Source organism: Nocardia sputi, assembly GCF_023501985.1.
The window spans coordinates 1-55,896 of the sequence record NZ_JAMFLC010000036.1; the positions used below are offsets into that span (position 1 = coordinate 1).

46 protein-coding genes and 9 pseudogenes are annotated in these 55,896 nt (G+C 66.4%); 28 read left to right on the forward strand and 27 right to left on the reverse strand.

Annotated elements, in window-relative coordinates:
* Together M8859_RS33605 and M8859_RS33610 are read left to right on the forward strand one after the other, a co-directional pair.
* A pseudogene (locus M8859_RS33605) lies at positions 1–127 on the forward strand (integrase core domain-containing protein); the annotation flags it as partial.
* Positions 128–243: 116 nt separating this feature from the next.
* Positions 244–1,173, forward strand: coding sequence for an IS5 family transposase (locus tag M8859_RS33610; RefSeq protein WP_249645468.1), 930 nt, complete (start codon positions 244–246; stop codon positions 1,171–1,173).
* Positions 1,174–1,236: 63 nt separating this feature from the next.
* Here M8859_RS33610 and M8859_RS33615 read toward each other — a convergent pair whose 3' ends face one another.
* The 6 genes from M8859_RS33615 to dpgD form a co-directional block, all read right to left on the reverse strand.
* Entirely contained in the window at positions 1,237–1,836 is a 600-nt protein-coding gene (locus tag M8859_RS33615) for a hypothetical protein (RefSeq protein ID WP_249645469.1), read from the reverse strand.
* Positions 1,837–2,043: 207 nt separating this feature from the next.
* Positions 2,044–3,354 carry an aminotransferase-like domain-containing protein gene (locus tag M8859_RS33620; RefSeq protein ID WP_249645470.1) on the reverse strand — a complete coding sequence of 437 codons (1,311 nt, stop codon included), beginning with the start codon at positions 3,352–3,354 and terminating at the stop codon, positions 2,044–2,046.
* Positions 3,338–4,696: an enoyl-CoA hydratase/isomerase family protein gene (locus M8859_RS33625; RefSeq protein WP_195072175.1), complete on the reverse strand. Its 1,359-nt coding sequence runs from the start codon at positions 4,694–4,696 to the stop codon at positions 3,338–3,340. The genes M8859_RS33620 and M8859_RS33625 overlap by 17 nt, the downstream gene beginning before the upstream one ends.
* Entirely contained in the window at positions 4,689–5,357 is a 669-nt protein-coding gene (dpgB, locus tag M8859_RS33630) for an enoyl-CoA-hydratase DpgB (RefSeq protein WP_249645471.1), read from the reverse strand. The genes M8859_RS33625 and dpgB overlap by 8 nt, the downstream gene beginning before the upstream one ends.
* A 57-nt stretch (positions 5,358–5,414) precedes the next feature.
* Positions 5,415–6,473 (reverse strand): 3,5-dihydroxyphenylacetyl-CoA synthase DpgA, encoded by a 1,059-nt coding sequence (dpgA, locus tag M8859_RS33635; protein ID WP_249645472.1) that lies wholly within the window; start codon positions 6,471–6,473, stop codon positions 5,415–5,417.
* Positions 6,474–6,672: 199 nt separating this feature from the next.
* The gene (gene dpgD / locus M8859_RS33640; RefSeq protein ID WP_249645473.1) at positions 6,673–7,482 is read right to left on the reverse strand and encodes an enoyl-CoA-hydratase DpgD; all 810 of its coding nucleotides are present in this window, start codon (positions 7,480–7,482) and stop codon (positions 6,673–6,675) included.
* Between the two features lie 465 nt (positions 7,483–7,947).
* On the opposite strand from dpgD, the gene M8859_RS33645 reads away from it, so the two are divergent.
* The gene (locus M8859_RS33645) at positions 7,948–8,901 is read left to right on the forward strand and encodes a DNA polymerase domain-containing protein (RefSeq protein ID WP_159929698.1); all 954 of its coding nucleotides are present in this window, start codon (positions 7,948–7,950) and stop codon (positions 8,899–8,901) included.
* Positions 8,902–9,015: 114 nt separating this feature from the next.
* Here M8859_RS33645 and M8859_RS33650 read toward each other — a convergent pair whose 3' ends face one another.
* Positions 9,016–9,222 (reverse strand): hypothetical protein, encoded by a 207-nt coding sequence (locus M8859_RS33650; protein WP_159929696.1) that lies wholly within the window; start codon positions 9,220–9,222, stop codon positions 9,016–9,018.
* Positions 9,223–9,507: 285 nt separating this feature from the next.
* Here M8859_RS33650 and M8859_RS33655 point away from each other — a divergent pair, with 285 nt between their 5' ends.
* The 6 genes and pseudogenes from M8859_RS33655 to M8859_RS33680 all read left to right on the forward strand — a co-directional run bounded on the left by M8859_RS33655 (position 9,508) and on the right by M8859_RS33680 (position 14,097).
* Positions 9,508–9,783 carry a hypothetical protein gene (locus M8859_RS33655; protein ID WP_159929694.1) on the forward strand — a complete coding sequence of 92 codons (276 nt, stop codon included), beginning with the start codon at positions 9,508–9,510 and terminating at the stop codon, positions 9,781–9,783.
* A 110-nt stretch (positions 9,784–9,893) separates the two neighbouring features.
* Positions 9,894–10,778: pseudogene (locus tag M8859_RS33660) on the forward strand (acyl-CoA dehydrogenase family protein).
* Positions 10,762–11,620: pseudogene (locus M8859_RS33665) on the forward strand (acyl-CoA dehydrogenase family protein); the annotation flags it as partial. The pseudogenes M8859_RS33660 and M8859_RS33665, both read left to right, overlap by 17 nt.
* Positions 11,619–12,036: pseudogene (locus M8859_RS33670) on the forward strand (acyl-CoA dehydrogenase family protein); the annotation flags it as partial. The pseudogenes M8859_RS33665 and M8859_RS33670, both read left to right, overlap by 2 nt.
* A gap of 106 nt (positions 12,037–12,142) precedes the next feature.
* Positions 12,143–12,470, forward strand: a pseudogene (locus tag M8859_RS33675) (cytochrome P450); the annotation flags it as partial.
* A gap of 289 nt (positions 12,471–12,759) precedes the next feature.
* Positions 12,760–14,097, forward strand: a complete 1,338-nt coding sequence (locus M8859_RS33680; protein ID WP_249645474.1) for a lipase family protein — start codon at positions 12,760–12,762, stop codon at positions 14,095–14,097.
* 113 nt (positions 14,098–14,210) lie between these two features.
* Here the strand turns inward: M8859_RS33680 and M8859_RS37835 are convergent.
* Positions 14,211–14,456 (reverse strand): annotated as a pseudogene (locus M8859_RS37835) (hypothetical protein); the annotation flags it as partial.
* Between M8859_RS37835 and M8859_RS37840 the strand changes: the two are divergent.
* From M8859_RS37840 to M8859_RS33700, 4 genes are all read left to right on the forward strand, one after another.
* Entirely contained in the window at positions 14,416–14,574 is a 159-nt protein-coding gene (locus M8859_RS37840; protein WP_195072195.1) for a hypothetical protein, read from the forward strand. The pseudogene M8859_RS37835 and the gene M8859_RS37840 sit on opposite strands and share 41 nt — an antisense overlap.
* A gap of 976 nt (positions 14,575–15,550) precedes the next feature.
* Positions 15,551–17,875 carry a hypothetical protein gene (locus M8859_RS33690; RefSeq protein ID WP_249645475.1) on the forward strand — a complete coding sequence of 775 codons (2,325 nt, stop codon included), beginning with the start codon at positions 15,551–15,553 and terminating at the stop codon, positions 17,873–17,875.
* A gap of 126 nt (positions 17,876–18,001) precedes the next feature.
* Positions 18,002–18,364: a hypothetical protein gene (locus tag M8859_RS33695; protein ID WP_159929688.1), complete on the forward strand. Its 363-nt coding sequence runs from the start codon at positions 18,002–18,004 to the stop codon at positions 18,362–18,364.
* A gap of 89 nt (positions 18,365–18,453) precedes the next feature.
* Positions 18,454–18,924 (forward strand): DIP1984 family protein, encoded by a 471-nt coding sequence (locus tag M8859_RS33700; protein ID WP_195072180.1) that lies wholly within the window; start codon positions 18,454–18,456, stop codon positions 18,922–18,924.
* A gap of 225 nt (positions 18,925–19,149) precedes the next feature.
* Here M8859_RS33700 and M8859_RS33705 read toward each other — a convergent pair whose 3' ends face one another.
* The 5 genes from M8859_RS33705 to M8859_RS33725 are packed head-to-tail and all read right to left on the reverse strand — an operon-like array spanning position 19,150 to position 21,273.
* Positions 19,150–19,398, reverse strand: coding sequence for a hypothetical protein (locus tag M8859_RS33705; protein ID WP_195072181.1), 249 nt, complete (start codon positions 19,396–19,398; stop codon positions 19,150–19,152).
* Positions 19,395–19,631, reverse strand: coding sequence for an SRPBCC domain-containing protein (locus tag M8859_RS33710; RefSeq protein ID WP_159929682.1), 237 nt, complete (start codon positions 19,629–19,631; stop codon positions 19,395–19,397). Before M8859_RS33710 ends, M8859_RS33705 begins: the two co-directional genes overlap by 4 nt.
* A gap of 16 nt (positions 19,632–19,647) precedes the next feature.
* Entirely contained in the window at positions 19,648–20,124 is a 477-nt protein-coding gene (locus M8859_RS33715; RefSeq protein ID WP_504928426.1) for a (2Fe-2S)-binding protein, read from the reverse strand.
* Positions 20,012–20,575, reverse strand: coding sequence for an acyl-CoA thioesterase (locus M8859_RS33720; RefSeq protein ID WP_159929678.1), 564 nt, complete (start codon positions 20,573–20,575; stop codon positions 20,012–20,014). The genes M8859_RS33715 and M8859_RS33720 overlap by 113 nt, the downstream gene beginning before the upstream one ends.
* Positions 20,576–20,619: 44 nt before the next feature.
* Positions 20,620–21,273 (reverse strand): TetR/AcrR family transcriptional regulator, encoded by a 654-nt coding sequence (locus M8859_RS33725; RefSeq protein ID WP_159929676.1) that lies wholly within the window; start codon positions 21,271–21,273, stop codon positions 20,620–20,622.
* Positions 21,274–21,546: 273 nt separating this feature from the next.
* Here M8859_RS33725 and M8859_RS33730 point away from each other — a divergent pair, with 273 nt between their 5' ends.
* Complete coding sequence (locus M8859_RS33730) at positions 21,547–22,044, forward strand: enoyl-CoA hydratase-related protein (RefSeq protein WP_321212730.1); 498 nt, start codon at positions 21,547–21,549, stop codon at positions 22,042–22,044.
* 36 nt (positions 22,045–22,080) lie between these two features.
* On the opposite strand, the pseudogene M8859_RS33735 reads toward M8859_RS33730, so the two are convergent.
* Positions 22,081–22,680, reverse strand: a pseudogene (locus tag M8859_RS33735) (acyl-CoA dehydrogenase family protein); the annotation flags it as partial.
* On the opposite strand from M8859_RS33735, the pseudogene M8859_RS33740 reads away from it, so the two are divergent.
* The 4 genes and pseudogenes from M8859_RS33740 to M8859_RS33755 all read left to right on the forward strand — a co-directional run.
* Positions 22,680–23,148: pseudogene (locus M8859_RS33740) on the forward strand (acyl-CoA dehydrogenase family protein); the annotation flags it as partial. The pseudogenes M8859_RS33735 and M8859_RS33740 sit on opposite strands and share 1 nt — an antisense overlap.
* Positions 23,149–23,202: 54 nt before the next feature.
* Positions 23,203–23,730 (forward strand): hypothetical protein, encoded by a 528-nt coding sequence (locus M8859_RS33745; RefSeq protein WP_159929673.1) that lies wholly within the window; start codon positions 23,203–23,205, stop codon positions 23,728–23,730.
* 241 nt (positions 23,731–23,971) lie between these two features.
* Entirely contained in the window at positions 23,972–24,325 is a 354-nt protein-coding gene (locus tag M8859_RS33750) for a hypothetical protein (protein WP_159929671.1), read from the forward strand.
* Positions 24,326–24,377: 52 nt separating this feature from the next.
* A complete protein-coding gene (locus M8859_RS33755; protein WP_249645476.1) occupies positions 24,378–25,133 on the forward strand; it encodes a DUF6882 domain-containing protein in 756 nt (251 codons plus the stop codon).
* A gap of 47 nt (positions 25,134–25,180) precedes the next feature.
* On the opposite strand, the gene M8859_RS33760 is transcribed toward M8859_RS33755, so the two are convergent.
* Positions 25,181–26,380, reverse strand: a complete 1,200-nt coding sequence (locus tag M8859_RS33760; protein WP_159929667.1) for an alpha/beta hydrolase — start codon at positions 26,378–26,380, stop codon at positions 25,181–25,183.
* Positions 26,381–26,815: 435 nt separating this feature from the next.
* On the opposite strand from M8859_RS33760, the gene M8859_RS33765 reads away from it, so the two are divergent.
* Entirely contained in the window at positions 26,816–27,400 is a 585-nt protein-coding gene (locus M8859_RS33765; RefSeq protein WP_159929665.1) for a hypothetical protein, read from the forward strand.
* Between the two features lie 194 nt (positions 27,401–27,594).
* Positions 27,595–29,550: a GMC family oxidoreductase gene (locus M8859_RS33770; protein WP_195140790.1), complete on the forward strand. Its 1,956-nt coding sequence runs from the start codon at positions 27,595–27,597 to the stop codon at positions 29,548–29,550.
* Positions 29,551–29,571: 21 nt separating this feature from the next.
* On the opposite strand, the gene M8859_RS33775 is transcribed toward M8859_RS33770, so the two are convergent.
* The 6 genes from M8859_RS33775 to M8859_RS33800 all read right to left on the reverse strand — a co-directional run bounded on the left by M8859_RS33775 (position 29,572) and on the right by M8859_RS33800 (position 36,926).
* Complete coding sequence (locus tag M8859_RS33775) at positions 29,572–29,946, reverse strand: DUF742 domain-containing protein (protein ID WP_159929661.1); 375 nt, start codon at positions 29,944–29,946, stop codon at positions 29,572–29,574.
* Positions 29,943–30,359 carry a roadblock/LC7 domain-containing protein gene (locus M8859_RS33780; RefSeq protein WP_159929659.1) on the reverse strand — a complete coding sequence of 139 codons (417 nt, stop codon included), beginning with the start codon at positions 30,357–30,359 and terminating at the stop codon, positions 29,943–29,945. Before M8859_RS33780 ends, M8859_RS33775 begins: the two co-directional genes overlap by 4 nt.
* A 31-nt stretch (positions 30,360–30,390) precedes the next feature.
* Complete coding sequence (locus M8859_RS33785) at positions 30,391–32,688, reverse strand: sensor histidine kinase (RefSeq protein ID WP_249645484.1); 2,298 nt, start codon at positions 32,686–32,688, stop codon at positions 30,391–30,393.
* Between the two features lie 646 nt (positions 32,689–33,334).
* Positions 33,335–34,621 carry a cytochrome P450 family protein gene (locus M8859_RS33790; protein ID WP_159929655.1) on the reverse strand — a complete coding sequence of 429 codons (1,287 nt, stop codon included), beginning with the start codon at positions 34,619–34,621 and terminating at the stop codon, positions 33,335–33,337.
* Positions 34,622–34,918: 297 nt separating this feature from the next.
* Positions 34,919–36,040, reverse strand: coding sequence for a phosphotransferase (locus tag M8859_RS33795; protein WP_249645477.1), 1,122 nt, complete (start codon positions 36,038–36,040; stop codon positions 34,919–34,921).
* A 373-nt stretch (positions 36,041–36,413) separates the two neighbouring features.
* Positions 36,414–36,926 (reverse strand): ArsI/CadI family heavy metal resistance metalloenzyme, encoded by a 513-nt coding sequence (locus M8859_RS33800; RefSeq protein ID WP_159929651.1) that lies wholly within the window; start codon positions 36,924–36,926, stop codon positions 36,414–36,416.
* Between the two features lie 98 nt (positions 36,927–37,024).
* Here M8859_RS33800 and M8859_RS33805 point away from each other — a divergent pair, with 98 nt between their 5' ends.
* Together M8859_RS33805 and M8859_RS37845 are read left to right on the forward strand one after the other, a co-directional pair.
* Positions 37,025–37,384 carry an Rv2640c family ArsR-like transcriptional regulator gene (locus tag M8859_RS33805; RefSeq protein ID WP_249645478.1) on the forward strand — a complete coding sequence of 120 codons (360 nt, stop codon included), beginning with the start codon at positions 37,025–37,027 and terminating at the stop codon, positions 37,382–37,384.
* A 229-nt stretch (positions 37,385–37,613) separates the two neighbouring features.
* Positions 37,614–38,006 (forward strand): annotated as a pseudogene (locus tag M8859_RS37845) (STAS domain-containing protein); the annotation flags it as partial.
* Between the two features lie 76 nt (positions 38,007–38,082).
* Here M8859_RS37845 and M8859_RS33810 read toward each other — a convergent pair.
* Positions 38,083–38,469: a nuclear transport factor 2 family protein gene (locus M8859_RS33810; RefSeq protein WP_249645479.1), complete on the reverse strand. Its 387-nt coding sequence runs from the start codon at positions 38,467–38,469 to the stop codon at positions 38,083–38,085.
* Positions 38,470–38,693: 224 nt separating this feature from the next.
* On the opposite strand from M8859_RS33810, the gene M8859_RS33815 reads away from it, so the two are divergent.
* On the forward strand, positions 38,694–39,677 hold the full coding sequence (locus M8859_RS33815) for an IPT/TIG domain-containing protein (RefSeq protein ID WP_195072188.1): 984 nt from the start codon (positions 38,694–38,696) through the stop codon (positions 39,675–39,677).
* A 234-nt stretch (positions 39,678–39,911) separates the two neighbouring features.
* Here M8859_RS33815 and M8859_RS33820 read toward each other — a convergent pair whose 3' ends face one another.
* From M8859_RS33820 to M8859_RS33830, 3 genes are read right to left on the reverse strand one after another with little or no spacing between them, the layout of a single operon-like run.
* Positions 39,912–41,618 (reverse strand): acyl-CoA dehydrogenase family protein, encoded by a 1,707-nt coding sequence (locus M8859_RS33820; protein ID WP_159929641.1) that lies wholly within the window; start codon positions 41,616–41,618, stop codon positions 39,912–39,914.
* A 4-nt stretch (positions 41,619–41,622) separates the two neighbouring features.
* A complete protein-coding gene (locus M8859_RS33825; protein ID WP_249645480.1) occupies positions 41,623–47,202 on the reverse strand; it encodes an SDR family oxidoreductase in 5,580 nt (1,859 codons plus the stop codon).
* The gene (locus M8859_RS33830) at positions 47,199–48,719 is read right to left on the reverse strand and encodes an acyltransferase domain-containing protein (protein WP_249645481.1); all 1,521 of its coding nucleotides are present in this window, start codon (positions 48,717–48,719) and stop codon (positions 47,199–47,201) included. Before M8859_RS33830 ends, M8859_RS33825 begins: the two co-directional genes overlap by 4 nt.
* A gap of 728 nt (positions 48,720–49,447) precedes the next feature.
* Between M8859_RS33830 and M8859_RS33835 the strand changes: the two genes are divergently transcribed.
* From M8859_RS33835 to M8859_RS33845, 3 genes are read left to right on the forward strand one after another with little or no spacing between them, the layout of a single operon-like run.
* The gene (locus M8859_RS33835; RefSeq protein ID WP_159929633.1) at positions 49,448–50,221 is read left to right on the forward strand and encodes a YwaF family protein; all 774 of its coding nucleotides are present in this window, start codon (positions 49,448–49,450) and stop codon (positions 50,219–50,221) included.
* Positions 50,222–50,239: 18 nt separating this feature from the next.
* Positions 50,240–50,653 carry a hypothetical protein gene (locus tag M8859_RS33840; RefSeq protein WP_159929631.1) on the forward strand — a complete coding sequence of 138 codons (414 nt, stop codon included), beginning with the start codon at positions 50,240–50,242 and terminating at the stop codon, positions 50,651–50,653.
* Positions 50,650–50,850: a DUF6186 family protein gene (locus M8859_RS33845; protein ID WP_159929629.1), complete on the forward strand. Its 201-nt coding sequence runs from the start codon at positions 50,650–50,652 to the stop codon at positions 50,848–50,850. The genes M8859_RS33840 and M8859_RS33845 overlap by 4 nt, the downstream gene beginning before the upstream one ends.
* A gap of 52 nt (positions 50,851–50,902) precedes the next feature.
* Here M8859_RS33845 and M8859_RS33850 read toward each other — a convergent pair whose 3' ends face one another.
* Both M8859_RS33850 and M8859_RS33855 read right to left on the reverse strand, forming a co-directional pair.
* A complete protein-coding gene (locus tag M8859_RS33850; RefSeq protein ID WP_159929627.1) occupies positions 50,903–51,565 on the reverse strand; it encodes a response regulator in 663 nt (220 codons plus the stop codon).
* Positions 51,562–52,668, reverse strand: a complete 1,107-nt coding sequence (locus tag M8859_RS33855) for a sensor histidine kinase (RefSeq protein WP_195072193.1) — start codon at positions 52,666–52,668, stop codon at positions 51,562–51,564. The genes M8859_RS33850 and M8859_RS33855 overlap by 4 nt, the downstream gene beginning before the upstream one ends.
* A 216-nt stretch (positions 52,669–52,884) precedes the next feature.
* Here M8859_RS33855 and M8859_RS33860 point away from each other — a divergent pair, with 216 nt between their 5' ends.
* A complete protein-coding gene (locus M8859_RS33860; protein WP_159929623.1) occupies positions 52,885–53,304 on the forward strand; it encodes a DUF6223 family protein in 420 nt (139 codons plus the stop codon).
* Positions 53,305–53,712: 408 nt separating this feature from the next.
* Positions 53,713–55,896 (forward strand): DNA-directed RNA polymerase subunit beta (rpoB, locus tag M8859_RS33865; protein ID WP_249645482.1); only part of this gene is annotated, 2,184 nt, incomplete at its 3' end.

Below are 55,896 nucleotides of genomic sequence, written 5' to 3' on the forward strand. Positions count from 1 at the left end.
CGAAACCGAACGCCGCGCCGCATTCACCGACTGGCTTCACGCCTACAATCACCACCGCGGCCACACCGCACTCGGCGGACACCCACCAGCCAGCCGCGTCCCCAACCTCTCAGGTCAGTACACCTAGGGCCTGTGTCGAAGTGAGTTGGGTGCGGTGCAACCCTCGTGGAAGCTGTTGTCTGCGTTGGCGTGTCGGGCGTGCGGATGTGGGGAGGTCTCCGGTATTCGGGTTAGCGACCAAGCATGACCAGTGAATACGGAGACCTCTTGGCCAGCGTAACGGTGGCGGGGCGAGCGGATCTGACCGACGCCCAGTGGGCACGGGTAGAGCCGCTGCTGCCCCATAACAAGAAGGCGGGCCGCCCCCCGCAGTGGACGAAACGGCAGCTCATCGACGGGATCCGGTGGCGGACCCGAGTCGGATGCCCCTGGCGTGACGTGCCGCCGCAGTACGGGTCCTGGTCGGCGGTTTATGGGTTGTTCCGCCGCTGGCAGCGAGGCGGGGTGTGGCTGGTGATCCTGAAGTTGTTGCAGGCATTCGCCGATGCCGCCGGGCGGATCGTGTGGCAGGTGAGCGTGGACTCGACGATCATGCGAGTCCATCAGCACGCCGCCGGTGCCCGCCGCGGAAGCGACCGCCAAGCCGAACCGCCCGGAGGCTGTGGTGGACCCGAGCCGACCGATCACGGCCTGGGACGGTCGCGCGGTGGCTGGACCACCAAGCTACATCTGGCGTGTGAGCAGGGCTGCCGAGCGCTCGCGATGCTGGTCACTGCCGGTCAGGCTGGTGACAGCCCGCAGTTCGCAGCCGTGCTCAATGGGATCGGGGTTGCCAGGACTGCGGGGGGACGTGCCCGATCGCGGCCAGATCGGGTGTTGGCCGATAAGGCGTACTCCAGTCGCGCCAACCGGGACTGGCTGCGCCGGCACCGCATCAGGGCCACGATCCCGGTACCGGCCGACCAGGCCGCGCACCGCCGCAACCGTGGCAGCACCGGTGGCCGCCCGCCCGCGTTCGACCCGGTCCGCTACCGCGACCGCAACGCCGTCGAACGTGGCATTAACCAGCTCAAACAACACCGCGCCGTCGCCACGCGCTTCGACAAGCTCGCCGTGCGCTACCTGGCTACTATCCATATCGCCGCCATCAACCAATGGCTACGACACCAATGAAAGCCGAACAACCCTCTCTCTCAATCGACTTCGAGGCAGACCCTCGCTGCCGCTGATCGCGTGCTACACCTGGGCCAGCAGGCGGGCGCGGAGATCATCGGGCAGACCGGCAGTGGCCAGCGCCTCGGCGCGCCGACCGTGCATCCACAGCCAGCAGGCGAAGTTGTCCGCGATCGGCTTCAGTCGCGGGTGTAGTTCCGCCGGCAACGTCCCCTCGGCTGTGACACAGGTCATCGGTTCCCAGCACACCCTGCGAATAGTCTCGGCTATGCCGACGAACGACTCCGGGTTCACGGCGGCGATGTCGAAGTATTTCTGGTGGACTCCGCTCGATGCTTTGCGGGTGTCGACGGTGAACAGCGCATTGTTGCGGCCGATTCCGGTCGCCTTGATCCACTTCGCGAGCGCCTGGCTGCTGATGTGCGATACGACCTCCAGACCGACCTGCTGACCAGCCACGTTCGACCGCGACGACCACATCGCCATTTCCAATGTCAGATCGCCGCGCCGCTGTTCCATGCGCGGGCGCGAACGCAGATAACGAATCCCCTCAGGGGCAAAGTAGCGCGCCAACTCGTCGCACACCGCGTGGAAGACGATCTTCGGTGCCGTGTGAGGAGACAGTATGCGAAGTGGACTGTCGTCCGCGAAGGTCCAAGACATCGCTATTCAAGCTATCAGGTCGGCTTCGCTGGTGTCGGAGCCATTAGTTAATGGCGGCGATGTGAATAGTGGCCAGAATGGCTCCGACGCCATGTAGGCGAGCCGAACAGCCCGCCCTCGCTCGACTTTGACACAGACCCTAGTTGTAGCGCCGACAGTCATAGGAATGCGCCGAGGATTCGGGCCGGATCATCGACGGAGATCGAATCAATTCTCCGGTGCGACTCCATGCCCGAAACCCGGCGCCAGAATCTTGTGCTCGATGAACGCGCTCAGCCGCGCAATCCCGCGCCGGATGTCCGCCACGTCGAGGTAGCTACAGGACAAACGCAGCCGGTGGCTGCCGGTGCCGTCCAGGTAGAACTGGTCCATCGGAGTCCACAACACGCCGTACTCGGAGGCTGATATCTCCAAGAGCGCAAGGTCTGCCGGCACGGGGAGCCGCACGACGACGAAGAAGCCGCCGACCGGTCGATTCCATTCGATCTCAGCCCAGTTTTTCGACCCGGCATCGAGCGCGGTCAACAGGCAGTCCAGGTTGCGCTGGTAGCGTGCGGCTTTGAGGCGGTTCTGCTGGGTGAAAGTGCCGCCGTCCGCCATCAGCATCCCACCGACGACCGCCTGTGCGAGCGGGGCGGTGTTCACAGTGACCATGCTTTTCAACGCGGCGATCTCATCGGCGAGCGACCCACCATCGTCTACCTCCTGACCTGCGATCACATATCCGACGCGAGCGCCAGGGAAACAGGTCTTGGCGAAAGTGCCGACGTGGATCACGCGTTCGTGGGTGTCCAAGGCTTTCAGCGACGGCAGCACCTGGTGACCGAGCGCGGTGAATCCGTACGGATTGTCCTCCAGGATGAGGAAGTCGGCGTGCTCGGCGAGTTCGATCAGCCGATGCCTGGTGGACACCGGCATCCGGCTGCCGCCTGGGTTCGCGAAGTCCGGCGCTGTGTAGCACACCCGTATGGGCTGCCTGGCCTGTCCCGCGATAGAGCACGTGTCGGCAAGTCGGTCGATATCGATGCCGTTCGATGATTCGGGTATCGGAACGACAGGGATGTCCAGCAGCCGCGCCGCACCGACGATGCCGGGATAGCAGGGATTGGCGACCGCGACGGCGCCCCGCGTCGACGGAGTGAACAGCGCGCGCAGCACCAGGAATAACGCCTCCTGCGCGCCGACAGTGATCACGATCTCGGACGGTCCGGCCGTGATTCCTTCGTCACGGCGCAAGGTCTCGGCCACGATGTCGTTGATGATGCCGCGGCTCGGGCCGTATTCGAACAGCAGCCGCCGGGCTCGTTCGTTGCTATAGCCCTTGTCCTGCCTCAGATGGGCGAGGAAGCGTTCTATATAGCTGTGGGGATCGAGAGTGGTGAAGAACTCGGGGTGCGGGGCGCCCGGAGCGAACGAGATGGCCTCGGGGTACCGCGACATGATCTCGTTGAGAAAGCTCACCGAGCCGAGAACGGGATCGGCGAGCGACCCGTGCAGCGTGCTACGTGCCAACCGCACGGTTGCCTCCCACTTGTTTTCGCCGACGTGATTCCTGCCAGCGTCGCTCGACGTTGCCGAGCACATCGGGGCTGTACATGCGCTCCGCCTGCACTATCGCGAATTCGGCCAGGTACCGTCGGTAGAGGTCGACAGGCTCTTCCGCGAGGATCAACATTCGCCGATTGGCGACTACGGCAGGCTGTGACAATTCCGCTACCGCGGCCGTGATCGCAGCGTCCATTTCCTCCGCCGGGACCACCTCGTCGCAGATCAGCTCGGCTGCTCGGTCGGTCGCCGCTATCCGCAAGCCGCTCAGAATGATTCGCCGGGACATTCGGCTTCCGACCGCTCTCGACAGGCGAAGGTTGGCGAGGCCGGGAACGATGCCCTCCTCGGCGGCCGGGAGACTGAAGAACGCGCCTTCCTCTGCGATCACCCGATCCAGTACCAGGAGCAACTGCATGCCGCCACCGATGGCGAAGGCGTCGACGGCACCGATCCACGGTTTCTCCGGCTGCCTGGCCACCACCGGGGCGGCGCGGGCATCGGTGAACAAGCCGCGCATGATCTTGTTGATGAAGCCGAGTTCCCGACCGAGCAGGAATTCCACGAACGAGATCCTGCCGTTGCGCAGGTCGGTGAGATTCATGCCCGCGCTGAAGACTCGTTTGCCTTGATATCGCGGGGAGCCGCTCGGGCCGCCGCGTAGGACGCCGACGCGCACCTCGTCGTCGAGCAGCGCGAGGTCCACCGCTGTTTCAGTGTCGGTCACGAGCTGATCGTTCTCGGCGTTGAGCGGGTGACCATCACGAAATGTCAGGTAAGCGGCGTGCCCGACCCGTTCGACCGCGACCGAGGACAACTCGATCTTGCCGGTGCGGCGAAAAATGTCGAGTACTTCGATCGCCGGTGCGGTCGGCATCCTCATCGCGTCGATCAGGTGGGAGCCCGAACGGGGGGATCGCAGTATCGCCGCGCAGAAGATCGCCTGGTCGATCTCGCGCCCATCGCGTTCGGCCTGAATGCGGCCGCGTTCGTCGGCGATGCTCGTCGCGGTCGGCACCAGGCCTGGGAAGCGTTCTGCTGCGGCGTGAACCAGTTCCGGCAGGCGTCGATGACGGGCGAGGCCGCTGGTCAGCACGCTGTATACCGCGTCCGCGTGCCTGGCCAGGAACGCTCGGCGCGCCGTCCTGGCCGCGGCGAAGGCCTGATCCACCGAACGTTGCGCACCGGCGTCGCGATCGATTCTCGAGGGGTAGCGTGCGACTACGTCCTCGCAGCGTGCGGTGTACTTCGCCAGACTTGTCGCATCGAGGTCCAGGTCACCGACGAAGTCGGGACCGGCTTGCGGGTCAATCATTGTGACGCCTCAGCTCGCGGTCACAGGCAGCCAGATGCACACCGAGCGCATCGTCGAATTCGGCGGAGACGGCTTCGCTGAGCAATTGCCTGTGTACCGCTAGCGCGGACCTGGAAAGCCGACGCGCGCCCAGTATCACGCGCTCGGCGACTGCCTCGGGCTCGGGAGTCAGCTCGTCGAGCAGACCGAGTTCGACGGCTTCGTTCGCGCTGAGTGTTCCGCCGCGAACCACGAGTCGTCGGACATGGCCCGCGCCTGCCTGTCGCACCAGACGGTAGAGCCCCATACCCGGCCACACGTGCCCGTCATCGGCTGTGAACGTCAATCGAGCCTCGGGTGTGCCGATCCGATAGTCGGTGGCGAGCAGGATATCCGAACCGGGGCCGCTGCACATAGATTTTGTGACCACCACGCTCAGCGCATTCGATTGCTCGAGCCGTCGGACGGCTCGCTCCCACCGCCGGACCTCCTCGACACTTGCCGTGAGAGGAACGGGCAGCCGCGTCGGTGCCGGATCATCGAGGATGAAGAGCACCGTGGCCAAGTGTGCCTCGGCAGCCAGCCGGTCGGAAGCGGCGACCAGTTGCGCGGTGAGCTCGCCTAGCGGTTTCGTCTGGTCGACTGGAATCGTCAACGTCGTCGCGCTGAACGCTGTTGCCACGCCATTTTCCTCGAGAGATCGAATTACGTCCACCCGGTGCCCTTCGGTCTTCGTCCGTCACCACTGAATCAGAGCCATCTCGATCGAGGTCCCAGGACCCATCGTCATCAACACACCGAACTCGTCGGCGGTCGCGGTGTTCTCATTGCATAATTTTTCGAGCGAAAACAGAAACGATCCGCTCGACAGATTGCCGTGGTCGCGTAGGACGCCGGTGGTATGTCGCAGGTCGAACCGGCTGAGTCCCAGGTTCAGTCGGATCGAATCGATGACCTTCTTACCGCCGGAGTGCACGATCCAGTGCGTGATGTCGGAGCGACGTAGGGCGAATTCAGTGAGCAGCCGATCCACGCTCGGTTCCGCGTGCGCGCCGATCACGTAGGGGATGTCCGGATCCAGGTAGAAACTGAACTTTCCGTGACTGTCGTCCCAGTCGTAGCGCATCGCGTGGATCGCCTCGGGAATCATCGTGCTGGAGAATCCGAGAATCGAGGGTGCTGAGTTGTTTTCCTGGGTCGGTCGGGCAATGACGGCGACGGCGGCGGCGCCATCGCCGAAGAGGCTGTTGACGACGGCGGACCGCAACGTGCCGTCGTGCAGGTAGGCGGCGGACGATACCTCCACGCAGACCATCACCGCCAGCTCACCGGGATGGGCTCGGGCCCAGGCGGATACCGAGGCGAGTGCGTTGAGACCGGCGTTGCAGCCCATGCCGACCACGTCCAGTCGGTGGCAGTGGCGATCGATGGGCAGATCGTGGACAAGCCAGGCCGCTAAACCTGGGGTGAGAAAGCCGGTGCTGGTCACACAGCACAGGTGCCGGATGTCCTCCGCTGCCGCGCCGACCTTTTGCAGGCAGGCCAGGAGTGCGTGACGCCCCAACTCGGTACCGGCTGTTCGATGCTTCTCGAGTAGCTGGCGCTGAGTCTCCTCGGTAAAGCCGCCATGGGTATGCGTCGGCGGCAAGGTTAAATTTCGTCGTTCGATCGCGCCGTTGAGAAACAGAGAACGCACACGTGAGTCGGTGATGCCGAAGCTGTCGAGCAATTCTTGTTGAGAGTAGGAGGTGGGCGGAACCGCTGTTCCGACGCCGAAAATTCGCGCAGATGGACTCACCGATTCACGCTCCCTGCCCGTTGCGCGAGGTCCACTGTGTATAACATCCATTCCCCTGAATCACACCTCGGACCCGGCCGGAATCAGCCGATAGTCGCTCGGGCAGCGTAGCCCGATCGGGCAATTCGGGGCGGCGTGGTCTGCCCACTGTTGGGACGCTCGATCGGGCCGGGTCCGGCCGCGGATCGGTGAACTCGGGTCAGGGATGGTCTTGATGGTCGTCCGGCAGCGCTTCTTGCCAGCGTGGTTCGCGCTTCTCGCGGAACGCGAGTCGGCCTTCGATCGGATCCTGGCTGGCCGCGCGGCGTTCTTCCCAGCGGTAACGGGTGGCGAACGCGGCCTCCAGGGGCCTGCCTTCGGCTCTTGTGGCAGCCTCCTTGATGGCGCGAACGGACAACGGCGAGCACCGCACGATATCCGCGATCCAGCCTGCGACGCAGGCATCGAGTTCATCCGGTGGCACAACGTCATTGATGAGTCCCAGCCCGAACGCGCGCGGTGCGGCGAGTGACCGACCGCTCATCAGCAACCCCATCGCGGTATGCCACGGGAGCTGCCGGGACAGCCGGAATACGCCACCGGCACCTGGTACCAGGCCAAGGGTGGCTTCCGGCAGGCCGAACACTGCATCGGTGCTGGCCACGATGATGTCGCAAGCCAGGGCCAATTCGAAGCCGCCACCGAGGGCGTATCCGCGCACCTTGGCGATGATCGGTTTCGACAGCTCGAAGCGCTCGGTCAGGCGCGGCCAGCCCGGCTTACCGTAGCTGCCGAATGTGGTAGGTGTGTTCGCCCCCGACTCTTTCAAATCTTGTCCCACGGAAAAAGCGCGGTCGCCGGTGCCGGACAGGACGGCAACCCGAGTCTCGGGGTCCGCTTCGAAATCATTCCAGACCACGCTCAATTCTTCATGCATTTTCGAATTCATCGCGTTCAGGACTTCGGGTCTCCGCATAGTTATGTGCGCAACTCGGGAAGTTTTTCTGTAGCTGATGGTCTGGAAATCCATGGCGACATTATATTGCTCCCGCGTCGGTCGGCAACCTATGCGATACTCGGGCCATCGAGGTCGATCAGGTGCTGGTTGCGACGAGGCGGATCCGGTATCGGTGTGTCGAACTGCCCGGCTCGCGGCTGATCGCCTCGACGGTTTCTGGGTATATCGCTTTTGTTGTACGCCGTAATCAGGCTTCGGTGGATATTCACATGAATGTACCCGAAGCTGCGACCGCAATCATTGCCGGAAGCGAAGCGTATGCAGCTTGAAGCCTTTGGCAACTGTGCGGAGCAGCGGAAATCCATGCACGTCACGAACGTTGCATTCCTGGCAGCCACAACCACCCGTACCTCCAACCGTTCATGCGCTCACCCAGCTCGAGCGTCGGAAGCTGGGTGAACGTGGAAGAGTGGGAAAAACCAGTCCGCCACCTCCCCGGTGATTGACCGGCGCCCGGTGGTGGGGGAGGGTGGAGCGATGGCGGGAGGCGAGCTGTGTCACGGGGTCGAACTGTCCAATCTCGATCAGCCGTTGTTCGACGAGGCCGGGGCGAGCAAACGGGATCTGGTGGACTATCTGGAGTTCGCCGGGGAACGGTTGCTGCGGGTGCTGCGCGGACGGCCGCTCTCGGTGGTGCGGGTGCGGCCGGGGCAGGAGCCGTTCATGCAGAAGAATCTCCCGAAGTACACGCCGGAGTGGGTGGCGCGGACGAAAGTCTGGGCGGAGAGCTCGCGGCGGGAGATCACTTACGCTCTCTGTGACGACTTGCGGACCCTGATCTGGTTCGGCAATCAGCGGGCGGTGGAATACCACCCGACTCTGTTCCTCGCGGAATCCGTGCCGGAACCCACACATCTCGTGCTCGATCTCGATCCCTCACCGGGGCAGACCTTCGCCGACGCCGTGGCAGGTGCCCGGCTGATCCGGGAAGCTCTGGCTGCGGACGGGTTGTCCGGGGCGGTGAAGACGAGTGGTTCCAAGGGTTTACATGTGTTCGTGCCGGTGGTCCCGGGGATGGATGTCGAGGACGCGGCCGCGGCGACGCGTGCCGTGGCGGCGCGAGCCGAGCGGATCGATCCGTCGGTCGGCACGACGGCGTTCATCCGGGAGGACCGTCACGGCAAGGTCTTTCTCGACGCCACCCGTGCGGGTGGCGCCACCGTGGCCGCCGCCTACAGTCCGCGTATCCGTCCGGGCGTCACCGTGTCGTTCCCGCTGCGCTGGTCGGACCTCGACGAGGTGACGCCGGCTGATTTCACTGTGCGGACCGTACCGGACCTGCTCGGCGACAACGATCCATGGCAGTCGGAGATGCCTGCCCCGCAGCAGCTTCCTCCGGATCTGGTCGAGGAGGGACACACGATCCCAGTGGCCCGGGTGCAGGCCATGCACGAGGGCAAACGACGTGCCAGGGCGCGGCGGAGCGAATGATCTGTGCGGGATCGAACGACGGTGCGCCCGCACCTGCCCGCGCGAACGCCGACGCCGGGCCGCTCACCCGACGCTGAGCTGACTGAGCGCCTTGGTGGTTCCGGCGCGCGAATATCACGCAAGGCAGATCAGGAACGCTGAAACGTTCACGGCGGGCGGGAGGATCAAAGGCAAGCATGGTGGGGCCGAGAATCCGGCCATGGCTTCGTGTCGTTGCTCCGTTGCCGGAGCGAGCACCGGTTCGGCCGTGGCGGTGCCCGAACCGATGGCGATCCCGAGGGCGAGCGCCAGGGCTGACGTCGTCGCACGCAACTTGGTCATAACGAGCCTCGCTGTCGTCGGTGCCGGGGTCTGTCCCCGGCGGATTGGGCTGCTGATTGATACTTCGGCCGCCGGTTCTCGCTCCGGCGGCGGCGCGGGGATACGGACCCGCTGTCATCGATTACCTCGCTGTCGAAGGCGTTTCGCAAGGGTCTGTTCCGAGAGTGGGCACCCCTCGGAGCGGTCGATGGGCCGAACGCGGACTCGATGACGAGGTCAGCTTCCAAGTTATTCTCGCGTGCAGAGTGTCTCGATGATAGAGAGACTCGGAGCGAGGGAGCCGCGATGGCGGAACCGGGCACGCGCGAGCAGACGTTAGGTGCGCTGCGGGACGAGATGCGCAGGCATACGACCCAGACGGTGGTGCTCCATTCGGCGGTCGAACTCGTGGCGGTCCGGGCCGAGGTGGCGGTGGCACCGTTGTTCGGCGAACTCGCGGCGCTGGACGGAGGTCTGCCGGAGGACGACGCCACACTGCGGACGCTGCTGGCTTTCGTCCGTGACGTCAACGCGGCGCTCGCGCGGGCGACGAGCCAGGTATCCGAGGCGCACACCGGCTGACTCCGCCGCCCGGCGCATCGAATCTCTACTTCCCAAAATGAGAATGAAATTCTCTGCATGGTGCACGCGATGCTGCGCCCAGGCGGCCAGCGACAGGGAAGAGGGTCCAGATGCTGTTCGAGTTCGACGCCGACCAGCGACTATTGCGCGAAACGGCGCGTGAGGTCACGGCGAAGCAGGTCCCACCCACTCTGATTCGCGACATCATCGACAAGGATCTCGAACCCGGCTCCTTGTGGCAGACCTACGTCGACATCGGCTGGACCGAGCTGACGGATCCTGCCCCGAGTGTCGAACTGGCCATTGTGCTCGAACAACTCGGCTGTGCCACCGACCCCACCCCTTTTCTGGCGTCGATGTCCCACTCGTCCCGGATGCGGGGAGGATCGAGAGTCCGTGCACGGCGGTCTATTCCGGCGTCGTCGCCCGGCCTGACGGCCGCGGATGGCGTTTGGACGGCACCGCCCACCACGTTCTCGACGGTGACCGGGCGGAGCGTTTCGCCGCGGTCACCGATGCCGGTGTGTTCGTCGTGCCTGCCGAGGCGGTGACCGCGAGCCGGGTTTCGGTATTCGATCCGGTGCTGCACGTCGCGGAGGTTCGTTTCGCGGGCGTGCGGGTCACCGGTGGCGACCGAAGCGCGGCCGTCGCCAATTCGACGCGATCATCGGGTCGTTCCAGGCCGTGCAACACAAAGCCGCCGACATGCACATCGCGATCGAGCGGGCCCGCGCGCTGGGGTATTTCGCCGCATTGTGCCTGGCAGAGGACGATTCGCGACGCCGGATGGCGGCGTCCATGGCCAAGGCCTCGGCGGCGAGTGCCAGGCGCTGGGTTTCCGCCACGGCATCCAGCTGTTCGGTGCCATGGGTTTCACCTGGGAGAACGACCTACAGTTCGCGCTCAAGCGGGCCAAGGCCGGCGAGCTGATGCTCGGCGGCGCGGCCGAGCATCGGGCGCTCATCGCCGAGGAGTACCGTGCAGCTCACCTTTGATTCCGACGTCGAGGCCTTCCGCGCCGAATTCGTCGCCTTTCTCACCGAACACCTGCCGACCGAGGCCGTCGAACGCTCCCGGTCCGGCGCGCGTGTGCCGGAATGGGCGCGGCGCTGGCAGCGCCTGCTGTTCGACAACGGCTGGCTGCTCCCGGCGAATCCGCCGGAGTTCGGCGGCCGCAACGCCACGGTGCTGCAGCAGTACGTGCACCTGGAGGAGCTGTCCAAGCGGCGGATCTACCACAGTTTCAATCCGCAGGGCGTCGGGATCGTCGCGGCCTCGCTGCTGTCGTTCGGCACCCAGGAGCAGAAGTGCCGCTGGGCGGTGCCGATCCTGCGGGCGGAGATCACCCGCCGCGCTGGGAATGAGCGAGCCGGGCGCGGGTTCGGATCTGGCCGGGTTGCGCACCCGCGCGGTGCGCGACGGCGAGGAGTACGTGGTGGACGGGCAGAAGGTGTGGACCTCCGGCGCCCACGACGCCGACGTTCTGCTGACCTTCGTCCGTACCGATCCGGCGGCCCCGAAGCATCGGGGAATCAGCGTCCTGCTGATTCCCACCGACCTGCCGGGGGTGACGAGACGACCGTTCCCCTCGGTGTGCTCGCCGGACGACCTCGACTTCAACGAGGTCTACTTCGAAGGCGTCCGGGTGCCCGCGGAGAACCTGGTCGGCGCGCCGAATCAGGGCTGGTCGGTGGCCACCGGCTCGCTTCGTCACGAACGCACGCTGCTGTGGCTGGGGTATGCCGACCGGCTCGAGGATCTGCTCGGAGACTTCCGGCCGCGCAGCGTGCTCGACCGCGACGCGTACGCGAAGCTGGTCATGGACGCGCACGCCCTGTCCGGTGGCGCTGATCAGGGACATCGCCGAGCGTGGCGCGGATTCCGCCCTACTGTGGAATGTCTATCTCGACCAAGGATGGACCTCGCTCACCGATCCGTGCGAGATGGTGGAGCTGACCATCGTGCTGGAGGAACTGGGGCGGGTCACCGATCCGACCCCGTACCTGGCCACGATGACCCACTACGCGCCACCGGCTGGTGACGCGCAGCGCCACCGCCGCGACCGCGGTGTTCGAGGGCGTATCGGCTCGCCGCGACGGCTCTGAGTGGATCCTGAGCGGCACCGCTCAGGTGCTCGACGGCGACCGAGCCGAGCGGTTGGCGGTCGCCACCGGCGCCGGAGTGTTCGTGTTGCCCGCCGCCCGGGTCACCGCGCGCCGGGTCGCGGTCTTCGATCCGCTCCTGCACGTCGCTCGGCGGGAAATCGCGCCAGCAAGGTGGCTGCGGCATTACGAGATCGCTCCCCATCCGAGCCCGGTGCCGAGGGCTCGGACCGATTCGTGGTCCAAGGTGGTCGCCAGCACCGCACGATCGCGAGATCGCGGGGAGACCCGTCCGGGCGGGCGAGGGCCTGATCTTCGACCTCGCTCCGGCCAACTTGGGACGAGAAGGCATGGGAGCAGCCGGACAGGCTGGATCTGCGCAGGCCCGCCGCCCAGCACCTCCGGTTCGGTTTCGGCCCGCACCAGTGCGTCGGGCAGCAACTGGCCAGGGCCGAATTGCAGATCATGTTCCAGACGCTGGTTCGGCGGATTCCCTCCCTGCGCTTGGCGATCCCGTTCGAGGAAATGCAATTCAAGCACGACCGCCTCGCTTACGGGGTGTACGAGCTGCCAGTGAGCTGGTAGGGCTTCGCGCCGCGTATCGGGGGAGGCGCTGTGTGCTACTCGTAGCTCGTCTCGATGTCCGGCACGCGATCAGCACCCGCCGGGCAGCCGCCGCATGCGCACCCGGCTGCCCGGTGTTCGTTCATCGGATGGACGCCCGACGCACAGTTCTGACACCACGTAGGTTCATATACAGTAATCGTGTTACTCTGCTGTCGTCCGTCAGCTGTGACGAGCCTCATGCTCCGCAGCTTTCGCGACTCGGATCACTCCGGCGAAGGGGCCGGGTGGAAGTCATGGAGAGTCATCGATGCAGCGACAGCATGGACAGTCTCGGTCGAGGTGGCGGCGGTGGGCCGTTCCGGTGGCGGCGGCGGTGGCCGTGGCCTGCGCCACCGCGGTAGCCGTGGTGGGGGTGGATACCAGGGAGGCGGCGGCCGCCCCGGTCAGCGATTTCTATCTCCCGCCCGCCCAGATTCCGTCGGAGCCGGGGGCGATCATCAAGACCGCGCCGATGGCGCTGTTCGCGACCGTGCCCACGGACAAGGGGTGGCCGGGCAAGGCGCAGCACGTCATGTACACCTCGCGGCTGCAGGACGGCTCCCCGGTCGCGGTGACCGGGACGTTCATCGACGCCACCGGCCCGTGGCAGGGTCCGGGCCCGCGCCCGACGGTGGTCATCGGTCCCGGCACCTCCGGTCAGGGTGATCGCTGCGCGATGTCGGTGGCGTTCTCCACCGGAATGACGGTGTTCACCGACCCGTCGCCGGGGCTTTCGGCGAACCAGGAACTCCCGGCCTCGGCGGTGTGGAGCGGGTTGGGCGCCCGTGTCCTGGTGACCGACTACATCGGTTTGGGCACACCGGGCATTCACACTTACGCCAATCGGATCGAAGCCGCGCACGCCGTTCTCGACGGGGTTCGCGCGGCGCACAAACTCGCGGGCGCCGCACCCGAGACGCCAGTGGTGTTGTGGGGCTACTCCCAGGGTGGCGGTGCGACGGCGGCCGCGGCCGAGATGCAAACGGAGTATGCGCCGGAGTTGAATCTCAAGGGCACCTGGGCGGGTGGGCCGGTCGCGGATCTCGCCGCGATCCTCGAACGCATCGACGGCGCTCTCATCGGCGGCGCCATCGGATTCGCCATCAACGGTCTGCTCGCGCGCTACCCCGAACTGCACAAGGCCCTGGACCGGGTGACCAGTCCCGCAGGACGCGCCATGCTCGAAACCCTCAGCAACGCATGCATCGGCGACATCATCACCCGCCATCCCTTCCTGAAGACCAACTCGCTGACCAACGACGGCCGCTCGCTCACCGAACATCTCGCGGAGCTGCCCGAGGCCGCTCCCGCCCTGGCCGAACTGCGCATCGGCAACCTGACCCCGGCCACGCCGGTTCTGATCACCAGCGGTCTCAACGACGACACCGTCCCTTACGGCCAGGCCCGCCGGCTCGCCGAAGACTGGTGTGCCGAAGGCGCCACGGTCACCTTCCGCACCAACGAGCTGCCACCGATCCTGCCCGGCACGACCATCCCGAACCATTTCGGACCGGAGATGATCGACGGCTTCGGCCCCGACAACGCGATCACCTACCTGCTCGATCGCCTCGCAGGCAAGCCCGTCTCCGGCTGCACCTTCGACTGAATCCGCCTGCGCAGAGCGCGGTCGGGCCCCGAAACGCTGGGCCCGACCGCGCTTTCGCGCGTCTTGGCCTTTCGTCCCAGACGATTTCGTGCCCCTTCGTGCCGACCCGAGAGCTCCGGGTGCCCCACCAACGCGCACAGGTCGAACCACTGCTGCGCGGTGCCGCATCCCACCGCCACCAAGCCGTCGGACGCGGTGGCGACACCCGAGACGCTGCGCCGTCGTTCCGTACGGAAGGGGCGGCCGAGGGCGTCGAAGAACGAGACCGGGAAATAGGTGAGCCCGAGGACCTGGGTCTCCAGCACGGACAGATCGTGAATGATCGTGCTCGAGGTCGGTGATCGGTTCGAGATCGCCATGCCGAGTGCGTTGGTGGCCGGCGTTGCGGTTTGGGTCGAGTCGATCGACCAGCCGACCACCCGCCGTGAATGGGTGTCGAGCACGACCGCGCAGCAAACCTTACTTTCCCGGGTGTAGTGCTCGGTGTGAGCGCAACCGCCATTCCGTGCGGTAGCGGGTGGGCTGTAGCGGACTGATGGTGTTCCAGGTGAACACCGCGGTCCCGTCGCCGTTGCGGCGGGCCGGTGGGGTGGCGATGGGGCGGGCGTCGGCAGTCGGAGAGGTTTCGATGCCCATACCAGGGCGGCCGGGAACGCCGACTGCACTTCGACGCGGGCGGTGGGCAGCCCGGTCGCGCGCTGGAACCAGCGACACACTTGCGTGGCGAACGCATCCGAACCCCACAGATCGTCAGCAGGTGATCAATATCGCCGACCGTGGCGACGCGACTCACGAGCTGAACCGGAGGCCAGCCATCGGGATAAGGGAAGCGACTTCGTTCCAATCGCTGAGCCCCATCTCGATCGACAGCGGGCGGGAAATGCAGCTGCACGGTGCGGGTGACGGGCAACCTCACCATGCTGCTCCGGACGCTCGACCTCAACAGACCCCGTATCGGGGCGGCCCGAAAGTTGTCGTTGCTCCGGTCCTCGCCGGAGGCGTCGACGATCTCGGTACACCGCGACGAAGCCCGGCGACCGGGTGGAGGCGGCGTCATCCGTCGGATGGTTCATCTGCCTCCGCCTCCTACTTCTCGAAGGGGGCAGATTCGCACTCGCCGGATCGCCTCCGAACTGAATATCGACGCGTCGGCCGCTCGAATATGTCAAGGGGGGTTGCGTTGTCAGTCAGGCAACGACGGAGCAGCTGCCAGCGGTCGTTGTCGGATGGCAATTCCGCAGGGTGCTGCCACGGCATGTCGGGGGTAAGAGGTTGCGGGTCGGGCACTCGTCGGTCCACTTCAGCCTGTATCGCAGCGATCTGGCCCACCGCCGAAAGTTTCCGTTACGCCGCGGTACATTGAGCCGACAAGTAACGGTACGTTAAATGGGTGTGTCAACGGTGACGTAACCGATTTGTAACCTGACATTTCAGGGGCGCGAGGTGAAGTCGCATGCGACAGTTCTTGCCAAAGCTCGATCCGGACTTCCGTCTTCGCGTGTGCGAGGTACTGGATCCGATGCGCTGGTCGCCGCAGGCCGTCCGTCAACGATGTCGGATCTGGGTCATCGCCACCCGTTCAGGACGCATCACCGTCCGCCTCGTCGCCGGCTTACTGATTCTGCTGGTGATCCTGCTTTTGCCGGGCGGTGCTGCCGTCGGCCGAACGGACACGGCTACCGGCGGTAGGAGCACGTCCGCGATCGACGGAGTGGCGTGGACGAATGTCCGCGATTCGTCTGGAATTCCGTTGTCGCACTATCTGTTCGCCACCGAAGGCGGCATTCTCAACCCGCGAGACGCGGTGCTTGGAAGCGTGCTGGACCTGCTATTCACGGTATTCATAGTCGTCGTGATCAGTGCTATCTGGCTGACCGGCTTCGCGGTGAGCTTTCGCTGGCTCGACTGGCTCGGCACCCCGTTGAACGCACTCGCCGACGGCCTGCGGGATCAAATCGCTACCCCGATCATGATGACCGTGGCGGCCTCGATCGGCGCATTCTTCGTGGCATTGTTCGTCGTTCGCGGGTACTACGCCAAGGCTGCACTACAGGTGGTCTGCATGCTGGTGGTTGCCGTCGTCGGCGTCGGTTATCTGGCGCACCCGCTGGCCGCTGCGCTGTCGTCGAACGGCCTGCTGGCCCAGACGCGCGACGTAGGGATCTCGGTCGCTGCGGGGCTCAGCGGCGACTCCAGCCCGGACCCGAGAGTCATTGTCGCGGACTTGAACGGCACCTTGGCCGACAATTTCGCTCGACGTCCGTTGCAGATATGGAATTTCGGTCATGTCATCGACGATTCGCCGAGATGTCGCGCGGCCTGGTCGTCCGGAATCCTGGCGGGCAGTGAATCGGAGGTCGCGCGCGGGATGCGCGACTGCGGGGACGCTTACGCCCACGCCAAGATCACGAATCCGAGCGCGGGACAGGTCGGCACCGGGCTGATACTTCTTACTTTCGGCACAATCCTCTTGCTGTTCATGTCCTACCTTTCGATCAAGATCTTCCTCGCCGCACTCTCGTCGATCTTCCACGCGATCCTCGCCATTTTCGGTTTCGCCGCGGGGGGGTTTATATACGGCCCTACTCAGGCATTCCTGGTGCGCAACCTGGTCGACATGGTCGGCGATGCCGGGGCTCTGGTGGTCTACACCACCTACCTCGGTTGCTACGCCCTTGTACTGGACCATGTCTTCAGATCGGCGCCGGACAGTGGTATGGCTGTGATCTTCGTCGGTGGGGTCGTGGTGATCGCGGGCTTCGTACTGCTGCGACGCCTCGATCTCCACCTGCTCGGAGGTCAGAGCCGGATCGCCGAAAAGATCCGTGCGGCAATCGAAGGTAGGCCGGCCTCGGCTGGCGGGCCATCCACGGGGATCGGCGAGGCGAGCCTGCGCTATTCGCTGTCACCAGGCCGAGCCTTGGGAACGGCACTACGCGATGTCGCCGAATTCAACGCGAACCCCGTCGCGTCTTTCATGTTCGGCCGCCCATCGCCGCTGACTTACTACTCGAGCCGCATGCAAGATATGAATTACCTGAATTATGAACTGCTTCGAGGAAACGTACCGCAGCGGGCCGCCGGGAGCTGGATGGCGCGACTTACCTTGGGAAAGAATGCGCACGATGCGGCTGCCAGGGCTTCCGTGCACGAATTCGACGGCATCAACGCGCGAAGCGCTGCGGCAGCGATGACGACCATCCTCAACCTCGGTGCCGACCGTGCAGACGCCATGGGCGCCCTCGCCACGGCACATTTTCCCAGCCAGATGCGAAGATGGGCTGCCGAGGCGCATGCCCGGACCATGCAGTCCGCCGAAGACAACCCGATGGAATACGGTCCCTTGAAAAGAGTTGCCGCTGCCTTGGACTTGGCCGAGAATTCCCGGCCGTACGGCGTCGCCGAGCGAAACGCCCACAATGCCCAATTTGCAGAATCCGCAGCTCTGTTCCACCGCCTCACTCCCCGCCCCATGCACAACCGCAGCGATGCAGCTTGGGAATCCGATCCATTGGTCCGGGACACGGTGCGACGAAGCTACGCGACGTTCGATGATTTCCAGCGAGTCGTAACTCCGGAAAGGTTTGCGAAAGCTGATGAGGACACTCGCAGATATATAGCATACCGGCTTTCCCGGGATCTGTTCGAAGCGGGAGAACGCTACTACCGAAACCCGGACGATCAAGCCGTCCGTGAGGAAGCAATGCGGCGCAAGGACAGGGCCGTATATGTCGATCTGCGGCTAGCAGGTACCAATATAGGGCCGTGGACAAACTAATAATCTTCGATGGACTGGGTGATCGCCAAGTGGCAATATTGCAAAAGAATTTGATAGTCTGCCCACATCACCCGTCTCTTCGTGGACGGGCTGTGCTGCACGCTTCCTCAGGATTCCGGCATCGCTGTGCGCGGAGCACGGAACATCCCGTGCGCGAACCTCCCCGGCAAGCGGGCGGCGACCGCGGCACTGTGCAACAGCGACGAGGAATTCCAGCCCCTGGCCGCCGAACAGCCGCTGCTGGGCCCCTATCCGCGCGACCTTGGCCTCGAAGGACAAGGCGTTCCACCGGATTCGCGCTGGGAACCGGGCGCACCAGCACCGGCCGCTCCCGCGTCGGCTCCCGCACCTGCCGGCGCACCATCGATCGGCATCGCGCGATACGACCCGCGGACCGGCAACTACCTCGGCCCGGACGGGCGTCTCTATCAGCAGACCGACCTGGCGTCCAAGGCCGGTCGAACTTGGACGGACATGTTGCCGCACTGACCGCCGAGACCTGAAATCAATTCGCATGACTCCTGGTCGGGGCATGACCGATACTCGACCCACAGGAGTCGATGTCGGAGGTAGGGGACTTGAAGTTGGCGGAGGCGTTGGCGTTGCGCGCGGATTCGGCGCGCCGGATCGAGCAGTTGCGCGCTCGCATCGTGAGCAATGCTCGTTTCCAGGAAGGGGAGGAGCCGGCCGAGGACGCGTCGGCTCTGCTGGCCGAGGCAGACCAGGTGCTCGGTGAGTACGAGACGCTGATCCGGCGCATCAATCGCACCAATGCCTCCGCACGGATCGAAGCCGACGCCACCTTGACCGACGCGTTGGCCCGCCGGGACGCGTTGCGCCTGCGGCACTCTCTGGTGACCGCCGCCGCGGACGCGGCCGCTGGCAAGGGGCAGCCCGGGTACGCGCGTCAGCTGCGCTCGGAACTGAAGATGCTCGCGGCGTTGCCGGTCGCGCAACTGCGCGCGCAGGCCGATCAGCTCGCCAGGGAACTGCGTGAACTCGACGTGCGCATTCAGCGCTCCAACTGGGAGGTCGAACTGCTGGACTGACACGAGGAAGTGGAGCAGGTAGTCATCGCGGAGGCGTGCACGCACCCGATGGCCGGCGGGATATTCGGCCACCTCTCCGGCGCACGATGGGCAGTGCGAGGGGTTCGATTCCCCTTCTCACACCGCAGCCCAGCACCGCGCACAAGAGACGGTGCACAGCACACAGCACACCACCATGTGCAGATCCGTGACGACGAGGGCGGGTACGGGGCACTCCACCGCGCGTCATTCCCAGAGTTCGCCACACGGCAGCGGAGGCAGGTCGGGGCGGACGTCGTCGTCGACGGTGATGACGAATCCGCCGTGGGCGCCCAGCTCGGCGGCGAGGTCCGCGATCTGTTCGGCGCACGCCTGGAAATCCAGTGAGATGCCGCCGGTTTCGATGTGGATGTGCCGGATGCGGCGGGGCGTCCGCGCGACCGCTTCCCGACGCGGACGTCCCGCGAGCATCGCCTGGGCGGGCCGGGACATCACGGCGCCGATCGCGCGGAGCGTCTACGGAGCAAGAGGGCGAACATCTTGATGACGCCGTTGTAACTCAACCCCACGGGTCCGAGCTTGACCTTGATCTTGCCGTGGAAGTCGTCGCCCTCGCGGGAGGTGATGGCGGCGCCGGGGACGCAAGGGGCGAGGCGTTCCAGATCGAGCAGTACCTGCCATGCCTGCGCGGCCGGTACGGGGATGTTGAACGTGTTGTCGAGTTTCATGGCAATCCTTCGGTGCTCACGCCTGCCCCGCGGTCGGCGTCTCGGCGTTCAGCGAATCGGCGGCGGCGCGGACCGCTCGGACGATGCCCTGGTACCCGGTGCACCGGCACAGGTTGCCGGAGATGGCCTCGCGGATCTGGGTCTCGGTCGGGTCGGGGTTCTCGCGCAGGAAAGCGGTGGCGGACACGATGAAGCCGGGGGTGCAGAATCCGCACTGCAGGCCGTGGTGATCCCGGAATGCCGCCTGCACCGGGGAGAGTTCGCCGTCGGGTCCGGCGATGCCCTCGACGGTGGTGAGCTCTGCGCCGTCGGCCTGCACGGCGAACACCAGGCAGGCGCGCACCGCCTGCCCGTCGAGCATGATCGTGCATGCGCCGTGCTCACACCCGAGATGGGTACCGGTCAGACCTCGCGGGCGCCAGCGCCGGATCGACCTCCGGGGTGCGCATCCAGAACTCGAATTCCGGTGCTGCGGTGCCGAGATCGTCGAGATCCACGCTCGCGCGAGTCTCCCAGGGCAGCAGGTCCCACTCCACCTTGTGCTCCGGGGTCAGCACCGGGGGCGTGGCCGCGATGGTCTGTCGCTGCGGTCCCTGTTCCTCGGCGTGCAACGAGACCGAGGCGGTCGCCACCACGCCCCTGGACTGCTCGGCGATCAGCGACAGCGTGGCGAAGGAGCGGCCCGCGTGATGACAGTGCACCCGATACCGGATCGGCTCGTCGGTGCGGCCTTCGCGGACGAAGACCGTGTGCAGGGACTTGATCGACTTGTCCGGGACGCCGGCGGTGGCCGCGCGGACGAACTGGCCGAGCAATTGGCCGCCGAACACCCGGCTATAGGCCAACCGCAGGTTGCGGCCCTCGAATCGGGCGTCGGCGTCGTCACCGGACGGCGTCGCGGACAAGTCGAGACAGGAGACGAGGTCACTCCACAGATCGGGCATACGCCCGAGTGTAAGCTGGATTCTCGTATAGAAGAACATAATTCTCATCCGCGAGCGAAGCCGTGCGCGCAGAAGTGCCATACTTCCGACGCGGTGATCGGATGCTGCGTCTCGTCGTCGGAGGATCCCGCCGACTGCGCGGTGAACATGACGGTCTGCATGACCATCGCCGCCGTCCGGCGGGTGTTGACCTCGGGGCGCAGTTGCTCGGCTTGCTTGGCCAGATCCATCAATTCGGTGAACAGCGCCAGCATCGGCGCGTGCGCGACCTTCACATGGTCGGGGTGCGAGATCAGCAGTTGCGGCGCGAAATCCGTGAACAGCGGCCGCTGGGCCGACGGATCGGGCCTGCACAGCTCGAACAACAGCTCGACGGTCACTTGGAGCTTGTCCAGTGGGTCGGTCTGGCCGTCGGCGGCGGCGCGCAACTGGTCGGAAGTGCGGCTCAGCGCGTCCTCGAACAGGGCGAGCAGCAGCTCGTGTTTGCCGTCGAATTGCAGGTAGAAGCTACGCAGGGATTGTCGCGAGCGGTCGACGACCTCCTGCACGGTGAAATCCGTGCTGCCCTTCTCGGTGATGATCGCCTGGGCGGCGTCGAGGAACCGCTGCACGCGCTCCTCGGCGCGCAACTTCGCGGTGCGGAGGGAGCGCTCGACGGCGCGCTGCTTCCAGGCCGGTTTCTCGCTCGGGCTGGTCACGGGCGCCTCGGTCCTCGGTCATATGAAGAGAACATGAATGCACTGTATCGGAGAACGGTGTGTCATCGGGTTCTTGGGTCACCGTGTCCGACCTTCTGTTGAGACCATCATTTCCAGTGTCGAGAATGGTATTCTCACAGTCATTCACGCATCGACGCGGGAAGGAGGTGCGCCGCGATGGAACTGACGCCGCTCCCGTCGCCCTGCTTGCACCTCGGCGCGTCATCGTCGCCGGGCCCGCGCCTGGCTTCTCTCGGACTCGAGGAGCTCGATTTGTACATTCGCTATCAAGTCGCAGACCGGATCGCCACCATCACCCTCGACCGGCCCGAAGCGGCCAACGCGCAGAACGGCGAGTTGCTCGACCAACTCGACGCCGCGTGGGTTCGCGCCGCCCAGGACGAGGATGTCGCGGTCATCGTGCTGCGCGCGGAGGGCAAACACTTCTCCTCCGGACACGATCTGAAGGACAAGTCGTGGCCGGACCCGAGCAAGATCACCCTCGACCGCATCTACGGACTGGAGTCGCGCCGGTACCTGGAGTACTCACTGCGCTGGCACAATGTGCCGAAACCGTCCATCGCGGCGGTGCAGGGCCGGTGCATCGCGGGCGGCCTGCTGCTGTGCTGGCCGTGCGACCTCATCGTGGCCGCAGCGGCACAGCGATATCGGGCCACTCCGCGAGCAGGTCCGGCCAGCCGAGTCCGGCCAGAGCAGCGTCGAGATCCCGCCCCGTGGCCGCCACCATGGTCTTGCGCAGCGTCTCGGTGAGCAGGTCCAGTTCCGCCCGGTCCGGAAGGGATTCGGTCACGGTGACTCCTTACCCAGGTCCAGCAGGCGGCGGGCGATGATATTGCGCTGGATCTCCGCGGTTCCGCCGTAGATCGTGGCCGCACGGGAGTAGAGGAACTCGGTGCGCCACGGCGAGTCGGCCAGTTCCACCGCGCCGGGCAACAGATCGCGCGCGGTGTCGAACAGTTGCTGCTCGGCGGCGGCGAGCAGCACCTTGTCGACCGAGGTCTCCGGCCCGAGTCGGGCGCCGTCGGCCAGGCGCCGCTGGGTCGCGTGCGAGCGGCACCGCACCGTGTGCAGCGCCAGGTACGCGGCGCCGAGTTCGGCGTCGTCGGCGATCGTGGTCTGCTCCAGCACTTGGTCCAGCCGGGTGAACAGGTAGGCGATCCGGTGCCAGAAGCAGGTGGAGCGCTCGTAGGGCAGCAGATCCATCGCCACCCGCCACCCGTCGCCGGGCTTGCCCAGCATGCGATCGGCGGGCACCACCACCTCGTCGAAGAAGACTTCGGCGAACTCGTCCACGCCGTGCATGGTGCGCAACGGACGGACGGTGATCCCGGGGGAGTCCATATCCACGAAGAAGGCGGTGATGCCGTCGTGGCCGGGCCCGGTGCGGCGCCAAGGGTGCGGCCTTCGGCTACCTGGGCCACAACCTGCCCCAGGAGCGGCTGACCGTTGCGGTCGGCTCGGTCGCCCAGGCGCGGGCCGCGAGCACCGCGACGGTCGAATACACCAAGCAGCGCAAGGCCTTCGGCATGCCGGTCGTGTCGTTCCAGAACACCGAGTTCGAACTGGCCGCGATGTCCGCGGAAGTCGAAGCGGCGCAGACCATGGTCGACCGGGCGGTGCTCGACCTCGTCGATGGCGCGCTGTCCGGCGCGGACGCCGCCCGCGTCAAACTCTTCTGCACCGAGGTCCAAGCCCGCGTCGTGGACCGTTGCCTGCAACTGTTCGGCGGGTACGGTTACATGATGGAGTACCCGATCGCCCGGTTGTACACCGATGCGCGAGTAGCGCGCATTCTACGCGGGCACCAGCGAGGTCATGAAAATGATCGTGGCACGAGATCTGGGCTTGTCCTGAATCCGCGCGGACGCCTGTGACCGGAAATGCCGGATCGGGCGGTATCGTGGTGGTGTGGCGGACCGGGGGATCGAATTCAAGCCGGATGCGGATGACCCGAAACGGGTGAAATTGAACAAAGGGTTGCCGAAAGGTGTTTCGCGCGCGGAAATCACCTATCGCGTCGAGGGCGGCCTGCGAGGGACGCGTGTGGTGCGCTGTTCCGGAGCGGAGTTCGCGCACCTGCGGACCGCCGTCGACAATGTATACGAAGGCCCCTGGAGCGAACCGCGGCGACTGTCGGTGTCGGAAGCTCGGCACTACATCGATCAGGCGCATCGCCGAATCCAGCTGGCCGAAGACGAGATTCGCCGCCGGCAGGAGGCCGTGGACCTGCGGTGTCCGTGGTGTGAACGGCAACGCGCTTACATCGGAATACTCGGCTTCGTCACCGGACATCCCGGCTTCATGACCGACCACCCGAGCGAGTTGGGGCAGCAGGTCGTCCAGCAGCATGCCTACCGGTGTGATCGGTGCGGCTCCATGATGTTCTTCGCCGACGGTTTCCTGCCTCACCCGTTGCCCGGCCGCAATCCTCGCTGATCGAGATTCCCGATAGTCGCCGCTGCGCGGTTTTCACCCGAAAGGGGTGAATCACGTCCCGACCGGGTATTGGCAGACTGTGCGGTGAGAATAGACAAGCCTCGTCGATTCACTTCTGGTCACTATTCTCCGCGACTCGGTCAGCCGTTCCCGTGTGGAAACGCGGCGGGCGTCGGCGTCGTCCGGCCGGGTTCGCGTTGTCGATTCCTGGCATGCCCACCGCGGACCGAAGGAGCGTCGAATGACCGAGACCGCCAGAATGGTGACCAAGCGGAAGACCGTCGCCTCGCCGTCGCCGTCCCCGGAGCCCGCGGAGCGGAGTTCGCCCGGATGGTACAAGCTGCACAACGATTCCGGCGGCCACATTTCGGTCTATCGACAAGAATGGAACAATCCCAAGGAGCTTTTCGTGTTGGCTCCCGGCGCCACCAGCGCGGAGTACGAGGCCGGTCACGAGATCTACATACTGTTCTCCGAGGCCGGTGAGTGGTCGCCGGTCACTTGGACGAGTTCGGACGGTTCCTTCACCATCACCTATCACGTCAGTGGCTACACCACCTCGAACCAAGTGAACAACGTGAGTTCTTTCGGATAGGTGGGAGGAGTCGGTCTCGAAGTGGCGCAGCCCCGTTGACTACGCTGACGCGGTGTCCCACTCCGTGCCACTGACGAGACTTCTCGATGACGCGGGCTTGCTGTCCCTCGAACACCGGCTCCACCTCGAAGAACTGCTGGGCGTACACGTGTTGGAGGCCGACCTGGAGGGAAGGCGGCTGGAATTCCGCGGCGAGGAGCGCTCCTTCGTGTGCACCGACGTCCATCTGCTCGGTACGGCCGACGCCGATTGGTGGCTGTGGGGCTGGGTGAATCCCTGGGGCTACCCGCGGTCGCTGCTGCATGCCGCGGAGACGGTGCGTGAGTTCGGCTTCCGGTACGGAGTCGCCGAATTGTGTTCGGCGGAACTGCCCGTCGTCCTCGGTGGTGCGGCGCCGGAGCCCGCTCAGGTGGCCGCCCTGATGGCGGACGCCGCGAAGATCGTCTGCGGGCGCTGGAGTTCCTACTGCGGCGTCATCGACGGCGCCTGCGTCGCGTTCCTCGTCGACCATCCGGCGTTCGAGCTGCCCGCCCCGACGGCTTCCGGCCTCGCTCGCGTACTGGCCTACGGTTTCGGTGCGCTGCCGCTGACGGATCACCGGCGTGCCGTGCACAGCTACCTGACCCGGCGCGGCTTGGTCACGGAGTTCCTCGACGACTACCGATGGCTGGAATTCAGCGGCCACGGTGTCGCGGGCGACGTCGAGTTCGACGCTTCCGGCGAGGTCTCGAACCTCGATATCCGCATCGTGATGGATCGGATCGAGGCGCCCTTCGCGCCGAGGAGACAGTCGGCCGAGTCCCACTGACCGTCGCGTCGCGACGCCGACGCCGCGACCCTCCTCAGCGGCGCCGGTCAGTTCGGCGGAAACAGTTGCTCGAACCGGTCGAGGATCTCGGGGAAGGCGATCCGGGCGGTCGCGGCATGGTCGAGGTCGCCCAGATCGCGCAGCGTGGCGTTGCCGCTGTCGAGGGCTCGCAGGCAGTGCTCGGCATTGGCGTAGGGGACGGCGCGGTCGCCGCGGGAGGCGTAGAGATGGACGGGCACGGGAGGAGTCCAGTCGCAGGTCCCGTCGCTGTCGGCGATCGCCCTCGCTGCGGCGCCGGTCGGCTCGGCGGCCAACTCCAGGAAGCGTGGGGTCAGCAGTTGCTTCGGGGTGGCCGCCAGCGACGTCACGATGGTGATCTCGCTGTGGAAGCCGTCGAAGAGTTCTTCGACTTTGTCGGCATACGGTGCTTGGAAGGCTTCCATCGGATCGTCGTAGAGGTGGTGGATCCGGTTCATCGAGGTGATCCAGTAGGAGAGGAACAGGACCGCCGCGCCCGGTACGACCTGCCCTTCGAATGCGGCGGGCGCTTGGACGTGCTGGAGGTCGTAGGGCCCGCTGACCGGGGCCAGCGCGGCGACCCCGAAGCCGGGGATCGCACGGGCGTGCAGTGCCTTGCCCAGCGCCATCGCGGCGTGACCCCCCTGGGAGAAGCCGGTCACCAGGACGTTCCGGTCCAGCTCACGGCGCTGTTGTGTGACCAGGGTATCGGCCGCCCGCAACAGATCACCCGAAGCGCTGACCTCCGACGGCGCATGGGTGTAGGGATGGGGCCCCGCGCCGTTCCCGAGGCCCAAGTAGTCCGGCGCCATCGCGGCATAGCCCGCGGCGGCGAACGCCACCGTACGCAGCCGATCTGGGAGGTTGCGCGTGTCGACCGACGGCGCGTCACTCTTCAGCGTCATGGTCCCGTGCGCGTAGCTGACCGCACGCAATCGCCGGGCCTCGGTTCGAGGCAGCACCACCAGTCCACTGGCGGTGGTCGGCTCGCCCTGCGGAGTGATCGTGCGGTAGTCGACGCGGAAGGCGTCGACGCCGTTTCGGACGGGAGTCCGGATTCCGCCGTCGGCCAACAGTGCCGCGGTCTGGTCCGGCGGCAGACTCAGTACGGGCGTGGTCGACACGATCTCGCCCCGGGCGGGCTGCCGCTCGTGTTCGGTGTCCCCGCACCCGACGGCGGCGCCCAGCAGGACGACCACCACGACCAGGCAGCGCCTCGAACGGTACATCGGTCGATCCTCTCGATGGTCATCGGCTCAGCTCCATCATTGCTCTCGGGGAGCTGTCCTGGGAGAGATCGGTGGCGCCGTGCGATCTGCTCGTTGCCGGGCTCGGCGATCGCCCGGGTCCAAGCGGACGGGAGGGAACCGCCGCCGGTCGAACTCACTTCGATCGCCCGCGCGCGTCGGGTCGCACGGTCTGGTAACTGGGCTGCTCAGCCGCCATAACCGCCGCCGATAAGTAACTGAGCGTTCACGAACATGACGGGGGAATCTACCTGGGCATAGGTGGGATATGTTATTAGCAATTATCAACACGTGTGGTAGCTTCGACCTGATTGCTATCGGAGCTGGGCGGGGTCGTCGGCGCCATCCGGTCAATGATGTCCGGTCAGCGCCGAAACGCCATGGCAACTGATCGAAAGATCTTCCCGAGGAGTGGGCATGGGCACGCTACCGGCCGGTGCGGCGACGGAAATCTACTTCCGTGCGGCGGCCGCGACGTTGGTGGAGGCTGCGACGATCCTGGCGGACTTCGGGTGCTCCCCGGTCGATGCCTCCGGCATCCTCACTCGGTTACGCCGAGTCGAGCACGCGCTGAGCGTGGTGATCGGCAACTTGACCACCACTCTGGAGTCCGGGCCCGGAGCCGCCGAGGCCGCGAGATCGTCCGAACTCGGGGCGGCGCTCGGCCGCGTCGTGGAGCGGACGCGCGCCGCGGCCGCGCTCGCGGACGCCCACGTCATCACGGCGGTACCGGACGAGGTGCTCGAGGTCGTGGTGACGATAGGTCGCTGCGCGCATCTCACCTCCGCCGCACTCGGTGCGTCCGACCAGCCGCTGCTCGGGTCCTATCGCACCCAATTGTTACGGCTGGCGGTACATGCCGAGCGCACCTTCACCCGGTGGTCGCTGTCGCGGCCGACGACCGGCACGGATCGGACGGTCGAACTCGCCGGAGCGCTCATCGACGTCGTCCACGCGTTCCTGATGGTCGGATACGCGGCGGACATCGTCATCGCGGCATGAACGTCCGCAAGGATCGCCTGCCCGACTCCGGGTGGCGCTGTGGGCAGCGTCGGCGCCGCGGGTCCGAAGGGCGGCTATGTGTCCATGAATTCTCTCCAGAGATTCAAGTACAACCTGGATAAACACCGGTTTGGTTAGCAGCTGTTCACGTCGTGTGATAGAACTCACCTGCGACACGAAGGGGACTGTTCGACATGCAGCCAACGGCCAAGCAACGCGCGGCGATGAACGTCATCTGCGACACCTTCAACCCGGGCGACGGGCTGACGCTGCCGTCGGCCAGCGCGATCGGAGCCGTCGAGACCGTCTTCCAACTGCTGGGGCGCAATCCCCGCGAGGCCGAGAAGAAGCAATTGGCCACGCTGCTGAACCTGTGGGATTCACGGCTGGCCGGCTTGCTCACCGGCAGCGGTCCGCGACGCTTCACCAGCCTGTCGCAGGAGCAACGCGAACGGGCGTTGCTGCGGCTCGCCGACTCTCGTTTCGAGTCGGTGCGAGTGATCTTCCAGGCGCTCAAACAAGCATCGCTGCTGTCCTACAACATCACTCCCGGTCCCGCGGGCGCCAACCCGCTGTGGAAGGAGATCGGATATCCGGCCCCGGCCGGGCCGCTGCAAACCGCGCCCGCGCCCGCGCTGGCTCCGCTGCGATGCGGCGAGACCACCGAACTGCGCTGTGACGTCGTGGTGGTCGGGTCCGGGGCCGGAGGCGGGGTCGCGGCCGCGGTACTGGCCGAAGCGGGACTCGATGTCGTGGTGCTGGAACGCGGGAACTACTACGACGACCGCGATTTCGGCACCGGCGAGCTCGGCGGGCTGCAGCACCTGTACGCGCCGGGGCCGCCCGGCTCGACCGAGGGCCAGATCACCCTCGTCGCGGGCTCGTGCCTGGGTGGCGGAACGGTCGTGAACTGGAGCACGTCCTTGCCGACGCCGGACGACGTCCGGGCGGAGTGGGCCGCGCTGGGCGCCGCCCAGTTCGCCGAGACCGAATTCGGCGAAGCGCTCGAGGTCGTGCAACGGCGGCTCGGTGTCACCGATCAGCGGTCGGTTCTGTCGGCGCGCGACGGTGTGCTCGAGCGCGGCGCCCGCGCGCTGGGCTGGGAAGTGGATACGTTGCCGCGCAACGTCACCGACGCCTGCGACGCCGGTGTCGAGTGCGGTCGATGCGGATACGGCTGCAGGCTGGGCGCCAAACAGTCGGCGACCAAGACCTGGCTCGCGGATGCGGCCGATCGGGGCGCCCGCCTCGTCGTGGACGCCGACGTGCGGCGCATCACCGTGCGAGGCGGACGCGCCCAGGGAGTTTCGGCCGTCACCTCCGACGGCGTGGAGATCCAAGTGCACGCCCGCGCGGTGGTGGTGTCGGCCGGAGCGATCCAGACTCCGGCGTTGCTGCGGCGCTCAGGGTTGCGCAACGCCAATATCGGCCGCCACTTGCGCTTGCACCCGGCGGCCGCGGTGTTCGGCGTGTTCGCCGAAGAGATCCGGCCGTGGGAAGGCGGTCTGCAGACGAGGATCTGCCGCGAACACAGCGACCTGGACGGCAACGGCTACGGCGTGATCTACGAAACCGGTCCGGTACATCCGGGCCTCGCCACCGGATTCATGAGCTGGCGCGGCGCCGCGAACCATCGAGCCACCATGCTCGACTTCGCGCATTCCAACGCGATCGGGATCATTACCCGGGACCGGGATTCGGGCACCGTGTCCCTCGACCGCAGTGGTGAGCCGATCGTCCATTACCGGCTGTCGGACTATGACGCCGCTCATCTGCACACCGGGTTCGAGGGGGCGGCGAGCATTCTGGAAGCAGCGGGTGCGCGCCGCATCTTCTCCGGGCACCAAGCCGGCATCTCCTATGAGCCGGGCAGGCACGGTTCGCACGACCAATTCGCCGCCGCGTGCCGGGCCGCCGGGTACGGCCCGGGGCAATGTTCCCTCGGCGCGCTGCACATCATGGGTTCGGCCCGAATGGGTGGCTCGCCGAAGACCTCGGCCACCAACCCGGACGGCGCCACCTGGGAAGTGACGAACGTCGTCGTCGCCGACGCGTCGTGCTTCCCCACCGCCTCGGGCGTCAATCCGATGGTGTCGATCGAGGCGATCGCCTACATGAACGCCAAGCGCCTTGCGGCGCAGCTGATCTGACTCCGTGTCGGAGCGAAGCGGTCAAATCGCTCGGATGCCCTCGAGCACCGCGCGCAGGAGGCCGAGATCCGGCTCCGCCCCCATCGTGGGCTGAGTCGACCGGCAGATCAACCGGCCGTCGTCGAGCAGGTCTCCGATGAGGACCTTCGTCATCGTCAGGGGCAGGCTCAGTCGCGCGGACACCTCGGCCACCGACTGCGGGCTGTGGCACAACTGCACGATCGCGGCGTATTCCGGATCTGCGCGCCGCAGCGCGGTACCGGGCGCGGCGTCGACCACCAGGGTGGCCACGTTGAGTTCCGGTCGCGCGGTACGCCCCCGGCCGCGGGTGATGGCGAACAGCCGGACCAGCGGTCCGGCGTCTTCCTCGTACCAGGGATCGTGCGGATAACTCATGGTCTCGTCTGAGCAGGGGGATGCGGGCGCGTGTCGACCGAAAGATGCGTTCCGACTCGCTGCACCGTCTGGTTCATTTCGTAGGCCACCATACCCATATCGGCGGTCTCGGAGGCCAGCAACGCCAAGCACGCGTTGGCCCCGGCCGCGGTGACGAACAGCACCGCGCGGTCGAGTTCGACCACCGTCTGGCAGACGCCACCGGCGTCGAAGTGGTGGCCGACACTCCGGGACAGACTGTGCAGTGCCGATGCCATCGCGCAGAACCGCTCGGCGTCGGCCTTGTCCAGCTGACGCGAGTGGCCCAGCAGCAGCCCGTCCGAGGACAGCAGGACCGCGGACTGGGCTCCGGCCAGTCCGCTGACCAGCTCGTCGAGCAGCCAGCCGAGGCCGGTTCCCTGAGAAGTAGTCATCGTCGCCTTCTACGGTGAGTTCGATTGCGGACTAGTCGGAGTCGGGACGGCTCCGGCGTCCCTGGCGGGTTCCGCTCTCGATGGCACTCATCAGATCGCGTGCTTCCTCGGCGGTACGCTGCCGTGCCGGGGCGGCGGGGGGCGGCGCCGTCTGCTCCTCGGGGGACTGGCGACGGCGGCGCGGCAACGGCGGCCGGGTATCCGGTGCGGGCTCGGCAGGCGGTGTGGCGTTCGAGTCCCATCCGCGGTGTTCGCTCGGCGCGCCCGAGGCCAGGGGCTGTTCGGAGGACGACGTGAACCATGCCGATCGCTTCTCCACCGGCGACGGCCGAGGCGCCGCGTTGTCCGGCACCGATATCTGCGCGGGCTGGACCTCGTCGCCGTCTTCGTGTTCACCGGGTCGGGTCTCGGACTGCAGCAGTGCGCTCGGAATCAGCACCACCGCCCGCACGCCCCCGTAGACGGATTCACCCAGGCGCACCGAAACACTGTGGCGGTGAGCCAGTTTCGCGACCACGAACAACCCGAGGCGGGTTTCGCCGGACAAGGTCACCACACTGAAATCCGGCGGGTTGGAGAGCAATCCGTTACGCGTGACGAAGTCGGCGTCCGGCATACCGAGACCCTGATCGATGATCTCGACCGCCACCCCGCGCCCGACCACTACGCCGGATACCTCGACCCGTGCCTGCGGGGGCGAGAAGGCTGTCGCGTTGTCCATCAGCTCGGCCATCAAATGGATCAGGTCGGCTACGGCGTTGCTCGACACCTGGACCTCCGGCAGGCGGCCGGTCTGAATCCGGGCGTAATCCAGACTTTCCGCGACCGCGGCGCGGACCAGGTCCAGCAGCGGCACCGGCTTGCGCCAGCGCCTGCCCGGTTTCTCGCCACCGAGGATGATGAGATTCTCGGCGTTGCGCCGCGCCCGCGTCGCCAGGTGGTCGAGCTGGAACAGCAACTCGAGCTGGTCGGGGTTCTCCTCCTTGCGCTCGGCCTGGTCGAGCAGCGCGAGCTGGCGGTGCACGACGACTTGGCTGCGGTGGGCGATGTTGAGGAATACCGCGTTGACGCCCGCTCGTGTCTTCGCCTCCGCGACGGCCGCCGACACGGCCGCGACGTGGGCGCGGTTGAAGGCGTCGGCCACCTGGCCCAATTCGTCGGTGCCGTAATCCAGGCGCGTCAGCGCCGTCTCGGAGTCGAGATTCTCACCTCGACCGAGTCTGCCCATGACATCGGGCAGTTGCTGGTCCGCCAATTCCAGGGTGTCGCGCCGCAATCGGCGCATCCGTGCGATGAAGCGATTGGCCAGGACCAGTGCCGCGAGGAAGGCGAGGGTCGCGATGAGCAACACCGCCGCGCCACCCAGCAGGGACTGCTGCGCGGTCCGGTCGCCCCGCTCGCGCGCGATGTCGTGGGCGTCACGGCTCTGGTAGTCCCAGAGCTTCAGCAGGGCCGCCACGACCTTTCCGGAAGCGTCCTGCCAGGCCGCGAGGTCCATGGGTAGCGGCACGGTCTCGGAGGTGGAGCCTCGGGTTCGGCCGGCGCCGTCCGTGGACCGAGGGGACTCGTCGACGTCCGTGCCCGCCTCCACCGGGCCCCGCATCGACACCGCATCCTGCATGGCGATCACCTGCTGGTAGGCCGCCGCACCGGTGATCTCCTCGAGTTGGGCGAGCCGAGTGCCCCGCAGCACGCGGCTCGAGTAGGCGACTTCACTGCGGAATTCGCCGACCAACCGGTTGAATTCGATCAACTGCGCGGGAGTGTGCTGGCCGACGGTCAGTGCCACCGCACCCAGAGTGTCCGCCATCGACAACGCTTCGGCCGCGCGCAGGGGTTCGACACCATAGCCCAGTTCCATGGCGATGTCGGCTTCCGGAGCCACCCGGGCGGCCAGCATCGACGCGGCGATGATCGTGCCGATGACCTGGCTGAAGGCTCCGAATACCTCGTTCGGCGGGGCTTGCCGTGCGTCGACCCCGCCGCGCAGCGTCGGCACCATGGAGAACGCCTTGTTGTAGCCTTCGATGTCGGAGGCGGAGCCGTCGGGGTTGAGTTTGCGGGCGGCGTCGCCTTTGGCGATCACCGCCGCCAGCGCCGCGTCCGAGCGTTGTCGCGCCGAGGCGAGTGCCGGTACGACGTCGGCATCACCGGCCAGATACAACAGCGACAAGCGGCGCTCTTCCTGGAACGCCTCGACCATGAGGATGGCCGGTCCTGTCGTGCTACTGGCCAGCTCCGCCCATTCCTGCGCCGCCCGAGCGGATCTCACCAGGTAACCCGCCGCTCCCACACCGATCGTGAGCAGCGTGACGCTCGAGATCAGCACGATCGCCAACAGCCGAACCCGGACACTTACTCGCCCACGGACATCACGCCGGCTCGACCGAACGGCTTTCACAGCGGATTCACCTAGCTCAGACCACTTGCTCACGGCTGGAAATGCCCACCTCTGACACGGCCCCGCCCGAGCCGGGCGGCACCTCACCTGTACCCGTCCGAAGAATAACGAAAGTGTGGCGATAACATCGCAAATCACACGTATTCGTGATACCCGACAAGTGGACAGCGATTATTCCTGAATTGAGGGCTTGTTGCGCGGTCGCTCGTACCAGCCCGACCGGCCCGGCGGCGAGCACGCCATGGGCATGTGAAGCCGGGCGACAGCCGGCCCGTGGCTCGGCAATCCGCGCTGTTCACGACCATCCGGCCACGCCAGGTTCGCGAACCCTCCCCGTCCTGTGCATCGCCACGCACGGTAGCCCGTATCCGGGCAAGGGTGACGTCGCGGATCGTGCGCTGCCCGTAACCTTCCGGGAGGCGCGATTGATCAGAGCAAAAGCCTATGTCGAACTTATCGTCAGTTCTCGTCGCATTTCGCAGCACCGGGTGGTTTTCGATACGTCGAGACGTGCGCCAAATTCGGTCTGCGCGAGCTCCGGCCGCCGGCGGAGGTGAAATTGGACCGTGGCTCCCTAACGTGTGGCGCTCCCGACAGCCGGTTCGCTGTATACGTGCAAGGGAGAGGAGGGCGGGAAGGTGACCGGTAGAGCGGTCAGGGCTCGGTGAAAGGGACCTGGTCTCCAGCTCGGCGCTCCGCCGGGAAGATCCAGCCGCATCTCGGGCAGTGCGTCGAGCAGCTGGTCGATCGCCTCCTGGGCGATCAGGTAGGCCATGGATTGTGCCGGGCAGGCATGGGGGCCGAGGCCCCACGCCAGGTGCGAGCGGTTGCCCGTCTGGTTCTCGGAGCGGATGGCGGGGTCGTTGTTGCAAGCCGCCATGCTGATGACGACCGGTTGATGCGCGGGCAGCCAGACGCCGTCCACGAGAATCGGATGTCGCGGGTAGGTGATCAGCAGGTTCGCCAGGGGCGGGTCGTTGAACAGCACCTCGTCCAGCGCCTCGCGGGAGGACAGATTCCCGCCCATCACGCTGTCACCGAACCGATCGTCGGTGAGGATCAGCAGCAGGGTGTTGACGATCAGGTTCAGCAGGAATTCGATACCCGAGCCGTAGACCTGCGCGACATGGTTGACCAACTCCATCTCATCCAGGCCCGCCGGATGCTGGAGCAGTCTCGTGGTGACGTCGCCGCGCGGCGCGGCCCGCTTGAGCGCCACCAACTCCAGCAGCGCCTCGTACAGGATCTTGTTGCCGTGGTCGGCGTCGACGCCTTCGACGATCGCGGCCGTGGCGGCGGCGAGTCGCTGGCCGATCTCCGGCGGGCAGCCGAGCAGGGAATTGACCGCCGCGAAGACCAGCGGGAACACGTACTGGCTGATCAATTCGGCATTGCCGTCCTGGCAGAAGGTGTTGACCAGTGGGGCGGCGATGTCTTCGACGGCGCCTTGCAGCGCGTACAGATCGACCGCGCCCAGGCTGGTGGTGATGGCCTGCCGGTAGCGCGCGAAGTCGGTTCCGGCGCTCCTGCTAGCGGTGGGCCGCCACTCCAACAGCGGCAGGATGGGGCAGTCGGACGGGACGCTCTTCTGCCAAGTGCGTGGATCGGCGGGGAAGTGGTCGGGATCGTTGAGGATCCGCACCGCGGTGGCGTAGCCGATCACCAGCGTGGCGGGCACGCCCGGTGCGAGCGTCACCGGAGCCAAAGAGCCGTACCGCCCGCGCATCTCACGGTAGGCACGGTGCGGATCGGCGGCGAATTCCGGCGTGTGCAGTGGTACGCGTGGTCCGTCGGAGTCGATCGGCGAGCCGTGGACGATCGGGCAGGATCCGGCGCTGCTACCGGACGGCGGCGTACTCAAGTATGGAACTCCAGACAATCGTGTGCGGTGCGGGCGTGCTAGAGCGGACCGGCGTGCCGAGTCGTGGCTCCGGAGAGAGCGTTAGCTGTGTCTGCCGGAACCGGGCGATGATATAGCGCCGGTTGTGACATCGAGTCCCCGCTGCTGGCGACAATCGGTTCCGGCGCCGCTGGTGGATTCGATGCCGTGCTCGCCCCGCCACCTGGGTGGCGAGACGATTCGGCATGGAGTCGGTCGAAGCAGCTCCGTCGGTGCTCGGCAATGCCGCCGACTATATCGGTGTCTGTGCCGGTTCTCTCAAACGCCGAGGGCGCCTAGCGAATCGTGGTCGTCCAGAGCGGTGGTGATGCGCTTCAACAGCGTCAGGCAGGTCTGTTCGGTCTGCATCTTGGGTTGGTAGACGGCGCGACCGATGGTGAACGCCCATGCCGCGTAGGCGAACATGGACTGTTGCCGGTAGGCCAGCCAGGCGTCGTCGAACGACGGCACTTCGCCGCCGGCCCGCCCGAGTTCATCCAGATACAGCTCCAGTAGTGCGCGGTCCCAAGCGCGCCGGTCTTCCGGTTCGCAGCCGGAATTCACGGTATACGCGAAATCGTGCGCCCAGCCGCCCTGCATCACGACCTGCCAGTCGACCAATCCCATCCGTCCGTCACCGGTCACGTAGGTCTGCCCGATGTGCGGATCGCCGTGCAGCAAGGTCGGCGGCATGTTCCCGGTCGCGATGTCGAGGGCCTTCTCGACTCCGGCCCACAACCGCTCGCTCTGCCCGTGCAGGGACTCGGGGATGACCGATTCGGCCCGCTTCAACCCGACCTCGCATCGCTTCTTCATGTCGATCGCGGCGAGTACGGCGTCGAGCATGTCGTTCGGCGTACCGAGCTCCGCGAGCGCGGGATGCTTCCAGAAGGCCCCGTGCAGCCGGGCGAGATTGCGTACCAAATCCTCCATCTGGTGGCGGGCGATCGGCGCGTTCGGTTCGATGAACACCGCGCCACGGGTCGCGGCGATGTCCTCCATGAGCGCGATCGACCGCCACGACGCCGGATCGACGGCGCCCCAGTAACCCAACGGCGCCTCCATGTCGACGGCGGGGCGGAAGTCCCTGAAGAAGCGGGTTTCGCCGTCGATCATCTTCGCTCCGCCGAGCAGGATGCGCTGGCTGAGCGACGTGGTGGTCTTGGCGAACAACCGGGTCGGCAATCCGGCTTGCTCGCCCGGCTCGTTGTACTGGACGCTCAGCGCCACCCGGGTGGATGTGCCGCTGCTGCCGTTGGAAGTCTCGAACGAGACCACTTCGGCCGCGGGGACGTCGCGGCACAGTACGGCCGTCAGCCACTCGGCGGTGATCGCGTCACCGGAGACCGGGACGTCCTCGATGCGGCGTGCTTTCGGCCGGGCGAGCTTCTCACCTAGCATGTGACCACCGACTGTGACGAGCCTCCCGAGCAGCCAGAGCTTGTGATTCACGCGTTGCCTCGATTCCCGAGTGTGCCGAAGATGTCCTGAGCAGCAGGCCCGTCGAGTGCACGGGCGGTAGGACAGTACCCGATCAGGCGTCGGGCGCGAATCTACTTCCCGCACACGGGAACTCGGTTTCGTCGCCGCTGTGGTCAACTCCGTGCGACCGAACAGCGTCGCGGCGTGGTCGATTTCGCCCGTCTTCTCGGTGGATACCGCGGTGTCTCTTGACATCCGAGACTGTCGGGCAACCCCTTCGCGCAGCACGCGCAGGTGCTGCGCGAAGGATTTGTCCTCACGCGACCGTGCGGCCGGGCCTACCGCGGCGGAATCAGTCGCAGCAGGTGGCGCCGGACGCGACCGCTTCCTTCTTCGCGGTCGAACTACAGCACGCGCCCTCGGCGGCGGCGTCTTCGGCGGTGCCGCAACAGGCCTGCACCGCCTCCGCGTCGCCGAGTTCGGGTGCGGCGCCGAAGGTGTCGCTGTCGGCCAGCACGGTGTAGACCTCCCAGCGCTCCTTGTCCGGCGCGGTGATCCACACCTTGTCCTGGGTCGCGAAGCAACACGTGGTGGCGATCTGCTCCTCGGTGAACAAGCCTGCTTCCGACAGGCGGGCGATCTCGGCGTGCACTTGATCGGAGGTCTCGACCTCCACGCCGAGATGGTTGACACTGCCGCCGTGGCCTGGGTTCTCGAGCAGGACCAGCTTCAAGGGCGGCTCGGTGATCGCGAAATTCGCGTAGCCGGGCTTGCGCTTGGCCGGTTCGGCGCCGAACAGCGTCGAGTAGAACGTGACGGCCTGTTCGAGGTCGTCGACATTGAGGGCGAGCTGGATGCGGGACATGGCTACCTCCACTTTTGTGACATATATCGAAGAACCGGTTCGGTGCCGAGTCTGCCACCTTTTCGACATATGTCAATGCTTTCGGTAGTCTGGGTCGCATGCCCAAGACGCTGCCGGTGATCGACATGTCCGCCCCGGTCTGCTGCCCCCCGGTCGCGGCGGGGCCGGTGGACGAGAACGCCGCGCTGGAGGTGGCGCTGCGATTGAAGGCGATCGCCGATCCGGTGCGCGTGCGCCTGTTGTCGCTGCTGTTGACCAGCTCGTCCGGCGCGGAGAACGGCGGCGATCTCGCCGCGGCGGTCGGTTTGAGCGAGTCGACGGTCAGTCATCATCTCGGGCAGCTGCGCAAGGCCGGGCTGGTCGAGTCCGAACGCCGTGGCATGAACACTCTCCATCGCTCCCGCCGCGACGCGCTGGCCGCGTTGTGCGTGGTGCTCGATCCGAACTGCTGCCGCTGACGGCTGCAGCGGGTTCGCCGGTGCCCGCGGATTCGTCCTCGCGAACGCGTGATGAGGCGATCGCGGAGCAAATGGATCTCGTTTTCGTCTCGGGCTGGTGAACTCGAGCGCTTTGCCCTCCGGACCTGGCGCGGCGTGATAGGACGGTTGTCCAGGTGCGTCTTCACAAGAGCAGGGCGGTCTGGCTCAGGAGTGCTCCGCGGGGCGCTCGAATCGAATCGGGAGCGTCATGGATTCTCCATCCGACCCCTGCCCGTCCAACTCCGAGCGGCCACCTGCGGCAGGCCTGGTCGCCGATCCACGGACCCGGTTGTCCAGCAGTCTGCGACGGCAGGGCCCAGCGGTGGTGATGTCGACTCGGGGCATCGCCGACGCATTCACCCTGAATGTGTGGCAGCAGGACATAAGCCGGGCCGTCGAGTGTGCGGAGGCTTCGTCCTGTGGCTTGGTTGTGGACACGACCAAGCTCGAATTTCTCTCCTGCCGTGCGGTAAAGACGCTCGCGCGGGAAGCCGACCGCTGTCGAAGCGGCGGGACCTCGGTGAGTTTGGTGAGCCCGAGCCCTGCGATCGCCAGGATCGCCGCCGCCGACCCGGTCATGGCCCGGCTGCCGATCCATTCGACCGTTGTCAGCGCCCTCACCGCGCTCCTGCTTCGCCCACCCCGGCCCCATCACGCTATGCCACGCACCGCACGGCTCACCGCGCAAACCGACTCCGCCGCACCGGCAGCCGGATTCCGTAGATCGGGCAGCAGAGCGCAGCGGCGAGAATCGACACCGGGGCGTGTCTCGCCGGACGACGCCACCGGTGCCCAACGTCCGGTGTGAAATGCTCGTTGAACCGTTCGCATTCCTGTGTGTCGGCGATTCGGAAGAAGCGGTAGCACGTGCGCTCGATCGCGCGCTCGGCCTCGATGGTCGTCGCGAGCAGATCTTCTGGTAAGCCGGTCACGTCTGGCCTTTGATTTCGAATCTTCGACTCGAATTCCCTGCCACCGAGAACATCACACGTGCCGTACGATTCGCCCGAAGGTGCGCGCGAATATCGAGACATCGACTCCGTCACCGGCCTGGCCAGCGGCATCCCGCACTGTGCGGCATGGACACGAATTCCGAACGTCCGGGATAGCGACATACGGCGCTGAATCCGAAAACGGACGAAAACGGATCCCCGAATGCATTGCCTCCGTGGGGGTGCCGGGGTGTTACTGGATAGAGCCGTGCCACGGCAGGAGTCGGCACCCCGGTGCGGAGAAATCCGCACATACCGCGACCCCCTCTTCACCACATCGACGAGGAGGCAGGATCATGCCTACTATCACTTCGATATCGCCGACCACGGGACCGGTCACCGGCGGCAACAGCGTGAGTATCACCGGCAGCGGGTTCACCGGCACCACCGCGGTGTTCTTCGGTTTTCTTCCCGCGCCATCGTTCACGGTTCTATCGGATACGCAGATCACCGCGGTCGCTCCGGTGGGGATCGGTACGGTCCCGGTCATCGTCATCGCGCCGAGCGGCATAAGCAACGGGGTTCCCTACACCTACGTGCTGCCGCCGATCCTGTTCGCGCTGACTCCGGGCACGGGATCACCCGCCGGGGGAACCACGGTCATCATCTTCGGGGTGGGACTGTCGGGTGCGACGGCGGTGAATTTCGGCGCTACACCGGCGACTTCGTTCACCGTGGTGTCGAATACGCAGATCGTGGCCGTCGCGCCCCCGGGGACGGGCACGGTGCAGGTCACCGTGACCACTCCCGCGGGTACGAGTAACGGGCTGCCGTTCACGTATCTGTCGGTGCCCACGCTGGTTTCGATCAGTCCGAGTTCCGGCCCGGCGACCGGGGGAACCGTGGTCACGTTGACCGGCACCGGGTTCACCGGCGCCAGTTCGGTGAAGTTCGGAGCTACTCCTGCGACGTTCTACTTCGTGTTGTCGGACTCGCTGATCGTCGCGATCGCTCCTCCGGGGACGGGTACGGTGCCAGTCACCGTGACCACCGCCGCGGGTACGAGCGCCGGGCTGCCGTTCACGTATGTGTCGGTCCCCGCGCTGGCTGCGATCACTCCGAGTTCGGGGCCGGTGACCGGCGGAACGACGGTCACGTTGACCGGTAGCGGGTTCACCGGTGCTACAGCGGTGTCCTTCGGTTTCGTCCCGGCGGCTTCGTTCACGGTCGTGTCGGATACGCAGATCACCGCGGTCGCTCCCGCAGGGTTGGGGATCGTCCCGGTAACCGTCACCGCCGCAGGCGGTACCAGCAACGCGGTTACTTATATCTACGTCTGAGAGCACGACCGTTCCCGGCGCGAGCCGGGGCGGGCGTGATCACCGAGGGGGCCGACCTGGTTCCGGGCCGGTCCCTTCGGTCACCCGGCGGTAGAGGGACCGGACACGCCGGTGCCGGCTGATTCGAACCACGAACTGCGTTCGCGGGTTCGGGTTCTTCCTGTGTTCACCCCTTCCCGGTCGGGTCCATCGCACACTCGAGCCACGCCGTAGACAGCCACCTCCGCGCTGGGGTCAGATGTCCCAGAACGGGGGGCGTTCGAGTTCTGGGAGTTCGCATGCGGCGGCCAATTCGGCCGCGCGAGGTATGAGTTGCTCTCGCAGGTCGGTGCGCATTTTCTCGATCTGGTCGAGCAGTGGACCGGAGGTGGTCGCCTGGTCGAGCAGGAGAGCGGCCCGTCGTTCGGCCCAATCCAGGCCCAGCCAATGCCATAACGGGTGCAGCGATGGCTGCTCTCGCCCGAGGATCTCGAGCATGGCGCGGTCGGCGAAAGCCGTTGCCGTGTGTTCGGCCAGCCGGAAGTTCGCGTTCCATGCCGTGAACGGATCGTGCGCGTCGATGCGTGCGGTCAGCTGGCGCAGCAGGCGACGTTCCAAATCCCTGGCGGCACGCAGACATCCGTCGAAGGACAGTTCGAAGGGACCGTCGTCTTCGGCTGGCGGCTGATATCCGGTCTCTTCGACCATCGCGCGCGCGGTGTCGTAGTTGATGAGTTGGTTGTCACCTGCGGCGGTGCGGTAGCCGTGGAGCAGGCCGCGATAGCCGTTGAGCTGATCGGTGGCGGTGAATCCGGCTGCGCCGCAGTGTAATCGGCACAGCGCCACCGTCTCCTCGGCCGTGGTGGTCGCGGCGGATTTGAGTAGTGGCAGTGTCACATCCACCGCCGCCCATGGTGTCCAGGCCGAGTTCGGGGCCGGCGCGTTATCCACGGTGGAACGGTGTTTGACGTGGTTTGCCATCGCAGTCAGCGCATAAGCGCGGGACAAGGCGGTGAGCACCGCATCCTGTTGATTGCGCATCCCCAGCAAGGGGTATCCGGGCGCCAGTTTGCCCATGGTGACGCGGTTGACCGAGTGCCGTAGCAGTACGACACCGGCCGCTCGGCTGATCGCGGCGCTCGCGGAAATCACGGCTCGCCAGACCGTCGGCGCGGCGTACATCGACAACGACAGCCGTGCTTGGGGATTCGGATCGTGGAAGGTGCCGTCGGGCGTGATTCGGGCACCGGCGGCCAGCCAGGCCGAATAGGGAATCCGCATCTCGTTGAACTCGATCGCGGCGCAGTCGATCGGAAGCGCATGCCCATTCGGCGCGGGCACGATACGTGCACCCTCTGTGGTCGCTCCGTATTCATCGCGGAGGGGGACGACGAAAATGAATACGCCACAGGGTTGGTCACCGACGACCAGCTGCGCGTACACGACCGCTGTCTTGGGGGTGCCCGGATGCCCCGCTGTCGTGGGGAATTTCTTTGCCGCGGGCGTAGGGGTACTCAGCACGAAGTTCCTGCTCTGCGGTTCGAACCGGGCGATGGTCGCGGGTGCAAGATGGCTGTTGCTGCGGCCGGCCTCGGTCATCGCCACCACCCCGAACGACTGCATCGCCGTCAACTCGCGTTGGATCGGTGCGGTGTTCGTATCCCCGAAATGTACGATCGGTGCCAGCACGAGGGTGTAATGCAGCAGCATGAGGTGAAACAACGCCGGGTCTGCCACCGCGGCACGTTCCAGCAGTGCACACAGCAGCGGCGGATCCGCCAGCAGTTCACCGGCCGCCGGCGCAGTGAGCCCAGCGCGCCGCAGTCGCCGATAGGTGAGTTCATGCCGTGCGGACGGCGCCAGGTCATCGGGGTATTCGAAGAACTCGGCGGGGATAGCGCGGCACACTTGCTCGTGTCGGGAGTTGTCGAGACCGCCTCGCACGAAGTCTATGAGGTCCATGGTGTCACCGCCGCTGCGCTGAGGGAGAGTGGCTCTCGGACGCCGACGGCGCGGGCCGGTCCGGGATGTGACCAGACAGCGGGTGTGTCACCAGCCCGGTCAGCTCCAGCAGTGGGACGTCGCCGGTTCCGTAGGCCGTTGCCCCACGAGAGTCAGCCCGCAGCATGATCGAGGAGCCGGCCGGTGGACCTGCCAAGGGGAGTGGTCGCAGGCGGCCGATGCCGACCGGCACCGAACCGACCCGATTCGCTCCGTGCAGTGCGATGACGCTCAGCTGAATCAGGCTGTCGAGCAGCAAGATGGGCCAGGGGGGACCCTCCGCCGCGCGGTAACCGTGTCCGGAGTGAGCGAACGTCGCGGTGGCGACCCGGCCACACAGCGCGACCTCGCTCAGCGACAGGTACGGCCCGCTGAGCGTCAGCAACCCGCCGGGCTCGTACCAAGGCGGGCGAACCAATTCCGGATCACCGACGGGCACGGCTACATTCGACGCGGACGGCCGGGTGGGCTCGAATAGTATCGTCGCCTCTGCGTGCAGGAGATGCCGATGTGTACCGGGAAGTCGCACCGGTAGCTCGCTGTGTATCCGCACGAGCGCCGTGCTGCCGCCGGTCTCGCCCTCGACGGTGAGCCGGTAGCCGTGGTGCCCGCCGTGGAGCGGCCGGTGAATCGCTAGATTCGCTATCGCGGTCGGGATTCGGCCGCTGGAGCCGGCCGCCGCCTCTGCGGCGAGCATCGCGATCATGGCCGCAGGTACCACCGGCCGCCCCGCGAGCAGATGGTGGACGAGATGGTGGTCTCGGCCCGCCAGCTCGGGCCGGAAGATCGATGACCGGTGGCCCTCGGGCTCGAGCAGCCGCGGCGGGGGAGCGGGCCGCGGTGGTACTTGTGGTGGTCGAACGGCATCGCCAGCGATCAGGTTGCGTTCGGCCGGACCGAGATAGGTGATCGTCGCGGCGTCGGATCCGGTATCGAGCGCGGCGACGAACAGCTGGCAGCCCTGGCGGTTCGACACCGGTGTCAATGCAGCTTGGCGGCGTAGCACTTCGCGGGTCATGGGTTCGGCCGCGAACCCGCTTTCGTCCCACAGTGGCATCGCGAGGGTACCTTCGGGGCAGGGCCCGAAACGGCCAGCCCATGGTGCAGTGTGATCGAGTAGGTCATTGCCCGCGCAGTAATCCGCTTCGCCGGGCCAGCCCAGGACTGCGAGCAGGGAGCCGATATTGCGCCAACGTCGAGGTGGCCGTCCTGCGAATGCCTGGCGGAGGGCCAGATAGCCCAGCAGTTTGGTATCGCGGACGCGCCGAGCATGGTCCAGTGTCGTGGATCGCACGGTCCCACCGTGGTGCACGCCTGCCGCATTGATCAGCAAATCCACCCGACCGTGCACGGCATGCACCCGATCGATCGCGGCGCCGACCGCCGCCGCGTCGGTGACATCGCAGGTCAGGTGATGAACTTTGGTCGCGCCGCAGCGGTCTGCGAGCCGCTGCAGGGTGGAACGGGTCTGCGCGGCGGCCCGAAGCCGGGCGTATTCCCTGGTCAGCTCGGCCAACTCCAGCTCGGCCGCGGCAGCCCGGCGGGACGCGATGAAATCGGCCCGGGATGGCACCTGCGCGGTCGGCGCGGGGGCGGTTGTGCTGAGCAAATAGACGGTCGGAGAAGCGTTTTCTACGAGGGTGGCCAAGATTTCCGCGATGATGCCGCGGGCACCGGTGGCGACCACCACATCGGCGGGCCCGAGCGCTTCAGCGGGTGCGCCCGACGGCGGATGGTCGCTCAATCGATAGGCGAGCCGTCGGCGGCCCGAATGGACACTTACGGCGAAGTCCTGGAGCCGGCCTGATTCGGCCGCCAGCAACTCGAGCCCGGCAGCAAGATCACCGGACTCGGTGAGGACGGCGAAACAGGTTGTCGCCGGTGCTTCCCGAGCCAGGCTCTTGACCAGCCCGGTGAATGGGCCGGCCGCCGGGTGCACCACTTCTTCACGCACTGAGTCCACCAGCAGCACAGCGAAACTGTCCCCCGGCCCGGCTCGCCACCGTGCGGCGGCGAGATGCGCCAAGTCGTGCAGTACTCGGATACGCGACAGCGCACTGAGATCGGTCGTGCTCGTACTCGAGGCGCCCAGGGAGGTGATGATGCGAATGTGTGCGATGTCGCTGTCCGGCAGCAGTGCCGCGAGTGCGGTGGCGGAGGGGAGCGAACCGACGACCGTGGGCACGACGACTATGCGAGCGTCGACGCCTAGGGGCGCCGACGCCGGATCCTCGACCAGCAGCAGGGATCCCGGTGGCACCGCAGGTAGCGTGGCCTGAACGCGCCGGGCGGGCGAGTCGGCCAGTTCCCACCGTACAGGTTGCACAGGTGACTCGACGGCAGCCGGTACGGAGGGCGCACTGCTCGTTTCGGTGGCGACGGTGAGTTGCACGCCCCAGTCGGCGCGGCTGCCGATACGAGCCGTCCCCGGTGCCGCGACGATCCGCGTGAGCAGGGCGAGCATCGCGTCGCCTGCGACATAGGTGCGGTTCCCAGTGCGCAGTGGTGCGGCGGTGTCCGGCTGGGTAGCCGGATCTCTGGGCCCGAATTCGGTACGTAGTCTCGCCAGTACCGGAAGCCCCTCAGCACGAGCTGTCGATTCGCGACCGAGGGCGATCAGGAACGCGCCCTCGGCGAGTGGGCGGTGCTCGCCGCCGTCGGCCAGCACCTCGGCCAGCTCCGGGCAGCTGTTGCCATTGACGGCGGCGACCAGTGCCAGGTCCAGAGTGCGGTGGCGCAGATGACGTTCCGCGGTACGCACGGCATCCAGCGCCGCATCGAAGCCGGTGTCGATGGTCATGTTCAGGCCGTGCAGATCCCACAGCGATGCCAGGCGGGCGGCGATGATGTTCGGCATCAGGCCGGGGTAGGAGTCCTCGGTGCTTGCCGGCACCAGCGCGCGGACCTGTTCGCCGAGCTCGCCGAGCACGCGTGCGGCCGGAGACTGGGAATCCGTTGCCAGACATCGCTCGAGATCGCCCAGATAGCAGCGCAACGCGTAATGGACACCTCGGCGCGTCGGCCCGACATGCGCGGCCACGACACCCGCTGTGTCGTGCAGGCGGCTGCACGCGGCCCGAATGTCCTGCGGCAAACGGGATGCGGCATTGAGCACCATGATTTGGCTGCGGTCCAGGTTACGAAGCGTGGCGGGTGGCAATGGCACCCGAGCGAAGTCGGGCAGTGGATAGTCCGCGCCGAAACCGAGATCCGGCGGCTGCCGTCCCTCGCGCAGCCAGGCCGTGACCGTTTCATGATCGGGATCACCGGGAAGATCGGTAGCCCAGCCGATTACGACGATATTCTCGGTATCGATTCTCGGTCGTGGACGCCGCAGGGGCGTGTCGTCGGTGTGCTCACCGACGACGATATGGGCGTCGGTGCCGCCGAAACCGAAAGCGTTGATGCCGACCCGGCGCGGACGCGGGCCCGGCAGGGCCGCCGGTTCGGCGGACGGACGGAAGCGGCTGCCTTCGAGCTGGGGTATCGGGTCGGCCAGGTAGCGCTGTGCTGGAACTTGATCACACGCCAGCCCGGACAACGCCTGTACCAGGGATATCGCTCCGGCGGCCCAACCAGTGTGCCCGAGAATCGCTTTGTTCGACGACAGCGCCGCGGGCGGGCCGTCGCCGACGACTTCGTTCAACACACCGAGTTCCGTACTGTCCCCCGCTTGGGTGCCGGTGGCGTGCGCGATGATCCAGGAGAGGTCAGCCGGGTCGACGACGCCGTCGGCGTACGCGCGCCGCACGGCGAACCCCTGCCCGACCCGATTGGGCGCGTAGATGGCCTTGCCGCGGCCGTCGCAGGCCAACCCGACGCCCTCGAGCACGCCGAGTATCCGATCACCGTCGCTGCGTGCCCGGCTCAGACGCTTGAGGGTCACGACGCCCGCTCCGTCGGAGAACAGCACTCCGCTCGCGTCCCGGTCGAAGCACCGCACCTCGCCGGACTTCGAGAGCCCGGTGAGCTTGGAGAACAGCACCATATTGCGTGCCGAGTAGCCGAAGGCCCCTCCGCACAATGCCACGTCGGCGCTGCCCTCTCGCAATGCTTTGACAGCGAGGTCGAGGCTGTACAACGACGAGGAGCACGCCGTGTCCACCATCACCAGTTCGGTCCTCTCCGGCACCAGACCGGCAATAGCGTTGCGGCCGATACGGTGCGGCAGGAATTCATAGGGTGACTGTGCGAGGCCGGGGTGGGGTGCGCCGGTGTAGTGAGCGCGCAGGCGCTCGTACGCCTGCGGTGGCAATCGATCGCCGATGCGCCGCAGGTAGCCGGAGAGCACCAGGCGCTGTTCGAGATCCTGGCTGCCGTCGGCGGTACAACCCAGTGCGACGAAAAACCGATCGTGCCGCCCGCGCGTGACAGTGCTCAATGCCTGCTGTACAGCTTGACGCAGCCACAGCGTGGTCGCCTCACGGCTGGGCACGATGCCCTGTTCGAGTTCTGCGCGCAATTGAGGGCCGGGAACGAAGTTCGTGATGAACCCCGATTTCTTGGTGTAGCTGCGGTCGGGCGCCGACGGGTCGGCGGAGTAGAAGGCATCGGGGTCGAATCGCACTGGGTCGGTGAACACATTCTCCGGGCCGCACAGCACCCTCCACAGTTCCTCCGGATCGGCGGCGCCGGGCGCCACCGCGCCCATGCCGACGATCGCGATCACCGCCGCACTGTCCGGTTCGGGCCGCGGCGGTTGCGGATCGCTGATCCGGATCGACTTCTGGACCGGTGGCACAGGTTCGGGTGGCGGTACGGGTTCGGGTGGTGACAGCGACATCGAACCGAGTGACAGCCCACCGTCGGCCAGCACGCATTGCCCGGTGATCCACGAGGCGGCGGGTGAGGCCAGAAATACCACCAGCTCGGCTGCTTCGGCCATGCTGCCCAGCCGATGTCCGAGGGGAGTGGCCTCGCGCACCCGCGCCATGAACGGTTCCGCATCCGGGAACAGCTCGACCGCAGGACTATCCAGCACGCCCAAAGCCGCTGTGTTGACCCGGATTCCCAGGTGTGCGTATTCGACAGCCAGGTAGCGGGTGAGCGCTTCCACGGCGGCTTTGGTGGTGCCGCACGCACTGAATCCGCGCATCACCAGTTGCCCGCCGCCGAGCGAGGACAGGTTGACGATTGCGCCCCCGCCGCGCCGCTGGATCAGCGGAGCAGCTGCACGGGCACAGCGCAGACTGCCCCGCAGACCGGTATTCCAGGCCCGATCCCAGTAGTGGTCCGCGATCTCGTCGATGCGGCCGAGCGCGCCACCGCCGGCATTGTTGACCAGCACATCCAACCCGTCGTGCCGTCGCTCGACAGTGGCGAACATCGCCTCGACCTGATCTTGCTCGAGCACCGACGCCCGCAGGAGCTCGGCCGAACCGCCGTTGGCGCGAATTTCATCGACGAGTGCCGGAGCCTCCTGGCGGGCGTGGAAATAGTTCACGATGACATGCGCGCCTTGCGCTGCGAAAGCCCGGCTGATGGCGCCGCCGACGCCGCGCGCCCCACCGGTGACCAGGACGACAAGGCCACCGAGCCGGGTCATCGGCCTGCCTGTCGTTGTTGCAGCACCCATTCGGCGATATGTCCGAGTGAGGGGTAATCCAGCACTGTGACGCCGTTTGGGGGGCGGGTGAGTTCGAACATTTCGATGACCTTGGTCAGTAAGGCGGTCTGCTTGAGTGAGTCCACACCGAGATCCGCCTCCAGCATCGCGTCCTCGGTCAGTACATCCGGCGGGTATTCGAGCAGGTCGGCATACAGGGCTCGCAGCCGTCGAGTAACGTCGTCCCGGGCCGCGCGCTGGGGCGCTGGCTCGTGCGGAAGTGTTGCCGCGGATGTGGGCGGTGGTGCCACGGGTTCGGGGACGGGCGCCGCCTCGGTGGCCAGTACCGCAGACATCGCCGGGCGATGTTGCGGGGTGACCGCGCCGTTGCCGCGTGCGGCGGCGGCGAGCTCGGCGACCGCCTGCCCGGGGTCCGACAACGGGGCGTAGGTTTGAATGTCGGGCACGGTCAATTCGGCACACCGGGTCAATGCCCGCAGCGCACCCACCTCGACATAGCGAGATACCCCGTGCTCATGCAGGTTTCGAATGGTGTCGGTGAACCGCACCGGCAGCACGAGGCACTGTCCGAGCAGCGTCGTGAGATCATCGTCATCGGTATAGCGGCGTCCATGGATCGGCGAGATGACCGGAATTTCCAGATGATGCTGGGCGATTCCGCTGGTCAGCTGCACAAAGGCGGTGGCGGCCGGGTGCATCGACGGGTGGTGCGATGCGTAGGGAAGATAGAGCTTGGTGAAGAAGGCCCCGAGTGCCTGAACGACGGGCTCGGCCGCGTCGATCGCTTCGACTGGGCCGCTGAGCACCGTTTGCCGCGGTGCGTTGACGCAGGCGACCACCAGCTCCGGTGCCTCCAGCGCACCTATGATGTGCGCGGCGGTTTCCACGTCCACGCTGATCGCGGCCATCGCGCCGCGCCCCTCCCAGGGCTCGAGCGCGCGTGCGCGGGCCCACACCAGATAAACCCCGTCCGCGAGGGTGAACGCGCCCGATGACACCAGCGCCGCGATCTCGCCGAAACTGTGTCCGACCAGCGCGCGCGGCCGTGCACCAGAATCCATCAGAATCTTGTGTGTGGCAATGGAAGTCGCGAAGATCGCCAACTGCAGGTGTGCGGCAGGCCGAGTCAGCATGTCCTCGATCGACAGCTCCTGCTCTCCGAGGAGGACGGGCCGCACCGCCGGGATACCGTAATCCGCTGCGGCGTAGTCGATTTTGTCCAGCTCATCGGCCACCCACGGGTGGTCGAGGGCGGCTGAACGTAGTGCCGCGGGAGAATATGCCCCTAGGCCAGGGAAAAGGAAAACCGTCCGATCGTTGGTCTGCAACATCCCAAGTTCTCCTGTGGATCGTCTCGGCTGCTCACCGTAAAGAGTAGCGAAAACGGTTGGAGCGCAGCATGTTTTATTGCGAACCAGCATCGGAGGGGGCCGACGAACAGCGTCTTTGCGACGAACTGCACCCGAGCGCTGGATCCCGGTCGACAAGATCGGCACTGCGTCGAGTTGACATCGTTGGCAACATCATGGAGTTTGCTGGTATGGCGACGGTCGTGGAAGCCGAACAAGATCCGTTACCGAAAAATCGCGAAAGCGCAACCCCCCTTTACATCGACCGTATTGCGAAGTCGTGTTCTGACCTTCTCCCGCACGTGTCCCTCAGGGCGGGGGTCCGGTGAGGGGGTGACCCTGAGCTGATCGGGCGGCTCGAAGGCGCTGCGCGAGGTGGGCGGCGACGTGGTGCAGGTGGACGGCAAGACCACTCTTGTGTTTCCTGGACGCGGTGGAGTGCTGCGTGGTCCCCACAACTTCAACCGCACCTGGCGCGGCGCGCACGGCACGCTCGACAAGGATGTAACGCAATACACATTCCGGAAGACGGTCGCCACGCTGATCGCTGAGGGTCGGATGCGAAGACTGTGGCGAAGCGGTCAGGGCACTCCCGAGAGGGCGCAGAGCGTCGGCGGAGCTGGCACCGGACTCCACGGCTGTTGTGGAGAAGGGGCTGGGCTGGACCGCCTGACCGCAAGTTGGGCCCGGAGACATCGGTGTACTTTTGTCACGTTCCGAGATGAGATCAGGTCAGGCCGGATGGCCCCGCGTGACCTGGGATGATTGTGCGCCATCAGGGACTCGAACCCCGAACCTGCTGCTCTCGGCGGTAGGCAATTCGGGACTGTACGAATATCTCAGCGGGGCGTGCCCGCCCTTATAAGATCGGTTGGGTGAACCCGCCATCGGCGCAGCGGGAGTTCTTCGCATACGGGCCATCGCACTGGGTGGTGCTGGCCATCTTCGCGGTCGGGGCGGCGCTGGTCGTCCGCGTCGGACGCAGGCACCGCAGCCCTGAGAGCGCGCGTAGATTCGGCCGCGTCGCGGGTGCCACCACGTTGGCGTTGTACCTGGTGATCTACCTCGTCGCGATGATCCCACCGACTATCGGGCGCTCGGTACCGCTGCGATTGACCGACCTCGCGAGCATGGTCGCCGCGTACGCCCTGTGGTCGCACCGGCCCTGGGCGTACGCCTTGACCTATTACTGGTGTCTGACCCTGAGCACGCAGGCACTCGTGTCACCCGCGCTGAACAGCCCGGACTTCCCGCATCCGGAATTCCTCGCCTTCTGGGCGATCCACCTGGTGGTGGTCTGGGCGGCCATCTACCTGACCTGGGGCATCGGCATGCACCCGGACTGGCGAAGCTACTGGCTGGCGGTGACCGTCACCGTCGTGTGGGTGGCGGTGACCTTTGTCTTCAACTCGATAGCGGGCACGAATTACGGATTCGTCAACGGCAAACCCGCCACCGCATCGCTGCTGGACGTGCTCGGCCCCTGGCCTTGGTACCTGGTAACCGTGGCCGCCCTGCTCCTCGCCGTGTGGGCTCTGATGACCTGGCCGTGGACCGCGATGGCACCGAGGCCACCCACCCATGCTCGCCGCGCGTGGAAGAACCGGTGGGGAAACCACCGGCCTCACCTGCCCGGATCCAGCCGCTGAGGGCATTACTCTGCCAACGTGACAACGCAACCGGCGCGTCCACAACGGCCATTCGGTCGGCGTGCCGCGCTGCTCGCGATCGGTGCCGTGCTCGCGGTGAGCGGGGCCGCCACCCGGCCGTTCAGTGGGTCGGCTACCGCACTGGTACTGGTGTCGGCGGCCGTGATCTCGGTGCTGGCTCGGCGCGCGGCGCCCGCCCCGGTTCCCCGTACCGAGCGGCTGCGGCGCGGCGTGGTCGTCTGGTCGGCGCTGCTGATCGCGGGATCGGCGTGGGAGGTGTACGCGTTCGTGCGGCAACCGGATTGGAGCCGGGCCAGCGACGACCACCCGACATTGTCGACGCTGCTGGATCCGGCGCTCGAACACTGGCCGCTGCGCGTCGTGGGATGGCTGGTCTGGCTGGGTGCCGGTTGGTGGCTGGTGTCGAGATGAACGATCGGGAGATCGTCGTCGTCGGCTTCGCGCTGCTGCTGGGTGCCACGCTCGGCGCCGTCGTCGTCACGCACGTGCGCCGCGACCTGATCGCGCCCCTGGGCGAAACAGTCGCCTACCTCCTCCGCGCTCGGGCAGCGAGGATTGCCGCTGTAGTGCTGTGGGCATGGCTCGGCTGGCATTTTCTCGCGCGGTAGCGGCCGGTCCGCCGCCGGTGGCGGTTCCGGCCGGCCACTTGAACGGTGCTGATCAGGAGTCGCGCGGGGTGACCAGGCCGGATTCGTAGGCGAAGACCACGAGTTGCGCGCGGTCGCGGGCGTGGAGCTTGGTCATGGCTCGGTTGATGTGGGTTTTCGCGGTCAGCGGGCTGATCACCATCCGGTCGGCGATCTCGTCGTTGGACAGTCCCCGCGCCACCAGCGTGACGGCCTCGCGTTCGCGGTTGGTCAGTTCCTTCACCCCGCTACCGACTTCGGTGACCAGCGGCTGGGTGACGTACCGGTTGATCAGTCGGCGCGTGATCGAGGGCGCGAGCAACGCGTCGCCCCGCGCGGCGACGCGGACACAGTGGAGGAAGTCCTCCGGCTCGATGTCCTTGACCAGGAAGCCGGCCGCGCCGGCGCGCAGCGCGTTGAAGACGTATTCGTCCATGCCGTAGTTGGTCAGGATGACGACGTGCACCGCGGACAGGGCGGGGTCCGCGGCGATGCGCCGGGTCGCTTCGATGCCGTCGACGACCGGCATCTGGATGTCGACGAGTGCGATGTCGGGCAGGTGTTGCCTGGCCAAAGCCAGGCCCTCGCTTCCGTCGGCGGCCTCGGCCACCACCTCGATGTCGTCCTCCAGGTCGAGCAGCGCGCGGAATCCACTGCGAATGAGTGGCTGGTCGTCTACCAGCAGGACGCGGATCACGACGTTCGATCCACGGGTAGTTCGGCCTGTACGCGGAAGCCGCCCTCGCTGCGTGGTTCCGCGCGCAGGCGACCACCGAGGGCGGTGACGCGTTCGCGCATCCCGAGCAGCCCGACGCCGGGAGCCGGTGCGGTGCCGGGCGTGGCCTTGCCGTCGTCATCGATTCGTATGACCAAGGTGTCGGGGCGGTAGTCGATCCGGATCGACGTCACGGTGGCGGCGGCATGGCGGGCGATGTTGGTCAGCGACTCCTGGACTATCCGGTAGACGGTCCGGTCCACCGCCGCGGGCAGGTCGCGGGGATGCCCTTCGATCGTCAGAGTGGCGTCCAGACCGGTGGTGCGCGCCCGTTCCACCAGTTCCGGGACGTGGTCGAGCCCCTGCGGCGGGCTCTTGGCATCGTCGCGCAGCGCCTCCAGGGTCGCTCGCAGTTCCCTGGCAGCCTCGCGACCGGCCTCCCGGATCGCCAGCAAAGCCTCCGGCACCTCGTCACCTCGCTTGCGGGCGACATGGACGGCAGCCTCGGACTGCACCTTGATGACCGAGATGTGGTGGGTGAGCGAGTCGTGCAGCTCCCGCGCGATGTGCAGCCGCTCCTCGTCGGCGCGGCGCCGAGCGGCCTCCTCCCTGGTGCGCTCGGCCTCGTCCGCCCGTCGCTCGGCCTGCCGCAGCGCCTCTCCTGCCGCACCGGCCGCGATCAGCCAGGCCAGCTCGAGAGCGCCTCGCGCCTGCGTAAACGCCTCGCTCATGTCGCGCAGGGAGACCAGGGCCGCGAGCGGGAGGGCGGCCAGCAGGACCACCGACGCCGCCACCGTCACCGTGCGGTGCCCCGCCCGTACGGCTGCGTACACCGCGAACAGGAACGCGACCGCGGGCACGTCGAATCCGGCCGCTTGATAACCGAGCGCGCACGACCCGGTCACGGCCAGCACGGTGACCGGAGCCCGGCGGCGCGCGGCCAACGCGAGACCGCCGGTCGTCAACAACACGTAGCCCAACAGGTCGAGGTTCGTGGGGGAGTGTTGCCCGGACAGTCCGGCGACCAGCAACGTCGCCGCCACGCCGACGGCGATCGCCCAGTCCCCGATCCGTCGCGTGCGCATGCGAGCACCCTAGCCGGATCTGCGCGCGGGCGACTCCCGCGCATGAAGTATCGATCGCCTACCGCGCCGGCGGTATCCGCACCACCGTCGCGGTATTCCGCGGCAGCGGGCTACGGCATCGGTGGCAGCACGAATTGTCTTCGCGGGCAGGATGATCGCCGGTGGGTTGAGCGGACATGATCGAGCGCGTCCGATCCTACGATGAAGGAGCACCCCATGTTCGTCCGCTCTCTGTTCGCCGCCGCGCTCGCCTCGCTCGGAAGTCTCTCGCTGGCCACACCGGCGGCCGCGACCGTCTCGGCCGGTGCGGCCGCTGTCGATTCCTACGTCGTGACCAGCGGGCGATTCGTAGGCGCGGTGGCCGCACTGGTGGCACTCGCCGGAGTGGTCACCGGAGTGGTGGCGCTGGCCCGCCCGTCCGGTCGAATCCGCATCGGCAATCGAGGAGGGTGGGCAGCCGCGGCCCTGGTGGCGGGGCTGACCGGTGTGCTCCTCGGTGGGCTGGTGGTGGCCGCCGCCGACGGCGGGCCCGGCACCGGCAACGGGATAGTCGGTGGCTTCGCGGCCCTGATGATCGGGGTGGTCGCCACGGTCCTCGGTTGGCTGGCGCGGACCCGCTCCCGTCGCACCGTCTGACTGCCGACCGTGACGCGATGGCCGTCGAGGCCGGGGCGGGGGTTCACGTCACGACCGGGATATTCCGCCGGTGTGAAAGGGTTGGCAGATTACCGCCGATGGACTTGACGAATGGCATCCGGAGATGTCACTATTAATTCGGGAAGGCACCGCTAATCGAGTGCCTATTTGTTCGTGTCCTCGACAACGGTCGAGTTTGGGTGTAATTTGAGACTTCGCGCCGGGGTGCGTGCTGTCCGACTCTCGAAATACGGAATGACTGCAGAAAGTGGCACGGACGCGTGCCGCTTTCTGCCCGTTGTTGTCGAGGCATGTTGGGGCCACCTCCGGCACGGTGCGCAAGGTGAAATACAGCCCACAGGACAAGCAGATACCGTGACGACCGCGTGAACGCGTGGGCGGCGCGAGGTGCTGGAAGGACGCGTCTTGGCAGTCTCGAGTCAGACAGAAATCGATGCAGGAATACCCGAAGACACCGCGATCCAGGGGGCTCCGAAGCGGGTATCGTTCGCCAAACTCCATGAGCCGCTGGATGTTCCACCGTTGCTGGACGTGCAGACCGAATCGTTCGAATGGTTGATCGGTGCGCCCGCCTGGCGCGAACGGGCAGCGGCGCGCGGCGATTCACCCGCGGGCGGGTTGGAGGAGGTGCTCGAGGAGATCAGCCCGATCGAGGACTTCGCCGCCACGATGTCGCTGACGCTTTCCGAACCGCGTTTCGAGGAAGTCAAAGCCTCGGTCGAGGAATGCAAAGACAAGGACATGACCTACGCGGCTCCGCTGTTCGTCACGGCGGAGTTCATCAACAACAACACCGGTGAGATCAAGAGCCAGACGGTTTTCATGGGCGACTTCCCGATGATGACCGACAAAGGTACATTCGTGATCAACGGCACGGAGCGTGTCATCGTCTCGCAGCTGGTGCGCTCGCCGGGGGTCTACTTCGACCACTCCGTCGACAAGGCCACGGAGAAGGACCTGCACGGTGTGCGCGTCATACCGTCGCGCGGCGCGTGGCTGGAATTCGACATCGACAAGCGCGACACCGTCGGCGTTCGCATCGACCGCAAACGGCGTCAACCGGTGACCGTCCTGCTCAAAGCACTCGGCTGGACCAGCGCGCAGATCACCGAACGGTTCGGTTTCTCCGAAATCATGACGACGTCCCTGGAGAAGGACAACACGGCGGGCACCGACGAGGCACTGCTCGACATTCATCGCAAGCTGCGTCCGGGTGAGCCGCCGACCAAGGAGTCCGCGCAGGCGCTGCTGGAGAATCTGTTCTTCAAGGAGAAGCGTTACGACCTGGCGCGCGTGGGTCGCTACCGGATGAACAAGAAACTCGGCATCCACACCGGCGAAGTCATCGGCTCCCGGGTGCTCACCGAGGAAGACATCGTCACGGTCATCGAATACCTGTTGCGGCTGCACGCAGGTGATCGCGTGATGACCGCACCCGGTGGCATCGAGGTACCGGTCGAGGTCGACGACATCGACCATTTCGGCAACCGTCGCCTGCGCACGGTCGGCGAGCTGATCCAGAACCAGTTCCGGCTGGGGCTGTCCCGGATGGAGCGCGTGGTCCGCGAGCGGATGACGACTCAGGATATCGAGGCGATCACGCCGCAGACGCTGATGAATATCCGCCCGGTCGTCGCCGCGATCAAGGAGTTCTTCGGAACCTCGCAGATGTCGCAGTTCTTGGATCAGCGGAACCCGCTCGCCAGTCTGACGCAGAAGCGTCGCCTGTCCGCGCTCGGGCCGGGGGGTCTGACTCGCGAACGCGCAGGTCTGGAAGTCCGCGACGTGCACTACAGCCATTACGGCCGGATGTGCCCGATCGAGACGCCCGAAGGCCCGAATATCGGGCTGATCGGTTATCTGTCGGTGTACGCGCGGGTCAATCCGTTCGGCTTCATCGAGACGCCGTACCGAAGAGTGATCGACGGCCGGGTGACCGACGAGGTCGACTACCTGTCCGCCGACCAAGAAGACCTGCATGTCGTGGCGCAGGCGAACGAGCCGCTCGACGCCGAGGGACGTCTCGTCGCCGCCCGCATTCCGGTGCGCCGCAGGAATTCGGAGGTGGAGCTCGTCGATCGCGCCGAGGTCGACTACATGGACGTGTCGCCGCGTCAGATGGTGTCGGTCGCGACGGCGATGATCCCGTTCCTCGAGCACGACGACGCCAACCGCGCCCTGATGGGCGCCAACATGCAAAAGCAGGCCGTGCCGCTGATCCGCACCGAAGCCCCGCTGGTCGGCACCGGTATGGAGTTGCGTGCCGCGATCGATGCCGGTGATGTCGTGGTGAACGAGAAGGCCGGTGTGGTGGAGGAGGTTTCCGCCGACTACGTCACGGTGATGGCTGATGACGGGACGCGTAAGTCCTATCGGATGCGTAAGTTCGCTCGGTCGAATCAGGGCACGTGTGCCAATCAGCGTCCGATCGTGGACGAGGGGCGGCGGGTGGAGCGTGGTCAGGTTCTGGCCGATGGTCCGTGCACCGAGAACGGTGAGATGGCGCTGGGTAAGAACCTGCTGGTGGCGATCATGCCGTGGGAGGGTCACAACTACGAGGACGCGATCATC

Bases quoted from the DNA above. Each gene is read 5' to 3' on its own strand.
- M8859_RS33610 (WP_249645468.1), top strand. From the start codon at position 244: ATGACCAGTGAATACGGAGACCTCTTGGCCAGCGTAACGGTGGCGGGG.
- M8859_RS33615 (WP_249645469.1), bottom strand. From the start codon at position 1,836: ATGTCTTGGACCTTCGCGGACGACAGTCCACTTCGCATACTGTCTCCT.
- M8859_RS33625 (WP_195072175.1), bottom strand. From the start codon at position 4,696: ATGATTGACCCGCAAGCCGGTCCCGACTTCGTCGGTGACCTGGACCTC.
- dpgD (WP_249645473.1), bottom strand. From the start codon at position 7,482: ATGGATTTCCAGACCATCAGCTACAGAAAAACTTCCCGAGTTGCGCAC.
- M8859_RS33645 (WP_159929698.1), top strand. From the start codon at position 7,948: ATGGCGGGAGGCGAGCTGTGTCACGGGGTCGAACTGTCCAATCTCGAT.
- M8859_RS33650 (WP_159929696.1), bottom strand. From the start codon at position 9,222: ATGACCAAGTTGCGTGCGACGACGTCAGCCCTGGCGCTCGCCCTCGGG.
- M8859_RS33655 (WP_159929694.1), top strand. From the start codon at position 9,508: ATGGCGGAACCGGGCACGCGCGAGCAGACGTTAGGTGCGCTGCGGGAC.
- M8859_RS33680 (WP_249645474.1), top strand. From the start codon at position 12,760: ATGCAGCGACAGCATGGACAGTCTCGGTCGAGGTGGCGGCGGTGGGCC.
- M8859_RS37840 (WP_195072195.1), top strand. From the start codon at position 14,416: ATGATCGTGCTCGAGGTCGGTGATCGGTTCGAGATCGCCATGCCGAGT.
- M8859_RS33690 (WP_249645475.1), top strand. From the start codon at position 15,551: ATGCGACAGTTCTTGCCAAAGCTCGATCCGGACTTCCGTCTTCGCGTG.
- M8859_RS33710 (WP_159929682.1), bottom strand. From the start codon at position 19,631: ATGAAACTCGACAACACGTTCAACATCCCCGTACCGGCCGCGCAGGCA.
- M8859_RS33720 (WP_159929678.1), bottom strand. From the start codon at position 20,575: ATGCCCGATCTGTGGAGTGACCTCGTCTCCTGTCTCGACTTGTCCGCG.
- M8859_RS33750 (WP_159929671.1), top strand. From the start codon at position 23,972: ATGACCGAGACCGCCAGAATGGTGACCAAGCGGAAGACCGTCGCCTCG.
- M8859_RS33760 (WP_159929667.1), bottom strand. From the start codon at position 26,380: ATGTACCGTTCGAGGCGCTGCCTGGTCGTGGTGGTCGTCCTGCTGGGC.
- M8859_RS33765 (WP_159929665.1), top strand. From the start codon at position 26,816: ATGGGCACGCTACCGGCCGGTGCGGCGACGGAAATCTACTTCCGTGCG.
- M8859_RS33770 (WP_195140790.1), top strand. From the start codon at position 27,595: ATGCAGCCAACGGCCAAGCAACGCGCGGCGATGAACGTCATCTGCGAC.
- M8859_RS33775 (WP_159929661.1), bottom strand. From the start codon at position 29,946: ATGAGTTATCCGCACGATCCCTGGTACGAGGAAGACGCCGGACCGCTG.
- M8859_RS33780 (WP_159929659.1), bottom strand. From the start codon at position 30,359: ATGACTACTTCTCAGGGAACCGGCCTCGGCTGGCTGCTCGACGAGCTG.
- M8859_RS33795 (WP_249645477.1), bottom strand. From the start codon at position 36,040: ATGCTAGGTGAGAAGCTCGCCCGGCCGAAAGCACGCCGCATCGAGGAC.
- M8859_RS33800 (WP_159929651.1), bottom strand. From the start codon at position 36,926: ATGTCCCGCATCCAGCTCGCCCTCAATGTCGACGACCTCGAACAGGCC.
- M8859_RS33805 (WP_249645478.1), top strand. From the start codon at position 37,025: ATGCCCAAGACGCTGCCGGTGATCGACATGTCCGCCCCGGTCTGCTGC.
- M8859_RS33810 (WP_249645479.1), bottom strand. From the start codon at position 38,469: ATGCCGCTGGCCAGGCCGGTGACGGAGTCGATGTCTCGATATTCGCGC.
- M8859_RS33815 (WP_195072188.1), top strand. From the start codon at position 38,694: ATGCCTACTATCACTTCGATATCGCCGACCACGGGACCGGTCACCGGC.
- M8859_RS33820 (WP_159929641.1), bottom strand. From the start codon at position 41,618: ATGGACCTCATAGACTTCGTGCGAGGCGGTCTCGACAACTCCCGACAC.
- M8859_RS33825 (WP_249645480.1), bottom strand. From the start codon at position 47,202: ATGACCCGGCTCGGTGGCCTTGTCGTCCTGGTCACCGGTGGGGCGCGC.
- M8859_RS33845 (WP_159929629.1), top strand. From the start codon at position 50,650: ATGAACGATCGGGAGATCGTCGTCGTCGGCTTCGCGCTGCTGCTGGGT.
- M8859_RS33855 (WP_195072193.1), bottom strand. From the start codon at position 52,668: ATGCGCACGCGACGGATCGGGGACTGGGCGATCGCCGTCGGCGTGGCG.
- M8859_RS33860 (WP_159929623.1), top strand. From the start codon at position 52,885: ATGTTCGTCCGCTCTCTGTTCGCCGCCGCGCTCGCCTCGCTCGGAAGT.